56 protein-coding genes and 4 pseudogenes (2 of these 60 only partly in view) are annotated in these 56,254 nt (G+C 61.2%); 26 read left to right on the top strand and 34 right to left on the bottom strand.

Going from position 1 to position 56,254, the window contains the following annotated elements; genetic code table 11:
* On the top strand, positions 1-1,532 hold the end of the coding sequence (locus BB934_RS43420; protein WP_418294849.1) for a response regulator. It extends 1,870 nt beyond the left edge of the window; 1,532 of the gene's 3,402 nt are visible here — the last part of the coding sequence; its start codon lies beyond the left edge, outside the window; it ends in the stop codon at positions 1,530-1,532.
* Positions 1,533-1,655: 123 nt separating this feature from the next.
* On the opposite strand, the gene BB934_RS43415 is transcribed toward BB934_RS43420, so the two are convergent.
* Entirely contained in the window at positions 1,656-3,788 is a 2,133-nt protein-coding gene (locus BB934_RS43415) for a hybrid sensor histidine kinase/response regulator (RefSeq protein ID WP_237050883.1), read from the bottom strand.
* A 277-nt stretch (positions 3,789-4,065) separates the two neighbouring features.
* Here BB934_RS43415 and BB934_RS48150 point away from each other — a divergent pair, with 277 nt between their 5' ends.
* Complete coding sequence (locus tag BB934_RS48150; RefSeq protein WP_157934689.1) at positions 4,066-4,221, top strand: response regulator; 156 nt, start codon at positions 4,066-4,068, stop codon at positions 4,219-4,221.
* A 112-nt stretch (positions 4,222-4,333) separates the two neighbouring features.
* Positions 4,334-5,053: pseudogene (locus BB934_RS43410) on the top strand (helix-turn-helix domain-containing protein); the annotation flags it as partial.
* Positions 5,054-5,112: 59 nt separating this feature from the next.
* Here BB934_RS43410 and BB934_RS43405 read toward each other — a convergent pair.
* The 3 genes from BB934_RS43405 to BB934_RS43395 all read right to left on the bottom strand — a co-directional run bounded on the left by BB934_RS43405 (position 5,113) and on the right by BB934_RS43395 (position 7,484).
* Positions 5,113-5,811 carry an IS6 family transposase gene (locus tag BB934_RS43405; RefSeq protein ID WP_099515774.1) on the bottom strand — a complete coding sequence of 233 codons (699 nt, stop codon included), beginning with the start codon at positions 5,809-5,811 and terminating at the stop codon, positions 5,113-5,115.
* 80 nt (positions 5,812-5,891) lie between these two features.
* A complete protein-coding gene (locus tag BB934_RS43400; protein WP_099515773.1) occupies positions 5,892-6,668 on the bottom strand; it encodes an SDR family oxidoreductase in 777 nt (258 codons plus the stop codon).
* Between the two features lie 90 nt (positions 6,669-6,758).
* Positions 6,759-7,484, bottom strand: a complete 726-nt coding sequence (locus tag BB934_RS43395) for a GntR family transcriptional regulator (protein ID WP_099515772.1) — start codon at positions 7,482-7,484, stop codon at positions 6,759-6,761.
* Positions 7,485-7,558: 74 nt separating this feature from the next.
* Between BB934_RS43395 and BB934_RS43390 the strand changes: the two genes are divergently transcribed.
* The 5 genes from BB934_RS43390 to kce all read left to right on the top strand — a co-directional run bounded on the left by BB934_RS43390 (position 7,559) and on the right by kce (position 14,235).
* Positions 7,559-8,809, top strand: a complete 1,251-nt coding sequence (locus BB934_RS43390; protein ID WP_099515771.1) for an ABC transporter substrate-binding protein — start codon at positions 7,559-7,561, stop codon at positions 8,807-8,809.
* Between the two features lie 126 nt (positions 8,810-8,935).
* Positions 8,936-9,811 (top strand): branched-chain amino acid ABC transporter permease, encoded by an 876-nt coding sequence (locus BB934_RS43385; RefSeq protein ID WP_099515770.1) that lies wholly within the window; start codon positions 8,936-8,938, stop codon positions 9,809-9,811.
* A gap of 5 nt (positions 9,812-9,816) precedes the next feature.
* Positions 9,817-12,333, top strand: a complete 2,517-nt coding sequence (locus BB934_RS43380) for a branched-chain amino acid ABC transporter ATP-binding protein/permease (protein WP_099515769.1) — start codon at positions 9,817-9,819, stop codon at positions 12,331-12,333.
* A 20-nt stretch (positions 12,334-12,353) separates the two neighbouring features.
* The gene (locus BB934_RS43375) at positions 12,354-13,286 is read left to right on the top strand and encodes a 3-hydroxyacyl-CoA dehydrogenase (protein WP_099515768.1); all 933 of its coding nucleotides are present in this window, start codon (positions 12,354-12,356) and stop codon (positions 13,284-13,286) included.
* Between the two features lie 22 nt (positions 13,287-13,308).
* Positions 13,309-14,235, top strand: coding sequence for a 3,5-dioxohexanoate:acetyl-CoA acetone transferase (kce, locus tag BB934_RS43370; protein WP_099516124.1), 927 nt, complete (start codon positions 13,309-13,311; stop codon positions 14,233-14,235).
* Positions 14,236-15,141: 906 nt separating this feature from the next.
* Here kce and BB934_RS43365 read toward each other — a convergent pair.
* The gene (locus BB934_RS43365; protein WP_099515767.1) at positions 15,142-15,777 is read right to left on the bottom strand and encodes a PRC-barrel domain-containing protein; all 636 of its coding nucleotides are present in this window, start codon (positions 15,775-15,777) and stop codon (positions 15,142-15,144) included.
* 592 nt (positions 15,778-16,369) lie between these two features.
* Here BB934_RS43365 and BB934_RS43360 point away from each other — a divergent pair.
* Positions 16,370-18,100 carry an ABC transporter ATP-binding protein/permease gene (locus BB934_RS43360; protein WP_162299285.1) on the top strand — a complete coding sequence of 577 codons (1,731 nt, stop codon included), beginning with the start codon at positions 16,370-16,372 and terminating at the stop codon, positions 18,098-18,100.
* 118 nt (positions 18,101-18,218) lie between these two features.
* Here BB934_RS43360 and BB934_RS43355 read toward each other — a convergent pair whose 3' ends face one another.
* Positions 18,219-18,917, bottom strand: a complete 699-nt coding sequence (locus BB934_RS43355) for an IS6 family transposase (protein WP_099515765.1) — start codon at positions 18,915-18,917, stop codon at positions 18,219-18,221.
* Positions 18,918-19,109: 192 nt separating this feature from the next.
* Here BB934_RS43355 and BB934_RS43350 point away from each other — a divergent pair, with 192 nt between their 5' ends.
* The gene (locus tag BB934_RS43350; RefSeq protein ID WP_099515764.1) at positions 19,110-19,412 is read left to right on the top strand and encodes a hypothetical protein; all 303 of its coding nucleotides are present in this window, start codon (positions 19,110-19,112) and stop codon (positions 19,410-19,412) included.
* A 210-nt stretch (positions 19,413-19,622) separates the two neighbouring features.
* Here BB934_RS43350 and BB934_RS43345 read toward each other — a convergent pair whose 3' ends face one another.
* From BB934_RS43345 to BB934_RS43335, 3 genes are all read right to left on the bottom strand, one after another.
* Positions 19,623-19,982, bottom strand: coding sequence for a transposase (locus BB934_RS43345; RefSeq protein ID WP_237050928.1), 360 nt, complete (start codon positions 19,980-19,982; stop codon positions 19,623-19,625).
* A 67-nt stretch (positions 19,983-20,049) separates the two neighbouring features.
* The gene (locus BB934_RS43340) at positions 20,050-20,940 is read right to left on the bottom strand and encodes a LysR family transcriptional regulator (protein ID WP_099515763.1); all 891 of its coding nucleotides are present in this window, start codon (positions 20,938-20,940) and stop codon (positions 20,050-20,052) included.
* A gap of 60 nt (positions 20,941-21,000) precedes the next feature.
* Entirely contained in the window at positions 21,001-21,255 is a 255-nt protein-coding gene (locus tag BB934_RS43335) for a hypothetical protein (RefSeq protein WP_099515762.1), read from the bottom strand.
* Positions 21,256-21,562: 307 nt separating this feature from the next.
* On the opposite strand from BB934_RS43335, the gene BB934_RS43330 reads away from it, so the two are divergent.
* Positions 21,563-22,657: an IS1595 family transposase gene (locus tag BB934_RS43330; protein ID WP_099515761.1), complete on the top strand. Its 1,095-nt coding sequence runs from the start codon at positions 21,563-21,565 to the stop codon at positions 22,655-22,657.
* A gap of 550 nt (positions 22,658-23,207) precedes the next feature.
* Here BB934_RS43330 and BB934_RS43325 read toward each other — a convergent pair.
* The 4 genes and pseudogenes from BB934_RS43325 to BB934_RS50000 all read right to left on the bottom strand — a co-directional run.
* Positions 23,208-24,284: a tartrate dehydrogenase gene (locus BB934_RS43325; RefSeq protein WP_099515760.1), complete on the bottom strand. Its 1,077-nt coding sequence runs from the start codon at positions 24,282-24,284 to the stop codon at positions 23,208-23,210.
* A gap of 69 nt (positions 24,285-24,353) precedes the next feature.
* Entirely contained in the window at positions 24,354-25,436 is a 1,083-nt protein-coding gene (locus tag BB934_RS43320; protein ID WP_099515759.1) for a tartrate dehydrogenase, read from the bottom strand.
* Positions 25,437-25,538: 102 nt separating this feature from the next.
* Positions 25,539-26,519 carry a tripartite tricarboxylate transporter substrate-binding protein gene (locus BB934_RS43315; RefSeq protein ID WP_237050882.1) on the bottom strand — a complete coding sequence of 327 codons (981 nt, stop codon included), beginning with the start codon at positions 26,517-26,519 and terminating at the stop codon, positions 25,539-25,541.
* Between the two features lie 63 nt (positions 26,520-26,582).
* A pseudogene (locus tag BB934_RS50000) lies at positions 26,583-26,791 on the bottom strand (tripartite tricarboxylate transporter permease); the annotation flags it as partial.
* Positions 26,792-27,045: 254 nt separating this feature from the next.
* Between BB934_RS50000 and BB934_RS43305 the strand changes: the two are divergent.
* Positions 27,046-27,750 (top strand): GntR family transcriptional regulator, encoded by a 705-nt coding sequence (locus tag BB934_RS43305; protein ID WP_173909578.1) that lies wholly within the window; start codon positions 27,046-27,048, stop codon positions 27,748-27,750.
* A 28-nt stretch (positions 27,751-27,778) separates the two neighbouring features.
* On the top strand, positions 27,779-28,186 hold the full coding sequence (locus BB934_RS43300) for a (R)-mandelonitrile lyase (RefSeq protein ID WP_099515757.1): 408 nt from the start codon (positions 27,779-27,781) through the stop codon (positions 28,184-28,186).
* A gap of 380 nt (positions 28,187-28,566) precedes the next feature.
* Here the strand turns inward: BB934_RS43300 and BB934_RS43295 are convergent, their stop codons facing one another.
* The gene (locus tag BB934_RS43295; protein ID WP_099515756.1) at positions 28,567-29,277 is read right to left on the bottom strand and encodes an IS6 family transposase; all 711 of its coding nucleotides are present in this window, start codon (positions 29,275-29,277) and stop codon (positions 28,567-28,569) included.
* Between the two features lie 1,041 nt (positions 29,278-30,318).
* Here BB934_RS43295 and BB934_RS48145 point away from each other — a divergent pair.
* Together BB934_RS48145 and BB934_RS43290 are read left to right on the top strand one after the other, a co-directional pair.
* Positions 30,319-30,600 carry a hypothetical protein gene (locus BB934_RS48145; RefSeq protein WP_157934688.1) on the top strand — a complete coding sequence of 94 codons (282 nt, stop codon included), beginning with the start codon at positions 30,319-30,321 and terminating at the stop codon, positions 30,598-30,600.
* 113 nt (positions 30,601-30,713) lie between these two features.
* Entirely contained in the window at positions 30,714-30,998 is a 285-nt protein-coding gene (locus tag BB934_RS43290; RefSeq protein WP_099515755.1) for an HU family DNA-binding protein, read from the top strand.
* Here BB934_RS43290 and BB934_RS43285 read toward each other — a convergent pair.
* Positions 30,963-31,190: pseudogene (locus BB934_RS43285) on the bottom strand (DDE-type integrase/transposase/recombinase); the annotation flags it as partial. The gene BB934_RS43290 and the pseudogene BB934_RS43285 overlap by 36 nt on opposite strands.
* A gap of 6 nt (positions 31,191-31,196) precedes the next feature.
* On the opposite strand from BB934_RS43285, the gene BB934_RS43280 reads away from it, so the two are divergent.
* From BB934_RS43280 to BB934_RS43270, 3 genes are all read left to right on the top strand, one after another.
* A complete protein-coding gene (locus BB934_RS43280) occupies positions 31,197-31,673 on the top strand; it encodes an MgtC/SapB family protein (RefSeq protein WP_099515754.1) in 477 nt (158 codons plus the stop codon).
* A 197-nt stretch (positions 31,674-31,870) separates the two neighbouring features.
* Entirely contained in the window at positions 31,871-32,176 is a 306-nt protein-coding gene (locus BB934_RS43275) for a TFIIB-type zinc ribbon-containing protein (RefSeq protein WP_099515753.1), read from the top strand.
* Between the two features lie 80 nt (positions 32,177-32,256).
* A complete protein-coding gene (locus tag BB934_RS43270; RefSeq protein ID WP_099516122.1) occupies positions 32,257-33,417 on the top strand; it encodes a sensor histidine kinase in 1,161 nt (386 codons plus the stop codon).
* A 93-nt stretch (positions 33,418-33,510) separates the two neighbouring features.
* Here the strand turns inward: BB934_RS43270 and BB934_RS43265 are convergent, their stop codons facing one another.
* Positions 33,511-34,032, bottom strand: a complete 522-nt coding sequence (locus tag BB934_RS43265; RefSeq protein ID WP_099515752.1) for a hypothetical protein — start codon at positions 34,030-34,032, stop codon at positions 33,511-33,513.
* 78 nt (positions 34,033-34,110) lie between these two features.
* Positions 34,111-34,368 (bottom strand): hypothetical protein, encoded by a 258-nt coding sequence (locus BB934_RS43260; RefSeq protein ID WP_157934687.1) that lies wholly within the window; start codon positions 34,366-34,368, stop codon positions 34,111-34,113.
* A gap of 49 nt (positions 34,369-34,417) precedes the next feature.
* Between BB934_RS43260 and BB934_RS43255 the strand changes: the two genes are divergently transcribed.
* On the top strand, positions 34,418-34,768 hold the full coding sequence (locus tag BB934_RS43255; protein WP_157934686.1) for a hypothetical protein: 351 nt from the start codon (positions 34,418-34,420) through the stop codon (positions 34,766-34,768).
* A gap of 384 nt (positions 34,769-35,152) precedes the next feature.
* Here the strand turns inward: BB934_RS43255 and BB934_RS43250 are convergent, their stop codons facing one another.
* The 4 genes from BB934_RS43250 to BB934_RS43235 form a co-directional block, all read right to left on the bottom strand.
* Positions 35,153-35,752 (bottom strand): HD domain-containing protein, encoded by a 600-nt coding sequence (locus BB934_RS43250; protein ID WP_099515749.1) that lies wholly within the window; start codon positions 35,750-35,752, stop codon positions 35,153-35,155.
* Between the two features lie 107 nt (positions 35,753-35,859).
* Positions 35,860-36,378, bottom strand: coding sequence for an SRPBCC family protein (locus tag BB934_RS43245; protein WP_099515748.1), 519 nt, complete (start codon positions 36,376-36,378; stop codon positions 35,860-35,862).
* Complete coding sequence (locus BB934_RS43240; RefSeq protein ID WP_099515747.1) at positions 36,375-36,713, bottom strand: ArsR/SmtB family transcription factor; 339 nt, start codon at positions 36,711-36,713, stop codon at positions 36,375-36,377. Before BB934_RS43240 ends, BB934_RS43245 begins: the two co-directional genes overlap by 4 nt.
* Before the next feature lie 406 nt (positions 36,714-37,119).
* Entirely contained in the window at positions 37,120-37,563 is a 444-nt protein-coding gene (locus tag BB934_RS43235) for an SRPBCC family protein (RefSeq protein ID WP_099515746.1), read from the bottom strand.
* A 166-nt stretch (positions 37,564-37,729) separates the two neighbouring features.
* On the opposite strand from BB934_RS43235, the gene BB934_RS43230 reads away from it, so the two are divergent.
* The 5 genes from BB934_RS43230 to BB934_RS43210 all read left to right on the top strand — a co-directional run bounded on the left by BB934_RS43230 (position 37,730) and on the right by BB934_RS43210 (position 42,739).
* Entirely contained in the window at positions 37,730-38,884 is a 1,155-nt protein-coding gene (locus BB934_RS43230; protein WP_099516121.1) for an adenylate/guanylate cyclase domain-containing protein, read from the top strand.
* Between the two features lie 92 nt (positions 38,885-38,976).
* Positions 38,977-39,687 (top strand): IS6 family transposase, encoded by a 711-nt coding sequence (locus BB934_RS43225; protein WP_099515745.1) that lies wholly within the window; start codon positions 38,977-38,979, stop codon positions 39,685-39,687.
* Positions 39,688-40,028: 341 nt separating this feature from the next.
* Positions 40,029-41,483 (top strand): IS4 family transposase, encoded by a 1,455-nt coding sequence (locus BB934_RS43220; protein WP_099508970.1) that lies wholly within the window; start codon positions 40,029-40,031, stop codon positions 41,481-41,483.
* A 567-nt stretch (positions 41,484-42,050) separates the two neighbouring features.
* Complete coding sequence (locus BB934_RS43215) at positions 42,051-42,371, top strand: hypothetical protein (protein WP_099515744.1); 321 nt, start codon at positions 42,051-42,053, stop codon at positions 42,369-42,371.
* 119 nt (positions 42,372-42,490) lie between these two features.
* The gene (locus tag BB934_RS43210; protein ID WP_099515743.1) at positions 42,491-42,739 is read left to right on the top strand and encodes a hypothetical protein; all 249 of its coding nucleotides are present in this window, start codon (positions 42,491-42,493) and stop codon (positions 42,737-42,739) included.
* Positions 42,740-42,960: 221 nt separating this feature from the next.
* On the opposite strand, the gene BB934_RS48140 is transcribed toward BB934_RS43210, so the two are convergent.
* From BB934_RS48140 to BB934_RS43185, 6 genes and pseudogenes are all read right to left on the bottom strand, one after another.
* Positions 42,961-43,128 carry a hypothetical protein gene (locus tag BB934_RS48140; RefSeq protein WP_157934534.1) on the bottom strand — a complete coding sequence of 56 codons (168 nt, stop codon included), beginning with the start codon at positions 43,126-43,128 and terminating at the stop codon, positions 42,961-42,963.
* A gap of 33 nt (positions 43,129-43,161) precedes the next feature.
* Positions 43,162-43,368, bottom strand: a complete 207-nt coding sequence (locus tag BB934_RS43205) for a DUF6894 family protein (RefSeq protein WP_099514582.1) — start codon at positions 43,366-43,368, stop codon at positions 43,162-43,164.
* A gap of 206 nt (positions 43,369-43,574) precedes the next feature.
* On the bottom strand, positions 43,575-44,357 hold the full coding sequence (locus BB934_RS43200) for a maleate cis-trans isomerase family protein (protein WP_099515742.1): 783 nt from the start codon (positions 44,355-44,357) through the stop codon (positions 43,575-43,577).
* Positions 44,358-44,494: 137 nt separating this feature from the next.
* Positions 44,495-45,786 (bottom strand): annotated as a pseudogene (locus BB934_RS43195) (ISNCY family transposase).
* 107 nt (positions 45,787-45,893) lie between these two features.
* A complete protein-coding gene (locus tag BB934_RS43190) occupies positions 45,894-46,292 on the bottom strand; it encodes a hypothetical protein (protein WP_099515741.1) in 399 nt (132 codons plus the stop codon).
* Positions 46,293-46,359: 67 nt separating this feature from the next.
* Positions 46,360-46,857: a helix-turn-helix domain-containing protein gene (locus tag BB934_RS43185; RefSeq protein WP_099516120.1), complete on the bottom strand. Its 498-nt coding sequence runs from the start codon at positions 46,855-46,857 to the stop codon at positions 46,360-46,362.
* Positions 46,858-47,075: 218 nt separating this feature from the next.
* On the opposite strand from BB934_RS43185, the gene BB934_RS48135 reads away from it, so the two are divergent.
* The gene (locus BB934_RS48135) at positions 47,076-47,297 is read left to right on the top strand and encodes a hypothetical protein (RefSeq protein ID WP_157934685.1); all 222 of its coding nucleotides are present in this window, start codon (positions 47,076-47,078) and stop codon (positions 47,295-47,297) included.
* A 574-nt stretch (positions 47,298-47,871) separates the two neighbouring features.
* On the opposite strand, the gene BB934_RS43175 is transcribed toward BB934_RS48135, so the two are convergent.
* The gene (locus tag BB934_RS43175) at positions 47,872-48,243 is read right to left on the bottom strand and encodes a response regulator (RefSeq protein WP_099516119.1); all 372 of its coding nucleotides are present in this window, start codon (positions 48,241-48,243) and stop codon (positions 47,872-47,874) included.
* A 100-nt stretch (positions 48,244-48,343) separates the two neighbouring features.
* Positions 48,344-50,299, bottom strand: a complete 1,956-nt coding sequence (locus BB934_RS43170) for a hybrid sensor histidine kinase/response regulator (RefSeq protein WP_099515739.1) — start codon at positions 50,297-50,299, stop codon at positions 48,344-48,346.
* A gap of 270 nt (positions 50,300-50,569) precedes the next feature.
* On the opposite strand from BB934_RS43170, the gene BB934_RS43165 reads away from it, so the two are divergent.
* Positions 50,570-51,268, top strand: a complete 699-nt coding sequence (locus BB934_RS43165) for an IS6 family transposase (protein WP_099516118.1) — start codon at positions 50,570-50,572, stop codon at positions 51,266-51,268.
* Positions 51,269-51,371: 103 nt separating this feature from the next.
* On the opposite strand, the gene BB934_RS43160 is transcribed toward BB934_RS43165, so the two are convergent.
* The 5 genes from BB934_RS43160 to BB934_RS43140 all read right to left on the bottom strand — a co-directional run.
* Positions 51,372-52,445 carry a PIN domain-containing protein gene (locus BB934_RS43160; RefSeq protein ID WP_157934684.1) on the bottom strand — a complete coding sequence of 358 codons (1,074 nt, stop codon included), beginning with the start codon at positions 52,443-52,445 and terminating at the stop codon, positions 51,372-51,374.
* Between the two features lie 257 nt (positions 52,446-52,702).
* The gene (locus tag BB934_RS43155) at positions 52,703-53,317 is read right to left on the bottom strand and encodes a hypothetical protein (RefSeq protein WP_099515737.1); all 615 of its coding nucleotides are present in this window, start codon (positions 53,315-53,317) and stop codon (positions 52,703-52,705) included.
* Positions 53,314-54,129: an inositol monophosphatase family protein gene (locus BB934_RS43150; RefSeq protein ID WP_099515736.1), complete on the bottom strand. Its 816-nt coding sequence runs from the start codon at positions 54,127-54,129 to the stop codon at positions 53,314-53,316. The genes BB934_RS43155 and BB934_RS43150 overlap by 4 nt, the downstream gene beginning before the upstream one ends.
* A gap of 38 nt (positions 54,130-54,167) precedes the next feature.
* The gene (locus BB934_RS43145; RefSeq protein WP_099515735.1) at positions 54,168-55,526 is read right to left on the bottom strand and encodes a metallophosphoesterase family protein; all 1,359 of its coding nucleotides are present in this window, start codon (positions 55,524-55,526) and stop codon (positions 54,168-54,170) included.
* A 389-nt stretch (positions 55,527-55,915) separates the two neighbouring features.
* Positions 55,916-56,254 carry the 3' portion of a hypothetical protein gene (locus tag BB934_RS43140; RefSeq protein ID WP_099515734.1) on the bottom strand. It continues 54 nt past the right edge of the window, so 339 of the gene's 393 nt are visible here — the last part of the coding sequence; its start codon lies beyond the right edge, outside the window — the gene reads right to left on this strand; it ends in the stop codon at positions 55,916-55,918.

Genomic DNA, 56,254 nt, shown 5'->3' with positions numbered 1-56,254 from the left:
ACGACTTCAACAACCTGCTTCAGGTGATCAGCGGCAACCTTCAGCTTCTTTCCAAGGATGTCGCCGGCAACGAGCGGGCCGAGACGCGGGTGCAGAATGCGCTTGCCGGCGTCTCGCGCGGCTCTAAGCTGGCCTCCCAGCTCCTGGCCTTTGGCCGGCGCCAGCCGCTGGAGCCAAAGGTCGTGAATGTCGGCCGCTTCATCAAGGGCATGGACGACATGTTGCGCCGGGCCCTCGGCGAGGAGATCGAGGTCGAGACCGTGGTCTCTGGTGGTCTCTGGAACGTCCAGGTCGATCCGGGGCAGATCGAGAATGCCATTCTGAACCTGGCGATCAACGCCCGCGACGCCATGAACGGCCAAGGACGCCTGACGATTGAGGCAGGCAACGCCCTGCTGGATGACCGCTATGCCCTCCAGAACGATGCGCCGGCAGGCCAATATGTCATGCTCGCGGTCACCGACACCGGCAGCGGCATTCCGCCCGAGATCCTGGAGCGCGTGTTCGAGCCCTTCTTCAGCACCAAGCCGGAGGGCAAAGGGACCGGCCTCGGCCTGTCGATGGTGTACGGCCTCGTCAAGCAGTCCGGTGGCCACATCAAGATCTACAGCGAGGTTGGCCAGGGCACGACGGTGAAGATCTATCTTCCCCGCGTGCACGAGCAGGAGGACATGCTGACCGATCTTCGCACCGCACCAGTCCGAGGCGGGAGCGAGACGATCTTGGTGGTGGAGGATGACGACGACGTGCGCGAGACTGCGGTCGCGCTCCTGTCGGACCTTGGCTATCGCGTGCTCAAGGCCCGTGACGCGGCGAGCGCCCTGACCGTCATTGAGAGCGGGATCGAGATCGACCTCCTGTTCACCGATGTGGTCATGCCCGGTCCCCTGCGCAGTCCCGAGCTGGCACGTAAGGCAAAGGCCCGCCTGCCGAACATCGCGGTGCTGTTCACCTCCGGCTACACGGAGAACGCGATTGTGCATGGCGGGCGCCTCGACCCGGGCGTGGAACTCCTACCAAAGCCGTATACGCGTGAGGACCTGGCGCGGAAGATCCGACATGTGCTCGCGAACCAGCAGCAGCGCAACCAGGCCGCCAGCCGACCCTCCCAGCCCTCAGTGCCTGCCGAGGCGCCAGTCCCGACGCCGGAGACGGCTGTGACTTGGACTGTCCTGCTGGTTGAGGATGACGATCTGATCCGGAGCAGCACAGCCGAGATGCTGGCAGATCTCGGCCACACGGTCATTCAGGCTGCCGACGCGGCAGCAGCTCTGCGCGCGTTAGAAGCCAATTCCATTGATATCCTGGTTACTGATGTCGGACTTCCTGACCTGTCCGGGGCAGAACTGGCTCGGCGCGTCCTCCAGACCCGGCCTGATCTGAGCGTGGTCTTTGCAACCGGCGATGAGGCCATGTCCGCCGGGCATGAGCTTGAGACCGCAGTTCTGTTGATCAAACCCTACAGCGAGCCCGACCTGGCACAGGCTTTGGCTGCAGCGGTCTCTAAACTGCGCTTGGAGGCAGCGCAGTGAGTAGCCCCTGGCGACGGCACCGATGATCGAGAGCGCGGGGGCGGCTTGGCGCGGACTGAACGGACCGCGCTCTCAAAGATGTCCGGGTAAAGCGACCATCGTGCTCTGCCAGTGAACGACCACTTACGATCTGCGGAATGGCACCACGTTGACAGGCTCACAAGCCGGCGTGACGAGCGCCGCAATCGCACTCTCCAGTTCGTTCTGCCGGAACGGCTTGGTCAGCCGCGGAACGGCAAGCCCGCTCCGCTCCGGCAGCTCGGCATGACCGCTGGCCAGTAGGATCGGCATATCAGGCCACTCCGCCCGGATTTGCTCCGCCAACTCCAACCCGGTTATCCCCGGCATGGCATGGTCGGTCACCACCAGGTCAATCGAGGCATTCTCCCGCAGGAGCCGGAGAGCCTCTTTGCCTGAGGAGGCTTCTACCACCCTGTGGTCGAGGTCCTCCAGCATGGCGGCGGTGCCAGTCATCACGAGGGGATCATCCTCGACCAGCAGCACCGTGCAGGTGCGATGCTCTGGGCGGGTTTTCTCGTCGCTGGCCGTTGCTGCTGCAATCGCCGCGCTCCGGGGCAGCCAGATCTCGGCGGTCGTGCCCTTCCCTACCTCGCTTTTCAGCTTCAAGGTGCCGCCTGACTGGACTGCCAGGCCATGGATCATCGACAGGCCCAAGCCGGTGCCCTTCCCGACGCCCTTGGTTGTGAAGAACGGCTCAATGGCACGCGCCAATGTGGCGGCATCCATGCCCATGCCGGTATCGCTCACCGACACGCAGACGTAAGAGCCGGGGCTCACACTGTGCTCGTTCCCGACCGTCACCTCTTCTGTATGCGCCGAGATGGTGATCGTGCCACTGGTCGGCATGGCGTCACGGGCATTCACCGCCAGGTTCAGCAGGGCCATCTCAAGCTGGTTCGGATCGACCTTGACCGGCGGCAGGCCCGTAGGAAACCGGGTCACGATCTGGACGCTCGGCCCCAGCGAGCGGATCAGCAGGTCCGTCATGCTGGACACGAGCTGCGGCACGTCGACGGCTCGTGGGGTAAGATCCTGACGGCGGGAGAAGGCCAGCAGCCGCTGGGTCAGGGCAGCCCCGCGCTGGGCTCCCTGGAACGCTCCCTCCAGCAGCCGCTTGGCGCGGTCATCATCCCCGATGCGCTTGCGCAGCAGTTCAAGGTTGCCGAGGATCACCGCCAGCAGGTTGTTGAAGTCATGCGCAATGCCGCCGGTGAGCTGACCGATGCTCTCCATCTTCTGCGCCTGCAGCAGGCGCTGCTCGGCCGCCAGGCGCTGCTCACTTTCGTGCCGCAACCGGACTAGAGCCTCCTGCTCCGCCTTAGCCCGCTGCAGCGCCAGCCACGAGACAAGCAGAAGCGTCAGGGCTGACAGGAGCGCTACGGCTCCATAAAGCTGGAGGTTGCGGTACCAGCGCCCAAGGACAACATCCGCGTCGATGCCAAAGGCAACATAAATTGGGTAGGCTCCCACGCGCCGATAGGCATAATGCCGCTCGCGCTGGTCCGTGGAGGATACCCCGAACACGACGCCTCCATCGGGTTGGGTTGCGATGCTGCGCATGAGGATGTTGTCCGGTCCCAACCGGGTATAGGTCACCTGGGCGGGCGAACGGGCAAGGATGGCGCCATCCTCGCGGATCAGAGCGGCGGCACTTGGCCCTGGCGGCACTGCCTCCTGGAAGAAGCGGCTGAAGTACTCGGGGCTGAGCGCTACATGGATGATCCCGTCGAAGTGCCGGTCCGGGCTTGAGCGGCGACGGCTGACCGCGAAGGAGGCTGCACGGGTGGCCCTGCCCTGGAACTGAGCGCTGATGTAGGTGCCGACATCCCGCTCGCGCTGCGCCTGGAACCACTCGCGCTCATCGATGGTGACGGCAGGATTCCAAGGCTGGCTGCCGGCCCGCACATGCCCGGTCGCATCCGTGATCCAGATCGAGACGACCTGCTCCAGTGGAGCCTTGATCCTCTGGAGAAAGGCGCTGGTCTCAGGGGCTGCGATCTCGTCCCAGGACAGTCCATGGGTGCGGTCCTCGACCCGCCCGATCACCAGATCGACCGTATCGAACACCTTATGAGCGTGCTCATGCAGGATCGCCGCCGTGCGGGAGATCGTCTCGTCGTTCTCGCGCAGGACCTCAAAGCGGTTCCAGGCTGCCGCGGCAACGAAGACGATAGCTGGGACGAGCAGCGAAGCCACCAGCAGCAGGCGGTGCAGACGGACAGAGGAGATCGACACCAGGGGTTCCGGAAAGGTTTTGCGGTGGAGAAGTCAGGGGGCAGGCTCTGGCACAACAGCGAAAGCCCTTCATTCGACTACATGAGCACCCGACAGCCGCATAGCAAGCTCTTGTTGCCGCCCGTGTTTGCCGGCACCTCACCCAGAAGGTTAGCGGTCGCACTTGCACAGGCTTTACATCAAAGCATCCCCTTAGGTTCGAACTCGGTAGTAACTTGGATCCGAACGTTCGCTCGTTCCGGCGATGCGGAAGAATGGCTAAGGTCGGCGCCATCGGTTGCCAGAGATCGATGGCTGGGTAGTGGTGAAGGCCTACCGCGAGCGCTTCCCTGATCTGCCCGTCCTGTATGTGACAGGCTATGTGGAGCAAATGCGGCCTGTGCCTGGAGGCACTATCATCCCGAAGCCCTATAGGATTGCTCAGGTGAAGTAGTTTGGACTTAATCTGACAGACGGTGTCGTTAAGCTGAGGCATGAGCCGAGGCCGGGCGCGGAGTGGTCGGGGTGCGTAGCGCCCGGCCTCGGCGTTCACAAGGAGCACCGTCATGACCAACGAGCAGAAGATCATCCGCGCCAAGGTCGGCCTGCTGGAGCTGGCCAAGCAACTCGGCAACGTCAGCCAGGCCTGCAAGATGATGGGCTACTCCCGCGATAGCTTCTACCGCTTCAAGGAGCTCTATGAGACCGGCGGCGAACTGGCCCTGCAGGAGCTGACGCGCCGTAAGCCGCTGCTGGCCAACCGCACCCCGCCGGAAGTCGAGGCGGTGATTGTCGATCTCTCGCTGGAGCAGCCGGCCTTCGGTCAGATCCGCCTCGCCAACGAGATGCGCAAGCACGGCCATTCGATCTCGCCGGCTGGCGTGCGTGGGGTGTGGCAGCGGCACGATCTCGAGACGATGAAGAAACGCCTGAAGGCGCTCGAGGCGAAGGTGGCGCAGGAGGGCCTGATCCTCACCGAGAGCCAGCTGGCGGCCTTGGAGAAGGCCAAGGCCGAGAAGGATGCGCATGGTGAGTTCGAGAGCGAGTGCCCCGGCTACTGCGGAGCCCAAGACACCTTCTACGTCGGCACCATGAAAGGGGTTGGGCGCATCTACCAGCAGACCTTCATCGACACCTACACCAAGGTGGCGTTCGCCAAATTGTACGACCGCAAGACGCCGATTACCGCGGCCGATCTGCTCAACGATCGTGTCCTGCCCTTCTTCGATGCCCACGAGGTGAAGTTGTGTCGGGTGCTCACCGACCGCGGCACCGAGTACTGCGGCAATCCGGCTTTGTTGCATTAACTTGAGAAGGGTAAATTGAATCCAGTCGCATGGGTCACTCAGGCCGCGAGACCGAAGAGCTGGTTGACGAGACGGATTTCGCCTGTCACGCCACGCTGTGCCAGGCCGCAATGGCCGCGGCGGATCATCCGCATCACCTCGAAGCCCTTCAGGGTCGCAGCGGCGGTTCTCATCCTCTGGAAGTCGCGGGTCGGCCGGATCACACGCTTGAGCGCACCATGATCCGCTTCGATGATATTATTGAGATACTTCGAGGTGCGATGCTCGACATGTTTCGACAGCAGCCCTTCGCTTTGTAAGCGTCGGATGGCCTTGGGATACGACGCCAGTTTGTCAGTCGTGATCGAGGATGGTGGATAGTCGCTCACCGTCCTCAAGGCTTTGCGCAGGAAGCGATAAGCCGCTCCGGTATCGCGCCGTTCGGACAGCATGAAGTCGATCAACTGCCCATGCTTGTCGACCGCACGAAACAGATACTTCCATTTACCGCCGACCCGCACATAGGTCTCATCGACGCGCCAAGATCCAGACCGATGTCCCCGGTAGCGGCGAACCCGTTTCTCAAGCTCCGGTGCATACCTCTGGACCCATCGGAAAATCGTGGATGGATCGACCGCGACGCCGCGCTCGGACATCATCTCGGCGAGGTCGCGATAGCTGATCCCGTATTTGCAGTACCAGCGCACGCATAGAAGGATGATCTCAACCGGAAAGCGGCGGCGCTTGAACAGGGACAACAGGACGACTCCTCACATAGCCGCCCTATCTATAGCGCCAAGGTTAATGCAACGATGCCTTCTCAGCAACGTGACAAACCCTAAGAGAGCATCTGAAGATCTGCATCGACGGCAATCGCCTGACCGGAGATGGTTCGACCACGAGGTGAGCACAGGAAGACGATCTGGTCGGCAAGTTGCTGGGCCGTCACGTATTCCTTCAGCGATGCATTCGCGAGCGCCGCTTGCTCCATTTCCCCAAAGGAAACGCCTTGCAGCTGCGCCTTGGCTTCCAGCACGCGGCGTTGCCGATCACCTGCCACGATTCCAGGCAGGATCGCGTTCACCCGAATACCGTCCTGTCCGAGTTCGCGGGAGAGAGATTTCGTAAAGCCGATCACCGCCCACTTGGCCGCCGCATAGGGGGAGCGCAGCGGAAAGCCGAACCGTCCCGCGGCGGACGAAACGTTGATAATTGATGCATTCTGGCTCTTTCTTAAGTGAGGAACCGCCAAGCGAGTGCAGTTGAACTGCCCGGTGATGCATACGTCCAGGCAGCGATCCCATTCCTCGGGACTGATCTCCTCCACCCGCCCGGTCGGTCCCGCGATGCCGGCGTTGTTGACGAGAACGTCGAGCCCGCCCAGGGTCCCCAGAGCATCCTCGAAGACCCGGGTCATACCAGCCCGGTCGGCCACGTCCCCATAGGACGTCGTCAGCTTGGGATCGGATGAGGGAATGGCCTTGAGGGCGTCGCGGTCCACGTCACAGGCATGCACCCGCGCACCTTCGCGGATAAAGGTGCGAGCAATCTCAAGCCCGATGCCAGCCGCACCGGCCGTTACCAAAACACGCAGCCCGGCAATGTCGAGATCCATTGTAATCGTCTCCGTCGTTATGACACTCTATTGAAGCCGGAAGACTTGGCGGCCGATGGCGTGAGATAGCATTCCGGAGTCTGGCATTGGCTAATCCATCAGTCGCCCAGTGCTCTCGATGAAGCTGGCGGCTCCCTCGATATCGTCCGCCAGCGCCTTGCGCGCGGTCGCCCCGTGCCTGGCCTCCACGGCCGCCACGAGGCGTCGATGCTGCTCCGCCGCGCCGCCTGTACGAAGTCGGTCCGGTGAGATTTTGAGGTCGAAATTGAGCACCGGCCCGATTTTCAGCCATAGACCCTCGATTATGCCAACCAGAGTAGGCAGACCTGTGGCCCTGTAGACGGCGAAGTGGAATTCCTTGTTGGCCCGGACAGCTTGGTCGGCCTGCGGGTCCGGGCTGCGAGCCTGGTCCAGAAAGGCCTGTTCGAAACGCCGCATGGCGAAGATGTCAGCGTCCGAACGGTTGCGCGCTGCCTCCTCAGCGGCAAAGCCCTCGATGGCCAGCCTGACGGCCGTTAGTTCGCGAAAGCGCACGCGGCTCATCAAGGGCACGCGGACCGCGCGATTGGGCAATACCTCAAGGGACCGGTCCGACACCAGACGGGCGACCGCTTCACGCACCGGCATGATCGATACGCCGAGCGTTTCCGCGACGCTGCGAAGAGACATCTTTTGCCCGGGAGCGAGTTCGCCGCTCATCAGGAGCTCACGCAATTCGGCGTGAACGCGCTCACCTAGAGTGACCCGTTCAAGTCGGCCGATCTGCATGATCGCTGTTGGCGTCTTGGTAATTCGGGGGCTCGACAAGTTGCTCATCTTAAGACAATCTAACTGTGATCACAGATCGCGGCAAGTAACTGCGACAGCTTAATCTGGAGAAGGAAACGCCAATGGTACAATCTTTCGATTTGACCCGCCGTAGGCTCCTCAAGGGAGCTGCCAGCGCCACTGCGCTCGTAGGCATCGGAATGCCCGCAATCGTCAGGGCGCAGGCTGATGTTATCCGGATTGGCCATCTAACGCCGGTCACCGGGTTCCTGGGTCCGCTCGGAGAATTCGCCCAGATGGGCGTGAGGCTCGCGGCCGAGGAGATCAACGCAGCTGGCGGCGTCCTCGGCCGTCCGGTCGAGCTCGTGATTGAGGATTCAGTCAATCCGCAAACCGCCTCGGCCAAGGCCGAACGCCTGATCGAGCGCGACAAGGTCGCGATGATCATCGGCGAAATTTCGTCCGCCTCGGCGCTTGCTATCGGTCAGGTCGCCAACCGAACCAAGACTGTGTTCATCAACACGGGCGCTAACTCGGACGCGTTGCGCGGCGCGAGCTGCAACCCGTTCATGTTCCACATTGAGGCCGCGAACTCGATGATGGTGCTCGCGGTAGGCAACTACCTGAAAAGCGAGAACATGATCAAAGGCAAGAAGTGGTATTCCCTGACGGCCGACTATGCCTTTGGTCACGATCTCTTCCGCGTGGCCAAGAAGTTCGTGACGGAGAACGGCGGCGAGTTCGTTGGCGAGGAGCTTATCCCTACCGACGCCACCGACTTCAGCCCCTATCTCCTGAAGATCAGGCAGGCGAGGCCGGATGTGGTCGCGTCGAACCTGGCCGGCAACCAGATCACCAACTTCATCAAGCAATATGCAGAGTACGGCCTGCAGTTCCCGATCACCGGCTTTGGCTTCGACACGGCGGTCGCCTGGGGCGCGGGCAAGGGCAATTTCTCCGGCATCTGGCCGCTGGTCTGGCATCATCTGGTTGACTCGCCCTCCTCCAAGAAATACGTCGAGGCCTTTACCAAGAAGTACGGCAAGCCGCCCGAGAACCAATCTTGGGGCGATTACAACTCGCTCAAGATCGTCGCTCAATCTTTCTCCGAGCTGAAATCCACCGACCCGCAGAAGCTCGCGGAGCATTTGCGCAAGGGCGCGAAGTTCGACATCCTGAAGAGCCGCGAAGGCTACTTCCGCGCATACGACAACCAGATGGTTCAGGAGATGTACGCGGTCCGGGCGAAGGATGCCGACAAAATGAAGGACCAGTGGGACATTTATGATCCGCTCGGCTCGGTTCCCGGTCCCGGCGAAGACTTGGAGGCCCTTGCTCCGCCGAAGGACGGCGCATGCAAAATGCCGGCCTGAACGGTCGATCACGATGAAGCCGGGCGGCCAAGTGCCGCTCCGGCCTTCCGGAGGCACGACATTCCGTTTTCCTCTCGTGCCGGCTCCTCGTTGCAGGATGCCATATAGTCGGAAAAGGAGTCTCGCTTGGCGGTTATCTTTCTCCTGGAGCAGGTCCTGAACGGCCTTCTGGTCGGCGCATACTACCTGCTGATTGCACTTGGTCTTTCACTTATCTTTTCGCTTGGCGGAATCGTGAATCTCGCCCACGGGGCGTTCTACGCAATCGGGGCCTATCTGGCCGTGTCGCTGGCGCCCTGGATCGGATTCGGCGGGGCTTTCCTTGTATCCCCCGCGCTTGTCGCTCTGCTGGGCGTCATCATTGAGCGCGTCTTTTTCCGAAAGTTCTATAGGGCGGACCCGATCCTGAGCCTGCTTCTAACCTTCGGTCTTGCGATGATCATCGAGCAGAGCCTGCGGATGATCTTTGGGGCCGCTCCCCTGCCGTTCTCGATCCCACCCGTTCTCCGGGGGCAGGTCTTCGTCGGCGATTTCATCTATCCGCGCTATCGCTTGATCATCTTCGGCGTGGCGCTTGCGGCGGTCACCGCCACCTGGTTCCTAGTCTACCGCACTGCGTTCGGCCGCGTCGTGCGGGCAGGCGTGCAGAATCCCGATATGGTGGGGGCACTCGGCATCTCCCTCCAGCCCTATATGACAGTCGTGGTGGCACTCGGACTTGGCCTTGCGGGTCTCGCAGGCGTCCTGCTTGCGCCGATCTCGGGCGTGCATCCTGCCATGGGAGCCGAGATCCTCACCGCAGCGTTCGTGGTGGTTGTAATCGGCGGTCTGGGATCCTTCTGGGGCGTGATCGCGGCGGCCGCCCTCGTGGGCGTGGTCCGCGGCCTCACCATTTATTTCTTTCCGCCCGCCGGCGAGGCGTCCATGTACCTGCTGATGGCGCTCGTGCTGCTTCTGCGCCCGCGCGGGCTGCTCGGCGAACGCATCCAGAAATTCGAGTAGGCTCCATGCGCAAGGATTACTGGCCTCTCCTCATCGCGGCACTAGCACTTGCCGCGCTGCCCTTTATCCTCGATCCGCTAGGCCTGCCTCTCCGCTCGTCCATCGACGTGGTGCTGTTTGCCATCGCATGCCTGGGCCTCAATGTTCTGGTCGGCTATACCGGACTCGTCTCCTTCGGCCATGGCGCATGGTTCGGGCTCGGAGCTTACGCGGCGGCGTTGAGCCAACTCAACTGGTTCCCCGGGGGCGTCATTCTGCCGACGCTTTTCGCGATCGTGTTCATCGCCGCCGCTTCGTTCCTCCTGGGCGCCCTCATCCTGCGCCGGCGCGGCGTCTACTTCTCCCTGCTGACGCTTGCCTTGACGGCCATGCTCTTCGCCGTCGCGTATCGCTGGACGTCTCTCACAGGAGGCGAAAGCGGCCTTGGCGGCGTGGTGCGCGCCAACATGCTTGGCCTCGACCTGAACTCGGACTGGACATACTACTGGGTCGTCGCCGGCGTCGGGCTGCTAATCTGCTTCATGCTGGTGCGCTTTCACAGCTCGCCCATCGGCACGGTCCTCGTGGCGATCCGCGAAAACGAGCAACGCGCACGGTTTCTGGGTTACCCGACCAATCGCTATAAGCTCGTTGGGTTCGTGGTCTCGGCAACCGTGGTCGGACTTGCGGGCGTCCTGTCCGTCTTCAACCACCGTTTCGCCTCGGCCGAGCCTTTGTCGGTCGCCTTCTCGGGCGAATTGATCGCCATGGTGGTGATCGGCGGGATGCGCAGCTTTCTCGGGCCGGCGCTTGGCGCGCTCTTCTACATCCTGTTTCGCGAGTTCTTGTCCATCTGGACTCCGCATTGGCTGTTCTATTTCGGCATCCTCTTTGTGGGCTTCATCATGCTCTCGCCCACCGGCCTGGTCGGCGTGGCGCAGCGCGTCATCGCGCCGTTCCGCCGGAAGGTGACCGAAGAGGCCGCCATGGCCGGGCGCACGCTGACGGATGAGCCCCTGCCGTCGTTCCTGAGACCACGGGATCACATGGACGGCGTCATCCTCGAGGCGCGCGGCATCGCGAAAAGTTTTGGTGCGCTCAAGGCGGTGCAAGGTGTCAACATCGCCGTGCGCGACCGCTCACTTCATGCCCTGATCGGTCCCAACGGCGCGGGAAAAACCACGGCCTTCAATCTGATTTCGGGGTTCTACACGCCGGACGAAGGCGGCGTTTTTCTCAAGGGCAAGTCGATTGCCGGTCTTTCTCCGGAAGCAATCACCCATGCGGGCATCGGGCGCTCCTTCCAGATTACGAACCTCTTTCCGGCCCTGAGCGTGGAAGAAAATCTTCGGCTTGCCATCCAGGCCCGTCACGCGCGGCGCTTCGATCCTTGGACGAATGCCCGATCAATCGACGAGATCGAAGCGGAAACCTCGGCGGTGGTCCGGTATCTGGGTGTGGCCGGCATCGAGCGGGCCGAGGCCGGCGCGCTCTCATATGGCGGACAGCGCCTCCTCGACATGGGCCTCGCGCTTGCGACGAAGCCGAGGGTTCTGCTGCTGGACGAGCCTCTCGCGGGGCTCGCGGCGGCCGAGCGCCAACGCATCGGCGACATCATCAAGCGCATCTCTTCGGACGTGCCGATGCTGCTTGTGGAGCACGATATCGACCGCGTGTTCCAGATCGCGGACGCGGTCACGGTGATGAACGAGGGACAGGTTCTCGTGGACGGCACCGTCGAGGATGCGCGCTTGAGCCCGAAGGTCCAGGAGATCTATATCGGCTCGGGAGCCGCGACGGTCGCCGCCAAGCCCAGGGAAAGCGCGGTCGAGCCCGCGATGCTTTTAACCGCCGACCACATCAACACCTTGTACGGCAAAAGCCACGTGCTGGTCGACGTCTCGTTCGACGTTCACAAGCACGAGATCGTGGCGCTGCTGGGCCGCATCGGGGCCGGGAAGTCAACGCTCCTCAAGACCTTGACCGGCATCGCAAAACCCGCGTCCGGGTCGATCGCACTCGACGGCCAGGAGATTGCCGGTCGGCCGTCCCACGAGATCGCCCGGCTCGGCATTGGCTACGTGCCGCAGGGACGCGGGCTCTTCGCAGGGATGACGGTGGGCCAGAACCTCGAACTCGGCAGGCTCAAGCGGGAGACGGGCCACGGCATACGGTGGGACCTGGACAGGATCTTCGAGTACTTCCCCCGCATCCGCGAGAGGATCGATACGCCGGCGGACTTCCTGTCCGGAGGCGAGCAGCAGATGGTGGCGGTCGCCCGCGCGCTCTCAGGCGATGTGAAGGTGCTCCTCCTCGACGAGCCGTTCGAAGGTCTTGCGCCGACCATTGTCGAGCAGCTCTTCGAGAGCTTCGACAAGCTTCGGCACGAGGTCTCGATCATCATCGTGGACCACCACCTCGATCTTGCGCTCGCTCTGTCCGATCGGACGGTGGCTCTGGAACGAGGACGGGTCATTCATGAGGGCCCGTCGAAGGATCTGCGCGACGATCTCGCGCTGCGCCGCAAGGTGTTGTGGCTGTAGGCCAAGAAGGGGAGGCTTGAATGGCAAGTGTTGCGATCATTGGCGCTGGGCTGATTGGCCGATCCTGGGCGATCGTGTTCGCTCGGGCTGGCTGGCAGGTGCGCGTCACGGATCCGGAATCTCGGACGCTTGAGAATGCGTCGCGGCTCATCCGCGAAGGGCTCGAGGAACTGGCCGTCCACGGCCTCGTGACGGATCCGGCGCTCGCGGCAGAGCGCGTCGCAATCGTGCAGTCGCTTGCGGATGCGGTCAGCGGCGTGGACGTGGTTCAGGAGAACGGTCCCGAGCTCGTCGACACGAAGCGGGCAATCTTCGCCGAGCTCGACCGGCTATGCCCCGAGCATGCCATCCTGGCCTCGTCGACCTCCGCGATTGTCGCGTCGCGCTTCACGGAAGAGCTGCCGGGACGCGCTCGCTGCCTGGTCGCGCATCCGGTAAACCCTCCCCATTTGGTGCCGCTCGTCGAGCTCTGCGCCGCCCCCTGGACGGCGCCGCAGACCATCGAGCGGGCACGCCGGATCTACGAGAGCATCGAGCAGGTTCCGATCACGGTAAAGCGAGAGGTCGAGGGCTTCGTCCTCAATCGCCTTCAGGGGGCGCTTCTGGCCGAGGCTTTCCGGCTGGTCGGGGAAGGCGTGGTCAGTCCTCAGGATCTCGACAAGACCTTGAAGGACGGCCTTGGCCTGCGCTGGTCATTTATTGGCCCGTTCGAGACCATCGAACTCAACGCGCCCGGCGGCATCGCCGATTACTGCAAACGCTATACCGGATTCTACCGCAGTCTCAGCGCGGACCCGGCAAAGCCCGATGTCTGGGATGAGGAGAACGTGAGCCGCATCCTGCACGCCTGGGGCGCAATGCCCAGCGCCGATACACTCGCGCACCGCTCCGCCTGGCGAGACAGGCGCCTGGCTGCCCTGAAGGCGCACAAGCAATCCCAACCCGAAGCCTGATTTGACGAAAGAGAACGATTCCATGGCCCGCAAAGTCATTATCACCTGCGCCGTCACAGGGGCGATCCATACGCCGTCCATGTCCCCTCACCTGCCGATCACGCCTGAGGAAATTGCAGAGGCAGCCATCGGCGCGGCTGAAGCCGGCGCCGCGATTGTGCATCTGCATGCGCGGGACCCACAGAACGGCAAGCCCGATCAATCACCGGAAGCGTTCGCGCCTTTTCTGCAGGTCATCAAGCAGCGTTCGAACTGCGTCATCAACATCACGACCGGCGGCGCACCCACCATGCTGGTCGAGGAGCGGGTACGGCCCGCAGCCCATTACAAGCCGGAGGTCGCGTCGCTCAACATGGGATCGATGAATTTCGGTCTCTACCCGATGCTGAACCGATTCAAGGAGTTCAAGTACGACTGGGAACTCCCCTACCTCGAAGGTTCTCGTGACCGCATTTTTCGCAATACCTTCACGGATATCGAGTACATCCTGACCACCTGCTCGGAGAACGGCACCCGGTTCGAGATCGAATGCTACGATATCGGGCATCTTTATACGCTGGCCCATTTCGTCGAGCGCGGCCTTATCAAGCCGCCTCTCTTCGTCCAGAGCGTTTTCGGCCTGCTCGGCGGCATCGGACCGCATCCGGAGGATGTGGCGCACATGAAGCGCACGGCCGACCGGCTGTTCGGAAGCGATTATCAATGGTCGGTGCTCGGCGCAGGCAAAAACCAGCTCACTATCGCAGCTCAAGCGGCGGCCCTGGGAGGCAATGTCCGGGTCGGACTGGAGGACTCCCTCTGGATCGGGCCCGGCAAGCTAGCGGAATCCAATACTCAGCAGGTGAGACTGGCGCGTCAGATTCTCGAGGGGCTTGGACTCGAGATTGCCACTCCTGACGATGCGCGCAGCATGCTGGCGCTCAAAGGAGGTGACCGCGTCAACTTCTAGCGATCGGCCTTGATCGGCTTTCGGCACCCATCGTCAGCCTTTCGGGCAAAATGCTTCCCTTCGGACGCCTTGTTACGCACGCACGAAGACAGCGGGAGGCTCCGCCCGGATCACAGAGCTGCTGGCCAAGAAGCCGGCGCGGGTGGTCTCGGTGGCGTTGGCCAACAAAACGGCTACGATTGCTTGGGCTCTCCTGTCCAGAGGAGAAGTCTACCAATCTCCCGCACCGGCTGCCGTTTGGGCGGCGTCACGGGTTGAGCCTGCGTTGAAGAGCTGATCTTGACCTTGGTTTAGAGAGGCGAGCGCATATGTCTCAAGCCACGAGAGCTTCTACTGACCAGTGTCGCGGCAGCTGGCCTGTTAGCCGGTACGCGGCAGTCGGTGCAGGTCCAAGAACAGTCGCAGACTGGAGAGCATGAGGAAGAACGGGTAACGGCGTGAGCCGGTCTCGCGGTCAGGTGTTTCAACAAACAGGAAATGCTGACTCCACGCATCGATGCTGATGAAGGACGATCCTCGCACAGGAAGCACCCATCAAACCGTCATGCACATGCACCCGAGATGGCAAATGACCCGAGAGAGGCAAATTCACCATGCCAGAGACGCCGAGCCCTGCCGGCATTGTGATGGTGACCTGTCTTACCACGTTGAAGTCGGCCGGCCCCGATGGGAACCTGTGCTCTTGGTTGATCCATACGGGACCGAGCCGCTCCTCCTCGCCTTACGGCCAGACAGTGAGACGAGCCCCGGACGATCGCATCCACATGTAATCTGGGGCACGGGCGAGGCTCTGTGCATCCCATCCGATGACGGAAGGGAACCCTGTCGCCAGTGCGCCTGCTTCAATTTTCCGGCAGCTGAATTGGCCTCTATGCCCCCGGATCGGCGATGTGATGAGACCCTCTTTCAGGGCCTTTGAGTGGCCGTTGGCGCAGTCGGAGCTGGATTTTCGGAGCTCAGGGTCCTGTCACTCACGTTGTCCTGGAAGGCAGGGGCATTCTGGAGTTGCTCTTTGGTCATCTTCAGAATGAGACGGTCTGGAATTCCGTTATCATGTCGTGCAGCTGCACTGGTTCCCGAAGGAAGAGCGGCGGCCGGTGCTCCAGGTTCAACGTCAGCAGCGGGTGGAGATGGATTTGGCGACCCTTCGGCCAGTGGCGCTACCTCTGAGTTCGCTGCAACTGCTCCAGGTTGGAACAGTAGCATGGACATCGGAACAGCGACGTCCTTTTCCCCAATTCCCAAGAAGCCTCCCACGCCGATGATAACCGCCGCCACCTGCCCACTCTGACTGATCAGAACATCATTGATCGCGCCGATGTTCTCGTTGTTAGCTCCGTAGATGCGCGTACCACGCAGGTTGGTTGAGCGAAACTGATCCGGCTGGCGATGCTCTAGGAAGAGCTGACCTTTGGTTCCTGAACCTATCACAGAAGCGCCCACGCCTGCAGGGGGCTGTTGTGACAAGGGCGTCTGCGCGCCCGCATGTCCAGCCATTATCAGAACGGCCACAAGGCATGTCCCAAGATAAGGTTTGAACATGTGTCCTCCTTAACGCGACTTGGATTGATTTTGCACTGAACCGGTCGTGGGTACAACGTGCTAAGGTATCGTTTCGCTGGGAAGACGAGCGCTCACCAGATGTTCACACCGATATGAGGTCTGAACCCTGAGTGAGGGATATCTCCCCAACGAAGTTCCCACGAGGCATCGATTTCGATCGTTGTTCCGTTATCGTTATACTATCCATATCGAGAATGCCAACTCCAAAGAGGGGCTCGGCGTCTCAAAAAAGCTCATGTGGGCAGTAAGGTTCTGTCGTGCGTGGCCACAGACGAACTAAGTGCATTCGTCCGCGCCCGCAGGGCCCAGCCTGCCCCAGCAGGTTTTGGATAGAGGAGCGGGCAACAATCCGTGCCACGACAGATGCATGCATGAATCAAAGGGCCTGTCGGGCCGCCATAGCCCTCTTCCCGCCGCCGCTACCGGCGTTGAGCAAGAGGCCAATCTCAGTCCGCCGATTGAGACGGTCGAAGCTGTCGAGCAGGCGACCCAGCACGTCCTGAACGCGGAGGCTGACGGACCTCCACGCGGAGAAGGCGTTGCCGAGGATCTCTACCATATCTTCCGTGACATGTTGCAAGGTCGGACAGGCTGGCCGGTCGTCCGACTCGTCCTTGCCATTGTCGTGGTGCTCATCGGCAATATGTTCGGGCAGGTTCGGCTGAACGAGTGGAACGGCGCATTCTTCGACGCTGTTGAGAAGCGGAACTCTGTGGCGTTCCTCAACCAGCTCCTTGTCTTTCTCATCATCATCGCCGCCTTGCTGGCACTGGTTGTGGCCCAGACTTGGCTTCAGCAACGGCTCAAAATACGCCTAAGGGAGCGACTGACCCACACCCTCTTCGATAGCTGGCTCCAGCCAGCCCGAGCCTACCAGCTGGGCCACGTTGGTCCTTCCGGCTCCCAAGCCGATCAACGTCTACAGGAAGACTGCCGGCTGTTCTCGGAATTTACCACCGAGCTTGGCGTGGGTATGCTCCAGGCGCTTCTTCTGCTTGTCAGCTTTCTCGGCGTCTTGTGGACACTCTCCTCCTACGCCAGTTTTGAGTTTGAAGGGCGTGAGATCGTGATCCCGGGCTACATGGTGTGGGTCGCTGTCGCTTATGCCGGTATCGGGTCAGGGTTGACGTGGCTCGTGGGCCGGCCTCTCATCCGCCTGAACACCGAGCGCTATGCGCGAGAAGCGGATCTGCGCTTTGCTATCGTTCGAGTGAGTGAGAGTGCCGAGAGTATCTCCCTCTATTCCGGGGAACCGGACGAACGTCGCAATCTCAATAGTTTCCTTGACGCTGTCCTCCTGTCGACCCGCCGACTGTCTGGCGCTCTGGCCCGATTGACCTGGATCACGTCGGGTTACGGTTGGCTCGCCATCGTTGTACCGATCCTTGCTGCCGCCCCAGGCTACTTCAGCGGGCGGCTATCTTTCGGCGAGATGATGATGGTCGTCGGAGCCTTCAACCAAGTTCAGGCCGCCTTGCGATACTTTGTCGATAACTACCCCAAAATCGCAGACTGGCGATCGGCCGTGTTGCGACTGGCAGGATTTCGACAGGCTGCGCTTGATCTCGATCGTATCGCGATGGGCACTCGACGCATCGAGATTTGCAATCATCCCGACGGGTGGCTCAGCTTCGAACACCTTTCCATTGCACTGAATGATGGTAGCATCCTCATCGAGGAAGCGACGGCCGAGGTCCGTACCGGCGAGCGCGTTCTGATCATCGGAGTCTCTGGATCGGGCAAGAGCACGCTGTTTCGCGCGATCGCCGGGCTTTGGCCCTGGGGATCTGGCATTATCCGTACACCTTCTGGCAGTGACATGATGTTTCTGCCGCAACGGCCCTATCTGCCGCTTGGCAGTCTCCGCTCGGCGATATGCTATCCCGCAGGCCCTGATGCGTTCGACGATGCAACAGTCAAGGCGGCGCTGCACCGGGTCGGCTTGCATGAATTTGCTGGGCTGCTCGATCGCGCCGAGCGCTGGGACAGATCGCTTTCGCTTGGCCAACAGCAGCGTGTCGCCTTCGCGCGCGTCCTTCTCCACAAGCCGCAATGGATCTTCATGGATGAGGCCACATCGGCTCTTGACGACGATAATCAAGCCTCAATGCTGGCCATATTTGCGCAAGAGCTCGCGCGTGCATCGGTACTGTCCATCGGCCATAGGCCCGGCTTGGATCAGTTCCATACCCGCACACTGCATATCCGCAAGACCGATGAAGGCGCCATTCTCCTGGCGCTCCCGGTTCCTGCGAGAAGCCGATCTTGGCTTCGCTGGTACCGTCGGAACCATGCAAAATAAGTTGGCACTCCCTGTATGCGCATTGATTGAGCAGTACATTGCAACTGCGCGGGCTATGACGAAGGGCACCGTTGCAGTAACTTGAAAACGGCATAACGGACCCAGTTTAACGGGCCACTCAGGCAGCAAGACCGAAGAGCTGATTGACAAGACGGATTTCGCCTGTGGCTCGACGCTCCCGCCCGATGCAATGGCCGCGGCGGATCATGCGCATGATTTCAAAACCCTTCAGCGTTGCGGCGGCGGTTTTCATGCTCTGGAAGCCGCGCGTCGGACGGATCACCCGCTTAAGCGCGCCATGATCCGCTTCAAGGATGTTATTCAGATATTTCGAGGTGCGGTGTACCACATCTTTCGGCAGAAGCCCTTCGTTCTGCAAACGCCGAATCGCCTTCGGATATGAGGCCAATTTGTCGGTCGTGATGGACGAAGGAGGATAGTCGCTCACCGCCCGCAGGGCTTTGCGCAGGAAGCGATAAGCCGCTCCGGTATCACGCCGGCCGGACAGCATGGAGGCAATCAACCGACCGTGCTTGTCGACCGCGCGAAACAAGTACTTCCAGCGCCCTCCAACCCGCACATAGGTCTCGTCCACACGCCATGATCCGGAACGGGAACCCTGATACCGGCGAACCCGCTTCTCGATCTCGGGCGCATAGCGTTGTACCCAGCGGAAGATGGTGCTTGGTTCAACCTCGACACCGCGCTCGGACATCATTTCAGCCAGATCGCGATAGCTGATCCCGTACTTGCAGTACCAGCGCACGCACAGCAGGATGATCTCAACCGGGAGGCGACGGCGCTTGAACAGTGACACGGGGGCGGATCCTTGATGAACCGCTCCTCGCTATACGGCCGAGGTTAATGCAACGGTGCCGTGCTGATGGCCCATTGAGCTTACTATTCGGAAACGCCCATGCCCCATTCCATACTCGCTTGGCCGGGGCGGCACGCCCGTCATCCTTTGGATTGAGGATGAGGAGGTGTCACGGCGATATTGAGATTTGTGATGGCAACAACCGAGAGGAAACTGATGGCCGCGACACCTGTGACCTTCATCGATGTTTACCGCATTCACGCGCAGGACGCTCGTGAGCTTGCTGACATGAAGCTGAGGCTCATTGGGATAAAGCTGTACATCCATGAAGCTGCCCCCTTGATACGGTGGTCCATAGCCGACCTTGCGGAGACCATCACCAAGCAACCTCTGATCAGAACTCAAAACTACATCGTCGCTATTCATGGTCATGAGATGAGTCGCGAGGTGGCAAAGTTCGCACAGAGCGAGGACGGGGATCCAGGTGACCAGTGACGTGGCGAGGATTCGGGACCTGTCGGGGGCTTCGTTGCACGAATCGGATTGTGCACGCGTTGAACGCGGCCCGTAGGCCGAATTCAGGCGATGCGGACGCACTTCGGGCGTCCAAGCTCAAGCATCCGGTTCAAGGCATGAACGGCGATGGCGACCTCGGCCATACGGCGTTGATCCGTCCGCGAACGCAAAGCGTCTCCGATCACTCGTTTAAGCCGGCTGATGGATGCCTCCACCAGGGCTCGTCGAGTGTACCGGGACCGCTTCTGCCAGCCCATGCGTCCATGCTCGGCAATGCTTTGGAGATGGCCGGTCGCGCTGGGTCGGAGCGCTCTCTGCCATGCCACTCGGCACCGCCGTTGATCGTGGCAGGACGATCACGTCAGCATCAGGGTGGCGCTCGGCGACGGTAGCGTAGACCCCCTCCTGATCGTAGGCTTCATCACCGGTGAAGGAGGCGAGTGGATCAGTGACCTGGTCGAGCAACGCCTCGACCTGCGAGCCATCGTCGACATCATGGGGCGTCAGCTCTGAGGCGAGAATCTGCCCAGTGCTTGCATCGACCCCGATGTGCAGTTTGCGCCAGGATCGGCGTCTGCCGCGTTGCCTGAGATCGGCCCCGTGTTCAGGCCGAGCTTTAATAGGCCCAGCGCTGCGCCTTCGTGACGAGGAAGTCGCGAAACACCTGAACCCGCGCGACCGAGCGCATTTCTTCCGGATACACCAGGTAGCTGTCGAGCGCTGGCATGTCGACCTCCTCTAGAACCCGTCGCACCTTCGGGTTGTCGCCCATGGCATAATCCGGCGCCATGCCGATCCCGGCGCCCGACTCGATCGCATGTCGGAGAGCCAGGCTGTCATTGACCACAAACCGACTCGCGCGTGGCGACTTGGGGTCTCGCCCGAGGGTTGGCAGGCGGTGCAGGTCGAGGATGAAGGCAGGCTGGTGGCCGCCCAGGCAAACAATGCGGTGCTGGTCGAGATCCTCCAGGCACTTGGGCTCGCCGAAGTGATCGAGATACGCGTGCGCGGCATAGGCATGGTAGTGGATGGTGAACAGGCGCCGCTGGATCAAATCCGGCTGTACCGGACGCCGGAGCCGGATCGCAAGATCGGCCTCGCGCATGGCAAGGTCGAGATCGTCGTTGGTCAGGATCAGCTGCACGTTGACCTCCGGGTAGAGGTCGAGGAATTCCGCGATGCGGTTGGTGAGCCAGATGCCACCAATCCCGACGGTTGCCGTGACCTTGAGATCGCCGACGGGCCGTTCACTGGTTTCGGCGAACCGCTGTCGCGTCACCTCCACGGACCGGCGCATGTCGAGCGCTGCCCGGAACAGCGCATCACCATGCTCGGTCAGGATGAGACCACGGGCGTGACGATGGAAGAGCGGAACGTTCAGATCCCGCTCCAGGGCACTGATGCTGCGGCTGAGAGAGGACTGGTTCAGGTCGAGCTTTTCACCAGCCCGGGTAAAGCTCCCGGCTTCCGCCACCTCATAGAAGAGTTTGATCTTGTCCCAATCCAAGGCAGTCCCTCGCGATGACAGCGGAATACGGGGACGGGAGACGTGGCGTCCCCGTTGACGTCAGCCTGTGAGACGTTGGGCGTTCGCCTGCACGTGCCGGCGGTATCCCCGCACGACATCATGGGCCGACCCACCGGTGGCCAGCGTCGTCGCGGCCTCGCCCAGCGCAAAGACCTTCTCGGACACCATCCGCTCGGCCTCCACCATGGCGGCCGGTCCGCCGAGGGTCAGACGGGCCAGCCTGATCCCGATGATGGTTTGGCTTTCCAGTGCCAACAGTGCCATGTCCGCAGCAAGGTTTAGAAGAAGGATCATCGGACACCTGCTTGACAAAAGGGGCCGCTCCGAAGAGCGGCCAAGTTCAGGGAGGAAACGCCCCGAAGGGCTGCAACAGCAAAGACGCATGATGCTGCAATGCACAATATATGTTGCAATGCACAATAGACAAGGTCAGCATTGCCGCAGGGCGTGGTGTCCTGAACTCCACCAGTAGAAGGGGTCAGCGCAAGATCTGTGCCCAATGATACGCCGGCATTATCAACCAAAGACAGCTTTTCCTTTGCAGCTAAGCTTTTGCGTGCGTTTCTGAACCCCAGACTGATGATCGGATCAGGAGGTCGCAATGGATCTGTCTGTGCGCGAGGTACTGGCGAGGATCACCACAGTGCCGGACATGGTTAGAGCCTTCCAGGATGAGGATCATTGTCGGCACTTGCTCGAGGCCTTGGTCTGGCCGTCCGGACGAATTTGCCCAGCGTGCGGCTATCGCCGCTCTATTGCCCTAACCGGCCGGGAGAAAGGGAGGCGAGCACGCCCAGGACTCTACCAATGCTCGAGCGGCACCTGCCGGTTTCAGTTCACAGTCACCACCCGCACGCCGCTGCATGCGACGAAGCTGCCCCTACGGACCTGGCTATCGGGCCTCTGGCTGATGCTGCAGTCGGACAAGGGCATCTCGTCAATCCGTCTGGCGGAGGCGCTCGGCGTCAGTCAGCCGACGGCTTGGCGCATGGGGCATGCCCTGCGCCTGATGGTTGGGCGCGAGCAGGCGCTCGATGGCGAGGTTGAGATCGACAGCGTGTATCTGGGTGGCAAGCCGCGGCGGGAGATGAACTATTCTCCACCCGGGCGTGGACGCAAAGGCCAGCCGAAAACCTTGAAAACACCGGCGCTTGTGGCCGTGCAGCGGCCTCCGGATGTGAGCGTCGGTTCGCCGTCCGGTGAGGTTCGGGCAGCCGTGATTGAGGACCTGTCGGAGTCCGAGGCTGACCGGGTTCTCACGGATGCCGTTGATCCCGCGGCACATCTGATGAGCGATGAATGGAAGACATTTGTGTCCTTGGGGAGCGCCTTTGCGTCCCATGACACCGTCCATCATGAGGCTCGCGAGTATGCCCGCGGGCCGGTGCACATCAACTCAGCCGAGGGCTTCAACGATCGGATCCGCCGCACGGTCTCAGGCGTGTTTCACCACATCAGTCCGCATCACGCGGATCTGTACTTCAACGAGATCGGTTTCCGCTGGTCGCAGCGGGTGGTCACGGGCCAGGCGCCGCGACGAACGCGCAAGGGACGGTCGGTGACCAAGACCTTGTGGGCGCGAATACCGCCTGCTCTGCAGCTCCCAGCGGTGTTTCGCTTCGCTATCGGACGGGAGATGCGGCGGACGAAAGCCGGTGGGATCGACCTCGTCTCGAAAGTAGCTGTCTTTGGTTGATAATGCCGGCGTATCATTGGGCACAGATCTTGCGCTGACCCCTAATTCCTCGCTTTCGAAGCCTATCCCATCAAATGCTGCCAGGTTGCGCTGGGCGTTCCGCATCTGGCGAGACAGGTTCCGCGCCGCGGCCGGGTTCAGCTTCCTTAGGTAGGCGGTCTCTCGAATTAGATAGGCCCGGGCGTTCTCTGACAGCCCGACGCGCATCAAGCCGCCTTGCCATTGGCAATGGTCTCGATCTCGTTAAGGACGTCTTCCATATCGTGAGACTGGCCGCTGGCGATCTGCTGGCACCGTCAACTTACCTTAGTAAAGACCGCTTACCGCGGTTCTCAGCTATTCCGCGATGGGTCTAAGCAATTGAAAATGCGCGGCTCGCTCCGGACCTAAACACCGCCAAGAGCAAGTAAAAGCGTTAAGTTGACGGTGCCCCCTGCGGCGGCTCCGGCAGGTTCGGAGGCACACATTGAGCCGGGTCAGCCGCCGCGATGGAAGCGTCGAACAGCGATTGCAGGATTGCACGCGGCTGGAGCATCGGCGTCGCCTGTTCTTATGCGTTATCGCCTTGGATGGCCGCGATGACAGCATCCGTGACCTGACGGGTCGTGGCCTGGCCGCCGAGGTCCGGCGTGTGCAGCGACGGATCGGCCGTGACCCGTTCGATCGCCCGCATCAGGCGCTCGGCCGCAGGCTGCTCACCCAGATGTTCCAGCATCATGGTTGCCGTCCAGAACGTGCCGACGGGGTTGGCGATGCCCTTGCCGGTGATGTCGAAAGCCGAACCATGGATGGGCTCGAACATCGACGGGAACTTGCGCTCCGGATTGATGTTCGCCGTCGGCGCGATGCCGAGCGAACCCGCAAGAGCCGCAGCCAGATCGGACAGGATATCGGCATGCAGGTTGGTGGCCACGATCGTGTCGAGGGTCTGCGGCTTCAGGGTCATGCGCATCGTCATGGCATCGACCAGCATCTTGTCCCAGGTCACATCGGGATAGTCCTGCGCCACCTCGGCCGCGATCTCGTCCCACATGACCATACCGTGCCGCTGGGCATTTGACTTGGTCACGACGGTCAGCAGCTTACGCGGACGGGAGCGTGCGATCTCGAACGCAAACCGCATGATGCGGGTGACGCCGGCGCGGGTGAAGATCGAGACCTCCGTCGCCACTTCCTCGGGCAGGCCCCGGTGGGAGCGCCCGCCCTGCCCGGCATATTCACCTTCGGAGTTCTCGCGGACGATCACCCAGTCGAGATCCTTCGCCTCCACATTGCGCAGAGGACCCTGAATACCAGGCAGAATGCGGGTCGGGCGCACATTGGCGTATTGATCGAAGGGCTGGCAGATGGCGAGGCGCAGCCCCCAAAGCGTGATGTGGTCTGGCACGTCGGGCGCGCCGACAGCGCCGAAATAGATGGCATCGAACTTCTTCAGGGTCTCGCGACCATCCTCCGGCATCATGATGCCGTGTTTCTTGTAGTAGTCGGACCCCCAGTCAAAGCTCTCGAAGTTGAGGTTGAAGCCCCCGTCGCGGTCCGCGAGCGCCTGAAGAACCTCGACCCCGGCGGCAATGACTTCCTTGCCGATGCCATCACCAGGGACGGCTGCGATCCTGTAGCTATTCATCGTTGTATCCTTCTAGCTGCGGCCGCTGACATGCGGCGGCCAAGAGTTGACGTCGTTCTTGTGCTTGGTTCACCCGATCGCCTCGGCCACGGCCTTGCCCGCGGTCTCGGTTCCGGCATTGCCGCCGAGGTCGCGCGTGCGCAGGGTTCGCTCGCTGAGCACGTCCTCGATCGCCTGGACGATCGCCGCGGCCGCTTCGCCCTCGCCCAGGTGCTCCAGCATCATGGCGCCCGCCCAGATCTGGCCAATCGGGTTTGCGATCCCCTGCCCTGCAATGTCCGGAGCCGATCCATGCACCGGCTCGAAAAGCGACGGGAAATCACTGTTGGGATTGATGTTGCCCGAAGGCGCAATGCCGATCGTGCCCGTGCAGGCGGGACCGAGATCGGAGAGAATGTCGCCGAAGAGGTTCGAGGCCACGACCACATCGAACCAATCTGGATGGAGCACGAAGTGGGCGGTGAGGATGTCGATGTGGTACTTGTCCCACTTCACATCCGGGTAGCTCTTAGCCATCTCCTCCACGCGCTCGTCCCAATAGGGCATCGTGATCGAGATGCCGTTCGACTTCGTAGCCGAGGTCAGATGCTTCTTGGGCCGCCTCTGCGCGAGGTCGAAGGCGAATTGCAGCACGCGGTCAACGCCGATGCGCGTCATCACAGTTTCCTGGATGACCACCTCACGTTCCGTGCCAGGGAACATCTTGCCGCCGATAGAGGAATACTCACCTTCCGTGTTCTCGCGCACGACCCAGAAGTCGATGTCGCCGGGTTTGCGGTTGGCGAGCGGTGTCGGCACGCCGGGCATCAGGCGCACCGGACGCAAATTGATGTACTGGTCGAACTCGCGCCGGAACTGGAGCAGCGAGCCCCAGAGGGAGACGTGATCCGGGATCTTATCCGGCCAGCCCACCGCGCCGAAGAAGATGGCGTCGTGAGAGCTGACCTGCTCCTTCCAGTCCTCCGGCAGCATGCGGCCGTGCTTGGCATAGTAGTCGTAGGACGAGAAGTCGAAGTGGTCGAGTTGCAGGTCGAAGCCGAACTTCTTGGCAGCGGCCTCGAGGACACGTACGCCTTCGGGCGTCGTTTCCTTGCCGATGCCATCGCCGGCAATGACAGCCAGCCGATAGCGCTTTTTTTGATCCGGTGACATGTGAGGTCCTGTCCGTCAGTAAAAGTGTGCCCGAAAGGTCGATATGGGATTGCGCGGCCGCGACCTGATAAGGGCCTCCGACCACGCGGTTGTCAGCCACTGCTACTGCTGCCCCGTCACGCCTGCGCCCTTGATGATCGGGACCCATTTGTCGATTTCAGAGCTGACGAGTTGGGCGAGAGCCTCGGGGGTCTGGCCTGCCTCGTCCGGGAGCTCGGCACCGAGGTCGAGAAGGCGCTTGCGCGTGGTCTCATCCTTCAGGGCGGCCTTGGCCGCGGCATTCAGCTTCGTGACAATGTCCTTGGGCGTGCCCTTGGGTGCGAAGAGCGCGTTCCAGCCCGTCGCCTGGAATTGGGGCAGCCCCTGCTCGGCCGATGTTGGGACGTCCGGGACAACCGGAAGGCGGTTCTGGACTGCGACGACCAGTCCGTTGGCCTGCTTTCCCTGGACAGTCGGCACGATGGCAACCGTCTGGTCACAGACATAATCGACTTGGCCGCCAAGCAGTGCGTTCAGGGCCGGACCCGAGCCGCGGAACGGCACGTGCTGCGGCTTCACGCCCAGAAGGGATTCCATGAACAGGCACGTCAGGTGCGAGGTCGAGCCTACTCCACCCGAGCCGTAGTTCATCTTGGGAGCGTTAGCCTTCAGATAGGCGATGAATTCCTTGAAGTCCTTGACCGGCAAGTCCTTCTTCGCGACCACGAGCATCGGCGTCGACGCCGAGTTCATGATTGGCTCGAAATCGGTGCGTGGGTCATAGGCCAGCTTCGGATAAAGGCCGACGCTCGCCGCTTGCGTTCCCAGGTTGCCCATCAGGATCGTGTAGCCATCAGGCTCGGCCTTGGCGACCCGGGTGACGCCGACGGTACCACCGGCACCAGTGACGTTCTCGACCACGAGTTGCTGACCAAGGGTGCGGCCCATGTGATCGGCCATGAAGCGGGCAACCACATCGGTCGTCCCGCCGGCGGTGAACGGAACCACCAGCGTGATGGGTCGCGTCGGATAGGTTCCCTGTGCCTGTGCAGCGGTCGCAACGAAGCCGAGAGCCGCGGCGAGAGTGAAGACAGCTCGTTTCATGTGCATTTCCTTCCCTGGTTGATTGGCGTTGTCGGATTATCGGCGCCGCACACGCGCCACTCACTACACAACAAAGACCTCGTCCCGTCCCTTCCGGATCGTCGGAAGGAGTGCGAGAGCCAGGATGACAAGCGCCACCGCGAGCAGGCAGGCACTGACAGGCAGGCACTGATCGGATGATCGAGGAATGTCATCATGTCGCCGGGCGAGATGAGGAGCGCCCGTCGCAGGTTCTCCTCCATCAGCTTGCTGAGAACGAAGCCGAGCAGCAAGGCTTAAGCTTGAGCGGACTGAGTGACGTCTCTGAAGCCCGACCGCAGGCGTATTAACCTCAGATCCACGCGCGTTCCTCCTGAAAATGCCGCTGCTTCTTGTGAGCACCTGGTTGGCTGTGAGTAGAACTCTCAGCTTCCATGGAAGTTGGCATACATTGAGAAATGCCAGGAGAAGCCCGTTCTGTCAATCATCCATTCATACTTGCATGGAAGATCCTACATAGGGCAGTGTGAAGCAGGAGGGCACGCTGGTGGATAAGCTGCACGTGCGGGCGACGCGGGAGCCGGAAAAGAAACCGTCGCTGGTCGAGGACGCCTACAAGGCGCTCAAGGACGCGATCCGCAACAATGTCTTTCCGCCCGGCTACCAAGGCTCGGAGCAGGAGATTGCCTTGCGGCTCGGCATGAGCCGTACGCCGGTTCATGAAGCCATTATCCGGCTTCAAGAGGATGGCTTGGTCCGTGTGCTCTCCAAGCGAGGCGTCACGGTTTGCCCGCTCGCCCCGGAAGACATCCGCGAAATCTACGAGGTGATCATTGCAATCGAGGCCATGGCGGCCGAGCTGCTTGCCGCCTTGCCTGACGACGAGCGGCACCTCGTTGCCGACGAACTCGAGGAAGCGACCTCAGACATGGAACAGGCTCTTCGGGACAATGACCTCCTCGCGTGGGCTGCCGCGGATGACCTGTTCCACCGGACCTTGGTGGAGCGCTGTCGCAACAGCCGGATCCGCAGGATCGCCCAGACGGTGACCGACCAAGCCCACCGGGCGCGGATGCTCACGCTCAAGCTTCGATCCAAGCCTACCGGTTCGATCGCCGCCCACAGAGACATCATCGCTGCGATCTGGAAGGGGAAAGCCGCCGAGGCCCACCAACATGCCCGCCAACATCGCATCGGCGCCCGCGATGAACTCGTTCCACTGATCGTGAGCGTCGGCATCAAGCATCTGTGACGCATCCGCTCGAAAGGAAGACGGCTCCATGGATATCCATATTGCAGGGACGTTCCCGACGAAGCACGCTTCGGCCGATGCATTCACGGGAACCGTTTGGCATGACCCCATCATCGATGCCCCGCTGCCCGCCCGAATTCGGGCAAACCGTGTCACGTTTGAGCCCGGTGCCCGAACGGCATGGCACACCCACCCACTTGGACAGACCCTTCACGTGATCCTGGGCGTTGGGCGCGTGCAAACCTGGGGCGGGCCGGTCAGGGAGATCAGGGCTGGCGACACGGTGTGGATCCCGCCGGGCGAGAAGCACTGGCACGGGGCAGCACCCCGAACCGGCATGGTCCACATTGCCATGCAGGAGGCCCTGGATGGCTCCCATGTCACTTGGCTGGAGCACGTCACCGAAGAGCAGTACGACCTGCAATCTGATGCCTGAGTTGCCTAGGTTGGCAAGGAATGCAGTGAAGATCAAAACCTGTCACTAAGCATCGACCATACCGTCTTCTGGCCGTTGCAGTGAGTTGCTAAGGTCAGCCTCAACTGTGGTCTGACGTTGACGACCAAGGTCGCCTTCGGGTCAACTCGCGAATTCTGCTGCCCGCCAGGAACGTCCGGTGTTCCCTTCCAGAGCCGCCATTCGGTTTACCTCCGAGAAGCGCCATTGGGAGACCTTCCAGGCTTGCACTCTCCTTCAGGCTGAGCTCCAAGTTTAGCGAGGCAATTTCCGATAAGGCCCTATATTGGACTAGGTTAGGGCCAAGCTCGACACCGTCAATTTAATGAGCTGAAGGCCAAGCGCCACCCTGGGTCGCCAGATCAGAAGCTCATGGCAACGCCTGTCACTTCGGCCCAAGCAGTAAAGGCCTGGGAGCGGGCTTCGCGATGTTCAGCGGCGTTGCTGTTGGCGGAACTGCGGAAGAGGTTTGCCACCTGATCGTGGGCTGAAAGGAAGCGTTGCGCGTGCCCGGCTGATTTGAAGCGCTTCATGATCCGCTCGCGTCGTCGCGTCGGCTGATGACTGTTTTCCGCGCGATTGTTTAAGCCCTTGTGCTGCCGATGCTCCACACCGGGCATGACAGTTCGCTTTGCGGCGGCGTAGCTAGCGAGCTTGTCCGTGATCATCACTCGAGGAGCTCTGCCCTGCTTCTTGAGCAGCTTGCGCAGCAGGCGCTTGGCGGCCTTCGCGTTGCGGCGGCTCTGAACCAGGATATCGAGCACGATCCCGTGCTGGTCGACAGCACGCCATAGCCAATGCTTCCGACCGGCGATGCTGATCGCGACCTCATCGAGATGCCACTTGTCCCCGGGTGCCGGAAGACGGCGGCGGATCTTATTGGCAAAGTCTTGCCCGAACTTCAGCGCCCACTGCCGGACCGTCTCATGACTGACCAGGATCCCTCGGGCCGCCAGCATCTCCTCGACCATCCGTAGACTGAGCGGAAATCGGAAGTACAACCAGACGGCATGGCTGAGCACTTCAGCCGGAAAGCGATGACGGGCATAGCGGGGATGACGGGTCTTCTTCATCCCTCACATATATCTCATCCGGGTCACCCCGTGGTTAAACTGACGGTGCCCTACAACGTACGGCGTGCGTTGCCTCCGTTCATTATTCACAAACCCGTAGGTTATGCCGGGCAGGTTTGCCGCCACCCGTTGTCGAAGCTTATTAAGATCCATCCGATATTTATCAAACATTGATGCCGTCCTTGGTGGGCTGGGCGATCAACGGTTTGGTGCGAGCAGATCTGATAAATATCGGATGATCGACAAATGCTCCTCAGCGCACCGTTGCTCCCAGATCGACTGCCACCGCTGCGCAAGACGTTATGCCCGTCGTATTGCCCGTGATTTCCGAGGCCCAGACACTGGTCAGGTCCATGCAATCGCGTTTGCAGCCGGGATCGCCGACCTCGATGAGTTTAGGCAATGGCGGATCAGTGCCTGGAATATCCTTACCTATAGACGGCAAGTCTGCCGCTGGTGGCAAAGCGTGTCGCTGCGGCTCTGGTTTTGCCAAGGGACCGTTCGCGGAGTGGTAGCCCTTGGGTCGATCACAAAGACCGAATTTGAGACTGCCTTCGGGTCACGTTGGCACTATACCCTGCGCCGAATCGATCCGGAGGCCCTGTTCGACGAACTATACGCAGTCGTTCGGCCCGGTAGCATCATGCAAGACGACGCCGATCATGCTCGCTATCAGCCTCGCCAGATGACGGTACGTCCACGCCGCACCCGCACGGGCCAAAAGCGATCAGCACCTACCAGACACCCAGATCCAATCGATGAGCCTATGCCAATTCTCATAGGTTAATTTCATAGGCACGGAGAATACATTTCAGGTGGAAATGATCCCTTGTCGTAAGGACAATTGCGAAAGCATGCGCCGCGCGTGACTGCACTATCGAGTGAGATAAATTCAAATGGAAGTGCTCAGTGACTTCATGGGCATTGAGCCACTCCACTTGAGGTCTTGGCAGCAGTGGGTTTACCTTAAATAGGAACTCAGTCTGGAAATCCCTGCCTTTAGCCCTCATATGGGTCGGTTTACCACCGAAAGGACATCCTTTGTTCGAGAAGAAAGACAGCTATACCCCTACGGAAGCGAAGCGGGCCTACGATCACCTGGACCGGTTTGTTGCCGAGAAGACCATGAGCCCACGACAGGCAGGTGCTCATCGCAGGCACATCGCTAACCACACTCGGGTCGCGTTGAAGTCTTCCTATACTGCGCGAGCCGCACAACGTGCGAAGACCGAGATCGTGAAGCTGACGGAAGCTGGGACAATCACCATAAAGTCAGCAGCGGCATATCGGGCGCATATTACCAAGCGTACCCAAGCAGCTTGATCTCCATGCAGCAGGGCGGTCTCACAACCGCCCTTACCCCCATCTCTTGACGGCTTCCAGCCCCTCTGGCAACTTTGCAAAAGTTAGCATCAGATCAACGGCTTACACCAGATATGATCAAATCCGAACTGGTTCAGAAGCTCGCTGAGCAAAACCCGCACTTCTACCAGCGTGACATCGAGAAGGTTGTAAATGCGATCCTCGACACCATCGGTGATGCTCTTGCACAGGGTGGTCGGGTCGAGCTTCGTGGCTTCGGCACATTTGCGGTCAAAAAGCGCGGTGCTCACACTGGGCGCAATCCGGTTCTGTCGCGAAATTTCGATTCGGGACAGAAAGAGGGCTATTCCACCCGCAAGGCGCTACGCAGCCAGGATGTTGAACTGCTCGGCCAGTGAAGGCTGCGGATTGCGAGCATACTTCGCCTGCTGTTTGCGCATCATGTGAACCATCTCGATCCCACCCAAGACGGCGCGAGCACTCTCCAATGCCTTGAAGCCGAGCATTGGCCGAACCCGACGTTTCACGGCACGATGATCCTGCTCGATCCGGTTGTTCAGATAGCGGCTTTGGCGGATCCGGATCGGTTTTAGCTCATGGAACAGATTGAGCACATGTTAGAGTCGCTTCGAGTCTTGCCTCACGTGGCCGCCTTGGCCTTTGCCTATGTGCTGGCCTTGCCTATCGGATGGGATCGCGAGCGAAACGAACGCAGTGCCGGATTGCGTACCTTCCCGCTCGTGGCTGTTGCAAGTTGCGGGTTCGTTCAGGCGACAGAAGGCATTACCGGGAACTCGCTGGAGGCGCAGGCGCGGATCATCGAAGGCCTGATTACCGGCATCGGCTTCATTGGCGGCGGCGCCATCATCAAGCAATCCGGCGCCGTGCAGGGAACTGCCACAGCGGCAGGCCTGTGGGCAACGGGGGCGGTCGGAGCTGCGGTTGGCCTTGGCAGCTACGATGTCGCCATCGTGGTCACCCTGTTCACGATCTTCACCTTCCGCGTCCTGTCCCCAGTGAAACAGCAGAAGACGCCCGACGACGATCTTGGCTCGCCGTCGGGCTCCTCATGAAGTGGGCCCGGGGTGCGGTCAGGCTTGAAGGCCACTCTCCACGCACCCATGTGTTCTTTGCGGGCCGGGCCCCTCTGACAACCACGGTCGTGTGGCTGTGATGTCGGACCGCAGCAAGAATGCCTGGTGCTCATCAGTGTAAGACTGATTGGTGGTCTGGGCTCGTGATCCGATTGCCAGCCTGAGGAGGTCCGCCTATGACCAGCGCCGCCGGTATGCCATGTCCTGTCTGCCAGGTTTCCCTCGTGATGAGTGAGCGACAGGGCGTCGAGATCGACTATTGTCCCCAATGTCGTGGTGTTTGGCTCGACCGCGGGGAACTCGACAAGATCCTCGAGCGGAGCGCCCAGGATGCGCCTTCTGCTCCAACGCAGCAGCCTTCGTTTTCAAAGCCGCAGTATGATCAGGGTCACGATCGGGACTACGCCCAGCCCTATGGGCATGGCCATCAGTACGGACACTCCAAGAGGAAAAAGTCCTTTCTTCAGGAGTTATTCGACTGAGCCTCTCGAAAGGCTGAATGGAAAAGGCCCCCGAAACGGGGCCTTTTATTCGTCCACAGTCGCATCGGATCGGATTGCCCATGAACGAGTTTCACGAGAACAAGGCGGACACCCCTGAGCGAACTGTCGCCGAACGGCACATCGAAGCCGTGCGGCAGCAGGGTGGCCTGTTCGTCGAGGCTGTCCGGCGGACCCGCATGCCGATGCTCGTGACCGATACCACCTTGCTCGGCAACCCCATCGTCTTTGCCAACCAGGCGTTCGTCGACCTGTCCGGCTACACCATGGACGAGTTGCTTGGTCAGGACCCGCACTTCATGAACGGCGGGGGCACCGACCCGGAGGCCATCCGGCGCTATCAGGCTGCAATCACACAAGGGCGGGACGAAACCCTGGAGATCCTTCAGTACCGGAAGGACAGCAGCCCGTTTCGGGCGATGCTGTTCGCCAGCCCGGTGGATGACGGCCAGGGCACCGTCACCAATCATTTCCTCTCCTACCTCGACATCACCCGCCGCTACGACGCGGCGGAGGAAAACCTTCGGGCCCTCGCTTCAGAATTGGAGGTCCGGGTCGCAGCTAGAACCGGGGAGCTGAAAGCCGCCAACACGAGGTTGTCGGCGCTAGTCACTGAGAGGGAGATGCTGCTGGTGGAAGTCAACCACCGGGCCAAGAACAGCCTGGCCATCGCGGCTTCCCTCCTCGGCATCCAGGGGCGGCGGCAGCCTGACCCGGCCGTCAGGGCCCTCTTCGAGGAGGCCCAGGATCGTCTCAACGCCATGGCGCGGGTGCACGACCTTCTCAGTAGGTCGGAAAGGGCTCAGCACATCGATGTGTCCATGTACGTGGCCGATCTGTGCGGCGCCTTGAGACCCCTCACTGGGGACGATGACCGTGTGAGCCTGAAGGAGGACATCGACCAAGGCATCCTGGTGGACGCCGATACGGCGGTCCCGCTCGGCATCGTGCTGACCGAACTCATCACCAATGCCGTGAAGTACGCCTTTCCGACATCAAGGTCGGGAACGATCCACGTTCGGGCGCGCCGCAGTCAACCAGGGTGGGTTGAACTGACGGTCCGGGATGATGGGATCGGGATGTCCAGCCTGCGGGAAGGATCGCTCGGCTACGGCCTGGTCCGGTCGCTTGTTCAACAGGTCGGCGGCGAGATCGACATACGGAACGATGCCGGACTGGTAGTGACGATCTCATTCCCTGAGGCGGCGCAACAGATCGCTTAATTCCGAGAAGTCGCTTTGTGGAGCCAGATAGGATTTCAATTCGGTGCGTTCGGAAGATGATTCCCCAGGTGCCCACTCTGCTCCTGTGAACATCTAGTCTACCTCCACTCTGAAGGGAGCCGCGGCCAGCCGGCGACAACATGAAGTTACTTTCACGGGAATCCACCGTCCGGCATTTGGGAATGCAGTGGCAATGGCATTACGCCCTCCCTTCAGGCATAGGCTCCAACCGCGGGATGGCCGGTAGAGGCTGAAGGTCATGGGTGTGCTCGACAGGCTGATGTGGAGCATCCCGATGGGTGAGGCGCCGATCCGGAAGAAGCCGACGAACTCGCTCGTGCTGAGAAGCCCTTTCTGCAGTTTCTGCGAGAATGTTGCGCCATCAGGGAGCGCATTGGTGAGGGTCAGGGTCGAGGTGTCGAAGTCGAAGGTCTGCCAGGACATAGCAAACGGCTCGGCCGGATCGGCCTCTTGGATCCTCCCCTCGGCGTTGGATGTGACATGCGAGAGCGTGGCGCAATGAAGTCGCGCGGCTTCAGCAGGGTCGCCGAACAGCGCTGCGCCGGCGGTCAGGACGGCCGCGAGATGCGCCGAAGTCACCTTGGCGATCCTCATCGGAGGCTTACCGAGAACCGTGCGATGCACTCAAACCAACAATAACGCTCGCATGGCCGGAAACCACGCCAAGGCAGATCACAAATGGGGGAAGATCGCTTGACCGATGCCTCGACGACGCAACCGCATAACGGGAGCATCCTGCGGGATCATGGCGGCAGCACGCTTGGGCATGGCCGCCCTGGCGGATGGCGACGGCCTGTCGGCGGCCGAGGATCCGGCGGACATGATCCAGGGTGCCCCAAACGCTGGCGCGACGATTTCAATGCCCGGCCAGCGACAGGCATCGACGTCAAAATGGGAGCCGATCATTTTCTGCTTCAGATCGGGATCCACTCCGCTATCGTTGGTGCGAAGGCCAATGCTGAGCGAGCGGAGGAATTTGATGCGAGTGCCGGCAATCCTGCTGATGGGCATTGTCCTGTCAGCCTGCGTTTCGTCAAGCGGTTCGCCATCCCAGCCCGTTCCGCCAGCCAATCTCGGATCGACACAGGCAGCACCTCCCGTGCCCCCGGCCGCCATCCCGGTGGCCCTTCCGCCAGGATACACCCGGCACATCACCTACAGCGATGGCAGGTTCACTCTGCCGGACGGCTCAACGGTGTCGGCCGATCCCAATGGCGGGTTCACGATCTCCACCGGGGCCTATATTCCACCCGATGGAGCAGGCGGAATCATTCTCCCGAACGGGGCGCGCTGCATTTCGGACAATGCGCGGGGCTACTTCTGCCCCTGAGGCCTCCCTCCTCGGTCGGTTGTTTCCGTCAAGCCGGCTGTTCGACCGACAGCCCGCCACCTGCATGTCCGCTGAATTGTCATCCGCCGCCTCGAGCGTTCGTCAAATGCGTCGAGCTCGAATCCAGCAGAAGCAGAACAATGGACAACTGCCTCGCTAGAGTTCGCTCTGGGATTCCATGCCCAGCATCTACCGCCTCCGGAAAGTCTTGTCTCCCAGTCTTGAGCGGACGTTCAAGCTCATTCTCGGGCGTGCCATTTGGAGACCTTCCGTGCGTGGAGGCTGTTGCGTGCTATATCCGTCAATAGCTTGCGGCACGAATTCGGGTAAGGTCGCTTTTGGGACGAGTTGCAAAGCGCGGTCTCAATAACTCTCAACTTATCGCTACGCCTTTGCACGCTTGCCGAAATGCTGCCGAACCAAGGTCGACGCTACTTGCCACAAAAGGGCCGAGCCTCCCTCAATCGCTGGGCCGTAACGTTCCATGACCTGTTGCTCGGAGACGCCGTTCTCCGTCCATGTGCCCCCGTGGGTTAGGGTATTAAGAAGCAGCGGCTGTAGGCGATCCAGGGCCTTGGCAAAGCGCGCATTTGGCGTCTCGCCAGCTTCGAATTCGAGCCACAGCGAGAGAAATTCCTGGCCTTGCTCGGGCGGAAGCAGTCCAAAGATCCGCTCGGCTGCTGCACGTTCCTCTTGTGCCAACACGGCTTTGTCCCTGCCTGTGGCGTGGATCGGTGTGTCTCCGGCATCAATCTCAACAATGTCATGCAAGAGCAGTAGCTTGGCAACGTACAGGGCATCCACGTCCTTGGCATGTTCCGATAGAACCAAGGCAAACATTGCAAGATGCCACGAATGCTCGGCTGAATTCTCCCGGCGGGTGTGATTGATCAGTGGTGACTGCCGCATAACCGACTTCAGCCGATCAAGTTCAGATAGGAAGGCAAGCTGCCTTCGAATGGTTTCTACTGCATCGGTCGTCACAAGAGGCACCTTACTCGTACGAAAGGGCAGTTAAGAGACCCTGAGGCAGTTGGCATACGGGTTCCGAACGAGTACCAGGCTGCCTCAAGGTTCGTCGTGAAAAGTGCTCAGCCCTCTTTCCTCTGTTCGTTAAGGGTCAGAAGAAGTTCATCCAGACGTTCCAGGGTTGAGGTCAGACCCTCCTTCATTCCCATATCAATGACCTTCTGAAGGTCATTGGGTGACTTGTAGGTAACGATCGTCTGTACCAGGGTGCGCCCGGGAGCATCCGTGAACGTGACATCCCAGTTCGATCTCGGCAGCTCGGCACTCAGGGAACCGGATTCGTCACTGAAACCATCAAGAGCCGTGTAATGATTGATCGGGCTGATGGTCTGATAATCCATGCGGCCCCAGTACTCCTGCCCATCAGGATCGACCATGGCATAGTGCCAATGCCCACCTTCTCTGAAATCCATGGTCTTGGTTTTCGTCGTGAGCGGTTTGGGTGCGAACCATTGGTCGAGCAACTCGCTTTTCGTATGGCAATCCCAGACCAGTTTTCGTTTGGCAGCGAACTCTCGCCTGATCGTCATGGTGTTGTTTTCTTTGTCGACAAGGAAGTCAAACTGCAGGTCAGCTTTCATTGTTTTTCTCCGCTCAGCCCTGATAACAGGTTGTCGAGGTTGTGATATCGGCTTTCCCAAAGTGCACGTTGTTCACCAAACCACCGTTCGGCAGCAGCCAGCTTCCTAGGCTTTAGTGTGCACGTGCGGACACGGCCGATTTTCTTGGAGCCAACCAGACCCGATGCTTCGAGCACTGCGATATGTTTCACGAATGACGGCAAAGCCATATCGAATGGCTCGGCCAGCTCACTCACTGTCGCCGGTCCTTGACCGAGCCGCTGAATGACGGCCCTGCGGGTTGGATCGGCGAGCGCGTGAAAGACGGAGTCCAGTGCGGACTGATTGTTTCCCATATGGCTAACTATATTGAGTCTCTATAGTTAGGTCAATGGCTAAGTGTTTCTGCCTCGGAGCTGCTGCGGGCGGACATCCGGCGGGCCTGAGGGGAACCCTACGCCTGGAAAATGGAGCCGGATCCAGGTTGGTGGTCTTTGCTACTGAATGCCGTAGAGAACCGCGGCGGGTACAAACCATGCTGCCTCGACACATCTAGAGCCAGCTCTGGGTCAAAGTGTAACGTAGAGTGGACCGAATGAGGGACCACTTCGCGGGCGACTCCAGAACTTGAGACAAAGGCAGCCCTGAGCGAGAAGGAGACCATCACAGGGTCAGAAACTCAGATGTCAATCATCTCTCTGGCAACCCGTCCTTGCCCGCAAACACCACGTGCGAAGCTGTGCGCTCGTTGCAATGCAGTCATCACGATTTACGCGGCGTGTCGGGTCCCGGGTCGCCACCGGCGGCGGCGACGGCGAGCCTTCCAAGATAATGGGTCCAGCCCTGCTCGTGGCTGGCGCAGGCCTCCGCGTCGGGCAGACCGCTATGGGTCATGCGCAACAGCGTCCCGCCGACTTGGTCGATCAGATCGATCTCGATCAGGCTCGATCCCGGTGGCGTCTTGTCGCGCCCCTCCCAGCCAAAGCTGTAGGCGAGGCGGTGGATTGGGATGACCTCAGTGAACTGTCCGCGGGCGATGTCTGTGCCGCTGACGTTGACGAGATAGAGGCCGCCGGGATGCGGCTCCACGGTCGCCTCCGTGCCGATCCAGCGCAAGATCTTTTCCGGATCGATCAGGAAGGCGAAGACGGTCGCGGGCGGTGCCGCGATCTGGATCTCACGCCGGACCACCAGCGGCTCAGTCATCGGAGACGTCCTTCGGCAAATGCCAAGCGATATTCACGTCGGCCGAGTGTTTGAGACCGGCGTGGCGTCCTCTATTCCTAGTGCAATTCACCTCTCGCGCAAGAAATCTACGTCTTGTAACAATACGACGATGACAGGCGCCGGCCGCAAGTCCATGATCTCCTGCATGCGACTGCCCTCTGCCCTCGCCTGGCTGGTCGATGCGGCTAGCACCGTGGCCGGCGCCGACACCTTCCTGGCGACCCTCGGCGAGCAGTTAATCACCGAGGGATTGCCGCTCGCCGGCGGTGCGCTGACGCTGGCGGCTCCGCATCCGATCATCGCCCGCCGCACCTGGTTGTGGCGGGCGGAAACGGGAGCGGTGATCGAGGCCATCGGCTTCGGGTCTCTTGGCCCCGCCGGGCCTGAGCAGGGAAATGTCGGCCGCGACTGGCTCGTCGGCCTTGGCACTGGAATGGTGGTCGAGGGTGTCGCCGGCTCGGAACCGGATGGTCCGACGTCGGGCAGCCCAGGCTCGAACAGCCCGGTGTTGGGCTGGGCTCTCTTACGGCCACTCACCGCGGCCGAAGCTGGGCTGCTGCATCAGGCGGCGCGTTTCGCTGCGCCGCCGCTCGCCGTCCTTGCCACGCGGTCGACCCTCGCGGCGCTGCTCGAGGCCTATCTCGGCCGACGCAGTGCGGCGCAGGTGCTGGCCGGGCAATTGCGGCGCGGGAGTGGCGAGACCATCCGCGCGGTCCTGCTCTACGGCGATCTACGCGGCTTTACCGCGCTGTCGGAGGCGTTGCCTGCGGAGGCGGTGGTCGCCGCGCTCGACGCTTGGTTCGACCGCATCGCCGGCGCCGTTCACGCCTTCGGCGGCGAAGTGTTGAAATTCACAGGCGACGGCATATTGGCGATCTTTCCGATCGGCCAACGGATCCCATCGGAGGCCTGCGACGCCGCGCTGCGCTCCGTCAGTGCCGCCCAGGCGGGCATGGCCCACCTCAACCAGGCACGCCGCCGCGAAGGCCGGCCGCCACTCCCCTTCGGCATGGCCCTGCATCTTGGCGAAATGATGTGGGGCAATATCGGCACCGCCAGTCGACTGGACTTCACCGCGATCGGCCCTGCCGTCAACCTCGTCTGCCGACTCGAAGGGCTGTGCAGGCCCCTCGGTCGCAGCGTGCTGATCTCGGGCGCGGTCGCGGCGGAAATGACGACGGCGTTGATGCCTTTGGGCGAGCACGTATTGCGCGGTATCGCTACGCCCTGCGCGGTCTTCACTCTGCCGGACGAAGGAGACGCCCCGGTCGGCCTTCAGACAACGTCACCTGGTGCCTGACTGCTGTAAGCCGAAGAGGCTACGTCATCCATCAGGACGGTGGAGGTACTGTCAAGTTGGCTTAGGTCGGCGCCTGTGGCAGGGTCGCGGGTATGAGCACCACGTCCAACCCCTACCGCGGCTTCCGCTTTCCGGCTGAGATCATCCATCAGGCCGTTTGGTTATATCACTGCTTCAGCCTGAGCTTGCGTGAAGTTGAGCTGATCTTGGCCGCTCGGGGTATAGAGGTCAGCTATGAGACGATCCGCGAGTGGAGCCTGCGCTTCGGACGCACCTACGCCAAGACCCTGAAGCGGAGGCGGCAGCAGCCCGGGGACAAATGGTTTCTCGATGAGGTGTTCGTGCGCATCCGGGGCAAACTGCATTATCTCTGGCGAGCCATTGATCAGCATGGCAACGTGCTCGATGTGCTGATCCAGAGCCGCCGCAACACGAAGGCGGCGAAGCGCTTCTTTCGCAAGCTGCTGAAGGGTTTGTGCTACGCGCCCAGGGTGATCGTGACCGATAAACTCGGATCCTATGGTGCCGCCAAACGTGAAATCCTGCCGGGCGTGGAACATCGGCAGAGCCGGTATCTCAACAACCGCTGTGAGGTCTCGCACCAACCCACCCGACGGCGAGAACGCCACATGCGGCGGTTCAAGTCAGCCCGGCAGGCCCAGCAATTTCTCGCCACTCATTCTCCGATCCACAATCACTTCCAACTCCGCCGTCATCGCCTGTCTGCCAATGAGTACCGGACTGTACGTGATCACGCCTTCGCCACTTGGCGCGATGCGACCGGTGCTGCCTTGGTTGGCTGATTTGGACTGACATGGAGGCTTCCCTGTGGCAGCTTGGTCTCCCAGACATCAAGTTGACAGTACCGCTGGGACAAGGATCCATTTGAGCAGATGAGCCATAGATGTTCCTTTTCGCGTGAGGTCTCGGCCCACTTTCAATTACCCACATTTCTGACTTAGCAGCAGTGCTTGCCTGACCAGCACCAAGCGTGATTCCTTGGTGAGCATCTCCTCATCTGTGAGAGGTGTCCCATGGACAGGGCTCTGTCTCGGCTTTCCCGTGATCTCGCTGATCTCTGCGCGCCGGGCATACGCCGGACGGCCTCCTATTCGCTCCCACGAGGCGGCGCGGGAGCTGGGCCATGACAAAGACGTCTCTTCCGACGCATCCTCTGGGAGAGGCAGCCAATGTTATTTCCTGGGTCGATCAGGAACTCGCTGGGTGCCGCTTTCGGGACAATCGTCTCGGCCAGCGCCTGCGCAAGCTCCTGACCCACATGGCCGGTGCCATTGGCGGCAGCCTTCCGCTGGCCTGCCAGGATTGGGCTAACACCAAAGCGGCCTACCGCTTCCTGTCCAATCCCAAAGTTTCCGACCATGAGATCCTTCAGGGCCATTTCCAAGCCACCCGAACCCGCTTTGCCGCCTTCGGTGGCCCTATCTTGGTCATTCAGGACACAACCGAACTGTCCTACGAAAGAGCACAGCCTGAACGGATTGGTGCGACCCGCCGGGTCAACAGCGGCCGGGACAAGGAAGGTCGCTCCAGGATGCACACGGTCTGCGGGCTGCTCATGCACTCTTGCCTGGCTGTGACCGCGGATGGGCTGCCGCTGGGGCTTTCGGCGATCAAGTTTTGGACGAGGCCTCAGTTCAAGGGCGCCCGGACGCTCAAACGCAAGATCAACCCGACCCGGGTGCCCATCGATCAGAAGGAGAGTATCCGCTGGCTGGAGTGCATGAGGCAGTCCGTGGCGCTGTTCGGTGCTCCTGAGCGCTGCATCCATATCGGCGACCGGGAGAACGACATCGACGAGTTCTTCTGCACGGCTCAGGCTCTGAGCACGCACTTCCTGGTCCGAACCTGCGTGGATCGGTTGGCGGGCGATGGCCAGCACACCATCGCGGACGAGATGGCAGAGGTGAAGGTCAAAGGACGGCATCAGGTCGAAGTTCGCAGCCCGAAAGGCGATGTGAGCCTTGCCACCGTAGAGCTCAAATACCGCCGGATCCACATCCTGCCTCCGATCGGCAAGCAGAAGCGCTATCCAGCCCTGAGCCTGACGGTGATCCACGCACAGGAGCGTCATCCACCCAAAGACCGGGCGCGGATCGACTGGAAGCTGATCACGGATCTGCCGGTACGATCCCGCGCGGACGCGATCCAGATGCTCGACTGGTACGCCATGCGCTGGAAGGTCGAGCTGTTCCACAAGATCCTCAAGTCCGGGTGCCGAGCGGAGGAGACCAAGCTGAGAACGGCCGAGCGCCTGGTGAACCTGCTCAGCATCTACTGCATCCTGAGCTGGCGGATCTTCTGGATGACGATGCTCAATCGTGTTGTTCCGGACGTGCCGCCGCGGCTGGCCTTGACGGACTTGGAAATGGACCTGCTCGACGAGCTGGTGCGAGACAAGGGCCAGGTGCTGCTGCGGAGCAAGACGCTCGCCTACTATTTAACTAAGATCGCCCGCATGGGCGGCTACCTTGCCCGTGGCCATGATCCTCCGCCAGGAAACACCGTCATGTGGAGAGGACTATCCCGCCTGATGGATATCGAACTCGGCGCTAGGATTGGGGCGCAAATCTATGGGTAATTGAAAGCTCGGCCCAGCGGTGACGTATCTTGAACGACGTCGTAGACGGTGACTGTGATCTGCTTCATATCGACGGCGGTTCGTCTGTGCGCGCGTGAGGGCGCGATTTCGCAGAACTCCCTGTATGGAATTGGAGGCAAAGAAACACCCCAGTCGCGATCTGGGGCGTTTGAGTTGCTAGATAGGATGGTTTGAAACTAACTTTTCTCCGGCTCGAAAACTGTGAGCCAGCTCACACAGGCGCTTTATCCGCGAAAATCCTTGAGCACTGCGCGTCAGGTCATCGGGCGCCCTTGCCCGAGGCTGAACCGTATTGCGCTGCATCTTTACGCACACACGAGGGGTGACGCCCCCTTCTGGGGAATAGGCCTCCTCGCGTGGCAAGGCTCATGGACTGCGCGACAGCGGTCGCCTTCTCATGCGCGGCTCCGCAAAAATAAGCATTTCGCCTGTGTGATCCAGTTCACAGTCCCAGTCTGCAAAGTAGTTCAAAGTCCAATCATCGCCAACCGAGAAACGCATCTCAGGCGGTATGAAGCGCAACACTTACTTGCAGAGGATTATCTCATGGACATCAACGTCAATGCCAGCCCGATCACTCAAGTCGCTACCACGACTGCTGTTGGTGGACCCGGCATCTTCGGTGATGGTGGTGATGCCACCGCGGTGACGAGCCAGCACGCCGACAGCTCGAACATCCAGCTGGGCGACAACCACTTCCCGTGGGGTGGTGGTTATGACTACGGTCCTGACCTTAACGTCAATGCCAGCCCGATCACGCAGGTGGCCGACACCACGGCGGTCGGCGGTCTCGGCCTCTTCGGCGATGGCGGTGACGCCCTCGCGTTCACGAGCCAGGACGCCGACATGTTTAACGTCCAGGGCTAACCATTACCTCTTGGAGCGCCATCGGCTGCGAGCCTTTGGCGCTCCGTTTCTGCTTGCGTCGCTTTCCCGCCTTCCTGATCTCTCGGGAGACTGGCGCGCCCATCAACCGGGAGCGTCCGATGCCTCGTTTCTACGACACCTGCGCAGGGCCCATCAGCGGTCTCTATCTGCCTCCCGTCGCCTGGGACGTGCTTCAGCGGGAGAAGATCCAGACCCTTGAGCAGCTCGTGGATATTGCTGACCGGCTCGAGCAGGTCGAGGGGATCGAACCCAGGATGGCGGAAGTGATCCGGGAGGCCCTCGCCCGTGTCGCACCACCTAAAGAGCAGATAGTAGGTGAGATGCTGCAGGCAACATGGTGCGCGTAATTCGCATAACGCGCAGTATGAAACCGCGCTGAAGCCGCTACGGAAAGTTTATCTTGGCGGTTTCATAATGCGTGTACCGGGCGCGTTGCGTATCATCCCGACCTCGCTCCATTGCCTCCAAAGCGGGAAAGACGCCCTGGCTGAGGGTCCAAGACGCCCCTGGCTGCGCGTTTCATTCTCGGCGGCAAATTTCCGATGAGCCGATTTCTGCGAACAGATTGTCATTCCTGACGCCAGTAGCGAGCCTTTATGGGCTTGACCGCCGGTGTTGAAGGGCGGGCCAAGAGCTGTCTGGACGTATGGTCCTCCCGCGTCTTGAGGATGGCCATGGCCCGCGCCACCGTGTCCTCGACCCGGCGTGAAAACCCGAACATCGGAAACCTCACCATCGCGGCTCTCCTCATCCAGAGGGGGAAAGACAATCATCGAGAGGTGACGAACAGCACCTTGCCGATCTCGTCGGTGATCACGAAACTCCGGCTTACCCGGCCTTGCCGGTCGAACACCTCGGACCAGACGGCCAGGGTCAGTTCTCGATCCTCGAGGCTCAAGAGGCTCGGCAATTCCTGTCCGGCCGCATCCCAGATCAGCCGGTCGTCAATAAGGGTATGGAAGAAGTAGCGCGGCAAGATGCGACCCCGTTCCTGTCTGGATCAATCACTGGACGCTTGCGGCGCCTCGCCATCAACTAGCTTAAGTTTTGACTGGTGGACGTCATTTCCATAGTCTCAATTTAACTCGACCAGAGCGTCGTGCTTGATCGCTTGGGTCAATCATTTGACCATTTTGGACAGCCCGCGCCATTTCGCATAACCCCCAGTATGGAATGCGGATCTCATGGGTTCGCGGTCGCAAAGATCCTACCGTAACCAGTAATCTCTCGGGGGTCGGCGCCGGCGGCCCTCAGGGCTGCCCAAAAGAGCACTTGGTTTGCCGTCAGCACGGGGCGCCGCAGGTCCGCTTCGAGGGCTGAGATCACGCCGACTGCTCTGAAACCGTTCCCTCCGATGACGAGGGCCTCGGCGCGGGCTGGCATGTGAGACACCGCCCAGGCGTGGAGCTGCTCCGGGGTAATCGCTCTTTGGTTACTCGGCAGGTCGCATGGCGCGGCATACACGACTTCGAGCCCAGCCGCCTCATAGTAGCGCCTTCCAAGCTCATTCAGCTCGTCATCGAACCAGGGAGGATCAATCAGGGCAATCCGCTGACAGCCAAGCACCTGCAGGGCGCTCAGAGCTGCGGCGCAGGTCGCGACAACCGGGATGCCCCGGGATCGCTGCTCAAGCCGGGCAGTCATCGCCCTTTCGGCCTCAGGGCCGATCACGTAAGCCGAACTCGTGAAGCCGAACGCAATCGCGTTGATTGGAGCTGCCGCGAGAAGCTCTGCAGCGTTATCGACATGGGGCGGGTCTGCGAAGGCGCGGACCGGGGCCAGCGGGATCGTCGGATCCATCTCGCCCCCCGCAGCCATTGCGCCAAAGGGAACTCGGGCGGCATGGATCCCGACGGTGGGAGGAGCCATCGCGTTCATCTCGGATTCGGGATTCACGTCGGCATGTGGGGTCAGCACCCCAATTCGCACCCGCGCATCCCACCCGTCCGGCTGCCACCTCACCATTGAGGCCTCCTGACTGCTCGAACGCCCCCATCCTTGATTTATACCATGGCTGAAGTGCTGCGTTGTCAGAACTCATTAGACAAGTCTCTGATTGTCCTCCTTAGAGATGTCACCTCCGGGGAGTGACTGCTGAGAGCTCAACCCACCTTGAACAGGCTCTTGCCTTGGCCGCGCCGCCGCGGGGCGCTGTTGCTCCGGCTCATGTCGAGCTCCTTCTGCCGCTCGGCGATATAGGCCAGAACCGGGCCCAGCCGCTTGTTCTCGACGACCGCCGCCTGATCCACCTGCTGACGGCGGTCAAAGGGCCTGTAGGGCAGCTCCAGGCCCTTGTGCTTGATGGCAAAGCGCCCATCCGGATAGTCATAGACGGTCACCCGCTGGCGGGCGAGGGACAGCGTGATCGCGTTCGGCTCGAGAATGAACAGCACCTGGTCGTACTGCAGGGTCAGATTGCGCGAGACCGTCCGCTCCTCGCGCCAGGCGAACACGTCATCCAGCTCATCGTCCTCGCTGAGCGGGCGATGCAGGTCCTTGTCGCTGTAGGGCGCCTTGGCAAAGCGGCGGTTGAAGTCCGCCATGAATGCCGGCAGGAAGGCATTGCCCGCCTCAAGGGTCGAGATCCCAGCCAGTCGCATCTCCTTGACCAGGCGGTCCTGCAAGGTGCCGTTGGCGCGCTCGACGCGGCCTTTGGCTTGGGGCGAGTTGGCGCAGATGATGTCGATGTTGAGCTGATGCAGCGCCCGAACTGGGTCATGCCGTCACCGCCCACCGCTCCTTTGCCGTTGACGCGGAAGACGGCATGCTTGTCGGAGTAGAACGCCACCGGCTTGCCGTAGGCCTCCAGGTACTCCCGGGTCGATCGGAAATAATCAAAGGTCGACTCGGTCTCGACGAACTTCAGGTGCATCAGCCGGCTGGTGGCATCGTCAATGTAGACCAGAAGCGTGCAGGGTGGGCCGCGATCCTCGAACCAGGAGTGCTCGGAGCCGTCGATCTGGACGAGTTCGCCGACGCAGTCGCGCCGATAGCGCGGCTGGTGCACCCCTTTGAGCTTCTGCCGGCGCTCCTGCCAGAGACCCGCCGCGATCATCCAGCGCCGGATCGTCTCGACACCCAGATCGATGCCGTGCCGCTCGGCGAGCTTCTCGCAGGCGAGCGTCGGGCCGAAATCGGCATAGTTGGCTGTGATCAGCGCCAGCACCTCGGTCCGCAGCGCCGCCGGGTAGGAGCGGTTGCTGGGCTTGCCGCGCCGGCGCGACACCAAGGCCGTGGGACCACCGGTCTGATAGGCCTTGAGTAATCGGAACACTTGGCGCCGTGTGATCCGCAGCAGTTGGGCAGCTTCGCGCACCGTAATTCGCTCCGCCACGACGTCCCGCAGAATGTGAACCCGATCGATCTCCGGCCGGCTCATCCCGATCACCGTCATCAGACCCAATCTCCCCAGCACCATCACCCAGGGAGAGTGACATTTGTAACGGGGAGAGGAGTGACCTTTCTAACGGGGTTCTACACGCGTAATGCCGATAAGGCGCATTAGGGAACAGGCTGGATGCGGCGTTCACGAAGGGCGAACGCTGGTTCAAAAATCGCTGTCGCGTTTGGCGGTAGGATGGCACAGCGGGTTGCATAGCCCAGCCTGTAGCCATTCCCATCTTGGATACGCCCGCACCAATGCCCCCCAGCTGTTTCACCCGTGTCACCGAGCAGCGCTCGATACTGGATAGTAAAGTCTGGCACAACGATCCACTCGCCATCGACGAACATTTGCACCCCGGTCGCTGTCATCCGGTAAAGAGCCGGTCGACAATCCTTCTCATTGCAACAACTGCCCCCCAACCTGTCCCTCAAATGCGAGTAGATGTCATGGGCTTCGGTGGGTGGCTCGAAACTGAGCAGGGCGATCGCTGTAAAGAGCTCAAGCTTGAGAGACATAGGCCGCTCTCCCGCATGATGGGCAGGCGGCGCTCGTCAGAGCGTCGGGAACGCTACTGCGGTCATTTTACTCCCGAATAAGGGTCCTGTCGCGCCCGCACCTAAAGCCGCGCGCAATTTCGCATAAGCCACAGTATGGAATGGTCGATCGCCTCGACGAAGCCAGCTTCAAGCTCGGCGACGCCGTGACCGTCCTTTGCGCGCGATGACTGCTGCGCCAGACCGACGGTGGCTGACCCGCCCAGCGCCGGAAGGCGCGGGTGAAGGCGCTGATCTCGGAGTAGTTCAGGATCTCGGCAATCTGGCTGAGCGTCAGGTCCGTCTCGGCGAGCAGCGTGCAGGCAATCTCGCAGCGGACCTCGTTGGCCACCTGCCGAAACGTGCGGCCTTCAGCTTTCAGGTACCGGTATAGGGTCCGGCGGGACACCGCGTAGAGGCTGGCGACCATGTCAGACGTACAGGTATTCCGGATGAGCTTGACCCGAAGCGAGCGCTGCACCTCCTCGGTGAGCGGTCGTCGGCCATGAGGCGATTGGGACAGGTCTGCCTTGCGGGGGGACGGCATTTCCATCGCATCAGTCTAACGCAGCCGGAGGGCCGTGCTTGTTCGCTTGTGACAGTCTTATGGCAGTTTGGGACACCGCGGCTCACCCCGCGCGAAAACTCGCAGCCCAATTTCGCAGAACACCCAGTATGGAATGCTCAACTTTGACAGGGCAGAGGCTGTTGCCGTTCCGGCATCGTGCCCCATAAAAGGCTCCGCTTTATAGGGGTGCCTCAATCATGAAAACCGCAGCCGAATACAGAAAACACGCTGAAGAATGCCGAGTGCTCGCCAAGCAGGTGCCCGAGGGCGAGCATCGCGATCAGCTTCTGGAGATGGCAAGAACCTGGGACAACCTGGCCGCGGATCGGGAAACGTTGGTCCGGAACCACCCCGAACTCGATACCGCGAAAAACCTGATCAGGGCTCAAGCACATCGAAGTAGCAGATTGAGCGAGTGAATTTCGCCTAAGTGTCAGTATGGAATGAGCTAGCACCGCCCCTGACCGGCCTACAGACGAACGATTTGGTAGCCCAAGAGGACAAGTAATGTGAGTGCCAAGACTGTAAGCCAGATCAACCCAAGGCGGGTGGTCTTCGCATGCTGCGTTAGCCGGGCCTCAATGCTCTCCAGCTTTTGCAGCTTCTCACGCACTTCACGGTAGTCGGTCATTTTGCCCCGTGTAATCGTTTACACGAGACTTGTCCTTGCAGCGTTGCAATGGCACTTTTTCGCAAAAGCCAGTGCAGAAATCTGCCCGCCTAATTCGCAGAACTCCCTTTATAAGCCGGATAAAGGTGCGTTCGAGCAATCAGGGCAGATCCGCGTCCTTGCGGGCGTAGGCAATCGCCATGGCTCGCCCGATCGCGCTGTCCCCCTCCGGCGCTCACCACTATCCGCCTGACCGGCTTGTCGCCGTCCTTGTAGCTCGTCTCGCTTGGTCGGACTGGTTCATCTCGGTGCTCCGGCTTGGGTGAACCCGCCCACCACAGAATGTGCGGGAAGTTCCACCCCACTGGAGAAACCAGGGGCTTTCAGGGCGTCGAGACGAGGGCGGCTGTGATTGCGTGGCCCAGAGCCTCTTGGTTGAACGGCTTTTGCAGGGTCGGCAGATCCGCATAAGCCTCCTTAAGCCCGTCGCTGCCGTAGCCCGTGGCGAAGATGAATGGAACGCCCTTATCCCGGAGCATGTCCGCCACTGGATAGGTCAGTGCGCTACCCAAGTTGAGGTCCAGAATCGCCAAGTCGAAGACTGCGCTCCGGCTCAGGGCAAGTGCCTCCTCGAGGCGCGTGGCGACCGCTGCCAGATCATGGCCGAGGTCCTCGAGCATATCCTCGACCAGCATCGCAATCATGGCCTCGTCCTCGACGAGGAGAATACGGCGGCCGGTAGTATGTGGAGGCATCGTCATCCGCTTTGCTTGGGCCTTGCACGCTGTGCCACTTCAAGGCTGCTGCGTGCTCCAGCCTTACGCGGTCGGGTTTGCGGCCAGTTGAGCAACTTCCTTAATGCGATCCCGTGCGGAGAGCCCGGAGCCTCTCGTCCAGTTCCGTCCAGCGGTATGGCTTGCTGATGAAGGAAATCTCCTTCAGCTCAGGATGATCCAGTGCAGACATTGGATAGCCCGAGGCCAGCAGCAGCTTCATGGCCGGCCGCATGCGGCGAGCCTCCTGAGCCAGTTCAACTCCGTTCATGCCACCAGGCATAACAACGTCGGAGAACAGCACATCAATCTGCTCCTCCTGCTTGAGCACATCGAGGGCCGCACGAGCGTTCGAGGCTGAGAGCACATCATATCCGAGGCTCTCGAAGATCTGGATGGCCATGTCCAGAACGTCCGGCTCGTCCTCGACAATCAGATCGGTGCCGAGACTCTGCCGGGGCGGCTGTGCCGCTTCACCTTCGCCTTCATCGTCATCCTCACCTTCACCTCCGGAAATGGCGGGGATGAAGAGCTGGACACGCGTGCCTTTGCCGATCTCGGTATCCAACTCAACCTGTCCACCGGACTGGGTCACGAACCCGTAAACCTGGCTCAGCCCGAGCCCTGTTCCCTTGCCGACTTCCTTCGTGGTGAAGAAGGGCTCGAACACCCGCGCCTGCACATCCTCGGGAATACCCGGCCCGTGGTCGCCCACCGTGAGGGCAACATAGCTGCCGGGCTGAAGACTCAACAGGTTGGCACGCTCCTGATCGAGCGTCACATTGCGCGATGAAATCATGATCTTTCCGCCCTCCGGCATGGCGTCACGAGCGTTGACAACAAGGTTCAGCAGGGCAGCTTCGAACTGTGGGACGTCCACCTCAATGGATCGGACGCTCGAAGCCAGCGTGATGTCGACAGTGATCAGCTCCCCACAAGCCCGGCGCAGCACGGCCTCGAATCCTTTGATCACGGCATTTGGGTTCGCCGTCTCCGGCTTCAGGGGCTGGCGGCGGGCAAAGGCCAGAAGCTGGCGGTTGAGGCTCTGGCCCCGTTCGGCGGCGCGATGCATGCCCTCGACGATCTTGGTGTCCTTGGGATCCTGAATACGGCGCGAGAGCAGATCGAGGCCGTTCACGATCACGGTGAGTAGGTTGTTGAAGTCGTGTGCAATCCCGCCCGTGAGCTGCCCGATGGCCTCCATCTTCTGCGCCTGGAACAAAGCCGCACGGGCCTGCTCCAGGGCGATCTGGGCTTCTCGGCGCTCTGTCAGATCACGGGTGATCTTGGCGTAGCCCAGCAGGGTTCCATCGGGAGCAAAGATCGGATCGATGACCACGCCAGCCCAGAACCGGGTGCCATCCTTGCGGACGCGCCACGCCTCTTTCTCAAAGCGTCCTTCCCGGGCAGCCGTTGCAAGCGACACTGCCGGGAGCCCCGCTTCCTGATCCTCTGGGGTATAGAAGCGCGAGAAGTGTTGGCCGACGATCTCGTCCTCGCTGTAGCCTTTGATGCGCTGAGCTCCCGTGTTCCAGTTCGTGATGCAGCCGTCCGGGTCAAGCATATAGATGGCGTAATCGGTCACGCCCTGCACCAGCATGCGGAACCGCTCCTCGCTGCGCCGCAGGCTACCCTGAGCGAGCTTGCGCTCGGTCATGTCGCGGGTGATTTTGGCATACCCGATGAGTGTCCCGGTTGAGGCGTCGCGGATTGGATCGATAACCACGTGAGCCCAGAAGCGGGTGCCGTCCTTGCGGACGCGCCAGCCCTCATGTTCGAACCGCCCTTCCTGATCGGCCGTTCGTAGGGCCCTGCGCGGCAGGTCAACCGCGCGGTCTTCCTCGGTATAGAAGCGCGAGAAGTGTTGGCCGATGATCTCGTGGGGCAGATAGCCTTTGAAGCGCTGTGCCCCGGGGTTCCAGCTTGCCACATTGCCCTTCGGGTCAAGCATGTAGATGGCGTAGTCGGTGACGGCCTCCACCAGAAGCCGAAAGCGGTCTTCCTCGCGTTGTCCGCTGTGTTGTTCTTCTAACCCCATGCGCCTGACCTTGAGCAATCCACAAACGATGGGGCGTATCTAGGCAAAAGGATCAGCAACTCAAGCTTGGCTATTCGCGGTGCTCAACATCGATCGTTCTTATGCCTCGGAATGTAGGGGCCAGGTCGAGGACAGGTGGGCATAACTGTGTAGTCATCGCTTACAGGCCGAGCGGCAAAGTCTCGCTTGGGCCAACCCTACGGATCTGTCGCAACAATTTGTTTCAGAGTTTCAGCTATTGAGACCTCAGTCACAATATTGGAGGACGCGGTGTTCAAGGGCCGGCATTTTGATCGATCCGTGATCCTGCTCTGCGTCCGGTGGTATTTGGCTTACAATCTGAGCCTGCGGAACCTGGAAGAGATGATGGCCGAGCGGGGCATCTCCGTCGATCATGCGACCGTCCACAGGTGGGTTATTCGCTACTCGCCCGAACTGCTCAAGCGCTTCAACCTTCGCAAACGAAGCGTCAGCCGGAAATGGCACGTGGATGAAACTTACATCAAGGTGCGCGGGCGTTGGACGTATCTCTACCGGGCCATCGACAGTAATGGCGACACGGTCGAGTTCTGGTTCAGCGAGCGGGGTAACCTTACTGCGGCCAAACGGTTCCTGCGCAAGGCGCTCAAGCGCCACGGCCGGCCCGAGAGGATCGTCATCGATGGCAGCCAGACCAATCGGGAAGCCATCCTGGCGTGTGATGCTGAGAGCCGTCTGCAGGATCGTTCAAGACGCGGGCTCAAGCCGATCAGCATCCGGCAGAGTCAATACCTTAATAACCGGATTGAGCAGGATCACCGCGCCGTCAAACGCCGCGTGCGTCCAATGCTCGGCTTCAAGTCCGTTGCCAGCGCCCGCGTGATCTTACGTGGCATCGAGTTGATCCATATGATGCGCAAACAGCAGGCGAAATATGCCTGCAATCAGCAGCTGTCGCTAGCCGAGCAATTCGAGCGGCTCGCTGCATGAGCGCGTAACGAAGACCTGCCATTCTCTCGTCCCTACTCCGGATTTGCGACGGAACCCATGATTGAGCTGGTCGAATAGAATGTCCCTGCTTGCCGGGTATCACCTACTCGTCGTCGTCCCATCTGGGGTCGATGTTGCCGAAGTCGATTGACACACGGGGCGGCGTTATCTCGATCTCGTGGACGTCCGGCTCGTGATCGAACTGACGACCAATCCAAATGACCAGTGAGATCTTGATGGTTTCATCGCGGTCCACGGTGTTGGAGCCCATGCTGACGTAGTCGCGGTCGACACTGTCACGGACCGAAAATTCAAAGGTTCCGGAGAAGTTCACGATCGCCCGTACCATCATCGAGAAGAGAATACCCTCCTCGTCCGCGTTTAAGACTTTCACCTCGCTGTCTTCGTCGATCTCCCACCACTGCAGCGCGCATTCGAGGGTCTCGAGGTCATACTCCATCGCCGACCAAGCCTGGATGTCTGGATCGAAGGTCTCTAGGAACGCCTCAAGCGCGGTCTCAACGGCGGAATGGAAATTTGGCGCCTCGCTGTTCCGCAGGAGGCCAACTGCGCGCTCCGCAACGAAACGGCTTTCGCTATTAAAGTAATCAAGAGCGGTCGCGAGGTCGTTCACGCAGATCAAGTGATCGGACGTGTCCGCAAATGACTTCCAGTCTCCATCGCGGCTCACTAGCAGCATGATCGTGTTGTTATGCGCCGCCCATGCCTCTAGCGACAGAAGCGCCAAGGCATCAGGGAACTCGTTCTTTTTCGCTTCGCTCCTCGAGAACGGGGCGATTGCATCGAAATATCTCCTGAGCACTTCGGCGTGGGTGACGAGCCCGTCGGCACAAATGAGTTCGTACGCTACGTTAATGGAGAACTCCGAAACGGCTTGGTCCGCAAGTGCCTGTGGTGTTCGTCCTGTCCCGAGCAGGTGGGCGACGGCAGCACTGTCAATATCGTTCCGCCACGCCTTCCTTATCCCTTTCAAAGCAGTATCAAGCTTGAGCTTAGCCCCCGCGGCGCGATCTGCTATGTGGGACTTCACCTCGCCGAGCACTACCTCGGAAAGCACGAATTGAGTGGCGGTGCCACGGAATTGGCGAAGGCCGAGCAGCGCCGGGGACGCGAGGTTGTTCTGGTATTGATCGAAGATGGACGTGTCGAGAGACACGGCTCCAATTCGCCCCATAGCGATGTGGGCTTGTAACTGGCTTTTGTCGAATGCAGGCATAATCAATGTGCTACATCAACAGATCACCGAATGCCAGTTAGAGAGCAGATGGATCAACATGATCCTAGCTGCCGTTTAACTACCCTAACTGGCCCTTCCCCATGTCAAAGACGCTCTCGTTGAACATTCTCGCGCAAACGACTCACGTGGCCTCGCGCTCGGGTCGGTTAGCCATCTGACTGGAGACTGGTGATGAGTTACCCAGCAGATGACGAGACGTTCAAGCCCGAGACTGCCCCGTCGCGTGCCACGAGGGCGATCTGGATGCCGGCCTGTCTGACGAGAGGGCGGCTCCGCCAGGTCTCCGCAAGCTTGCGGAACACCGGCGATTCCGGCACCACGGCGACCACGATGTCGTCGGCGGAGACGTCGAACAAAAGCGCCTGGCCCAGTGCCGTCGTGAGCAGCGAATGCTCTGCTCGTCCGGGCTTGTGGACCAGCGGGCCCTTCGTGCATTCCGCGACAATGCGGCGGCCGTTGACTTGGGTGACCACGTCGCCCTCGCCCGGCCGTGAGTGCACGCGGATGGTCTTGTCGCCGCGCCGGTATGCGCCGGTCCAAGCGTTCCGGCCGACCTGCGGCTCCTTGATTGGCTCCCATCCGGTGCCGGCCATGAAGCGGCCGATGTCGAAGTCGACGGCGTCGCCGACCTTGATGCTCGCCACGTCGATTCCGACGCTGGCCATCGCTCCGGAGCCGGGCAGCGATAGGATGAACGCGGCTAACCGCAAGGCCACTTCTGCCTCAGGCATGCGGTAGGCTTCGAGCCCAAGCTCTGGCAGGCTCCTCGTCGGATGCAAGGACCCGCTCATTCGGCTCGCCCTTTCAGGAGGGTGCTCCTGACGGTATCCCATACCTCGCGGCTCTGGCCGATGAGCAGGCCGGGCCGCTGGTCCGACGGCCGGTACTCCGATCCATCGAGGCGGGCGACATGCCCTCCAGCCTCGGTAACAAGGAGCGCGCCAGGGGCATGGTCCCAGGGCAGGAGACGCCAGAACATCAGGAAGTTCTGAGTGCCCTGGATGATCGAGGGATAGTCGACGCCGGCGCATTTGGCTCCCGGCAGCACTTCCGAGAGACGGGCCGCTCCCGCCTGGAATTGCTCCTTGAGCTCCTCCGGCAGGAACCGTGTGAGCACGGAGCCGCGGCATTCAGAGGCGGATAGGGAGACCGTCGAAGCACGAACGCGGACGCCGTCGATGAAGGCTCCCTCACCGCGGGAAGCGACCGACAGTTGGCCGCTGACCGGGTCCAGGAGCCACGAGGCCATCGTCCGGCCGTCCTGCAGGAACGCGACCATGACGGAGAAGGCGGACGAGCCGGCCACGAAGTTGGCGGTCCCGTCGAGTGGATCGACTAGCCAGACGCGGCCTTCGTCGAGCCCGTCCATCAGCGACGGATTCGTGGCCACGGCTTCCTCTCCGACGACACGTGAGCCGGCGAGGAGCGCCGCCAACCTGGGGCTGATGATCTGCTCGGCCTCCCGGTCTGCGACCGTTACCACCTCGCCAGGTGTCTTCTCCTCGACGTCGCCTGCCAGCAGCTTCCGGTAGCGCGGCAGGATGGCCTCGGCGGCGGCCTGGCGCATGATCGTCGCCACCTCGTCCATCACGTTTGAGCGCATCAAGCTCCCCTCCTTAGTACCGCCGTCCTGGCGAACCTCTAGCCGATGGCAACCTTAACCGTCAGGTCCGGTCCCGCGAAGGGCCGGTCCCCGCCGCCATGCTGCCCATGTCCGACGCTCCACCGGTCGGGCCAATGCAGCGTCTCCAGCCCCGTCGCGGACGCGGCCGCAAACGAGGTCCACCGTCCCTCGCCCCAAGGCTGATGAAGCACGCCGCCCGGCCCCATGTCGGAGTTGATGGCGAGATGAACGTCGAAGTCTTGGCCAGCCGGAAGGTCGGGGCCGATCCAGTAATGCGGGCTGCGACCTGGTTCGCGTCCCATGACCAGGGTCAGGGTTTGCCGCGGTCCCTGCAAACCAATCCATACCGGAGCGATGCTTCCAGGCGAGAAGGCGGATAGCAGCGTCTGCGCCGAGCTGACGGCGTCGGCCGCCATGCGGCCCCGGAAGCGGAACTCGACCCTGCTGCCCGATTGCAGTCGTCCAGTGACAGACGCGAGACCCTCGCCCCTGGCAAGGTCCCGCCACCGTTCGGTGGAGAACGGTGCCATCGGCCATTCCAGGCGCTCGCGCGCGACTCCGTCCGTGTCGAGGACTTGATAGCGCAGCCCATGATCGTCGAGCGCTGCTTGGACGCAGTGGAGATACTCGATCCCCTCCGGCATCCGGTGGGCCGTCCCCGCCCCTGCCGTGCAGATCTGGAGCACGCCCCGGTGCACCTGCACGTCGAAGGCGAGGATATGACTGCACAGGTAGGCGAGCACGTCCGCCTCCACCAAGATGTCCCAGAAGCGGCCCGCGTGCTCGGGGCCGATCTCGTGCTGGTACGGTCCGGAGAAGCCATTGACGGGGTAGATGGGATGGTGGCCCAGAACGAGCTTGTGCCGGGCATCGGCATGCTGGTGCAGCACGCTCTCGAGCCACTCGGTCTCGACGTGCCCCTCCCCGCCCAGTCCGGTCCAGAGGGTGTGGACGACGACCAGCAGGAGGTCGCCGCGCCTGACCCAGTACGACAGCCCCTCCTGCCCGGGTGGCCCGTTCCTGGGCAGGTCGAGCACCTCCCGGAACACGTCCTCGCTCACGGTGTCGTAGGTCGTGTGGTTCCCGGTGGTGTGCCAGAGCGGGATCGTCTGGCGGTCGAGCCAGCCCATCTCGTGGTCGAGCCAATGCCGCCACTGCGCCCGCAGCGCGTCGGCGTCGGCCGTGAGGCCGATGATCTCATCGCCTGGGAAGAGGATGAACTCAGGCTGAGGCCACAGCCGGCGGATCACCGCGTTGACTGAGGCGAACGTCGCCTCATGCGGGGCACCGGGCACGCCGGAGCAGGCGTCGCCATAGAGGACGAACTGGTGGCCGGGGATACGGGGAAGGAGAGCCGGGATTTCGTCTTGGAGCATTTCGGCTAAGGTCCGGAGAGCAGAAGCCAAGACATGCCTCACGCTTCACGATTTGAGAACCGCCGCTATCGAATAAGGTGCCGTGCCCGGTCGGAGTAGCCACGAGCCTGACCGAGGCGATCGCTCTGTGCCTGGGCCTCGCCAAGGCGGAGGCGATCGAATTCTCGAGGGGACCAACTGCATTCAGCGCCGCGCGATTCCCCATTAGGGAGGGCGAGGCCCAGGTTGCCGGAACCGGATACCGTGAACGCTTAAGCCGTCATCTCCCGGATCACCCACACGATCTCGGACATGCGATATGCCTTTGGGCACAAGCCGCGCGTCGGGCGCTTCTCCTCTGGCCCCACAGTCTCTGGATTGACGAGCCGTCTTAAATCCGCCCCTTTGGATCAGCCCCCGGATCCGCTCAGAGCCGAAACGATGAGGACGAGCGCCACCACCATCAGCATCCAGCCAGGATGGCGGCCGCGCGTCGCCCACAGGTTCGCGACGGCGCCGAACACGTAAAGGCTGCCCACGAACGCACCGAGTGCGAGCTGCGCGTCGCGGCCCAGCCAGATCGCCGCACCAATGAGGGCGAGACCGCCGAGGAACCAGGCGAAGGTGCTCAGATGCAGGAGCGGCGGCACGAGCCGGCGCGTCGAAGGCGCCATCCGAGCGTCGGCGGCGACGAGCTTCCCGATCGGCTTGACCACCCAGCGCTCGATCAAGACGCCATGGACCACCGC

Origin of the sequence: Microvirga ossetica, assembly GCF_002741015.1 — a bacterium.
Lineage (GTDB): Bacteria > Pseudomonadota > Alphaproteobacteria > Rhizobiales > Beijerinckiaceae > Microvirga > Microvirga ossetica.
The sequence above is the reverse complement of the archived record's forward strand: the minus strand, read 5'-3'. Positions and strand labels throughout refer to the sequence as shown.

Bases quoted from the DNA above. Each gene is read 5' to 3' on its own strand.
- BB934_RS43400 (WP_099515773.1), bottom strand. From the start codon at position 6,668: ATGGATCTCGACATTGCCGGGCTGCGTGTTTTGGTAACGGCCGGTGCG.
- BB934_RS43395 (WP_099515772.1), bottom strand. From the start codon at position 7,484: ATGAGCAACTTGTCGAGCCCCCGAATTACCAAGACGCCAACAGCGATC.
- BB934_RS43390 (WP_099515771.1), top strand. From the start codon at position 7,559: ATGGTACAATCTTTCGATTTGACCCGCCGTAGGCTCCTCAAGGGAGCT.
- BB934_RS43380 (WP_099515769.1), top strand. From the start codon at position 9,817: ATGCGCAAGGATTACTGGCCTCTCCTCATCGCGGCACTAGCACTTGCC.
- BB934_RS43375 (WP_099515768.1), top strand. From the start codon at position 12,354: ATGGCAAGTGTTGCGATCATTGGCGCTGGGCTGATTGGCCGATCCTGG.
- kce (WP_099516124.1), top strand. From the start codon at position 13,309: ATGGCCCGCAAAGTCATTATCACCTGCGCCGTCACAGGGGCGATCCAT.
- BB934_RS43365 (WP_099515767.1), bottom strand. From the start codon at position 15,777: ATGTTCAAACCTTATCTTGGGACATGCCTTGTGGCCGTTCTGATAATG.
- BB934_RS43360 (WP_162299285.1), top strand. From the start codon at position 16,370: ATGTTGCAAGGTCGGACAGGCTGGCCGGTCGTCCGACTCGTCCTTGCC.
- BB934_RS43350 (WP_099515764.1), top strand. From the start codon at position 19,110: ATGGCAACAACCGAGAGGAAACTGATGGCCGCGACACCTGTGACCTTC.
- BB934_RS43335 (WP_099515762.1), bottom strand. From the start codon at position 21,255: ATGATCCTTCTTCTAAACCTTGCTGCGGACATGGCACTGTTGGCACTG.
- BB934_RS43330 (WP_099515761.1), top strand. From the start codon at position 21,563: ATGGATCTGTCTGTGCGCGAGGTACTGGCGAGGATCACCACAGTGCCG.
- BB934_RS43325 (WP_099515760.1), bottom strand. From the start codon at position 24,284: ATGAATAGCTACAGGATCGCAGCCGTCCCTGGTGATGGCATCGGCAAG.
- BB934_RS43320 (WP_099515759.1), bottom strand. From the start codon at position 25,436: ATGTCACCGGATCAAAAAAAGCGCTATCGGCTGGCTGTCATTGCCGGC.
- BB934_RS43315 (WP_237050882.1), bottom strand. From the start codon at position 26,519: ATGAAACGAGCTGTCTTCACTCTCGCCGCGGCTCTCGGCTTCGTTGCG.
- BB934_RS43300 (WP_099515757.1), top strand. From the start codon at position 27,779: ATGGATATCCATATTGCAGGGACGTTCCCGACGAAGCACGCTTCGGCC.
- BB934_RS43295 (WP_099515756.1), bottom strand. From the start codon at position 29,277: ATGAAGAAGACCCGTCATCCCCGCTATGCCCGTCATCGCTTTCCGGCT.
- BB934_RS43290 (WP_099515755.1), top strand. From the start codon at position 30,714: ATGATCAAATCCGAACTGGTTCAGAAGCTCGCTGAGCAAAACCCGCAC.
- BB934_RS43280 (WP_099515754.1), top strand. From the start codon at position 31,197: ATGGAACAGATTGAGCACATGTTAGAGTCGCTTCGAGTCTTGCCTCAC.
- BB934_RS43275 (WP_099515753.1), top strand. From the start codon at position 31,871: ATGACCAGCGCCGCCGGTATGCCATGTCCTGTCTGCCAGGTTTCCCTC.
- BB934_RS43270 (WP_099516122.1), top strand. From the start codon at position 32,257: ATGAACGAGTTTCACGAGAACAAGGCGGACACCCCTGAGCGAACTGTC.
- BB934_RS43265 (WP_099515752.1), bottom strand. From the start codon at position 34,032: ATGAGGATCGCCAAGGTGACTTCGGCGCATCTCGCGGCCGTCCTGACC.
- BB934_RS43255 (WP_157934686.1), top strand. From the start codon at position 34,418: ATGCGAGTGCCGGCAATCCTGCTGATGGGCATTGTCCTGTCAGCCTGC.
- BB934_RS43245 (WP_099515748.1), bottom strand. From the start codon at position 36,378: ATGAAAGCTGACCTGCAGTTTGACTTCCTTGTCGACAAAGAAAACAAC.
- BB934_RS43240 (WP_099515747.1), bottom strand. From the start codon at position 36,713: ATGGGAAACAATCAGTCCGCACTGGACTCCGTCTTTCACGCGCTCGCC.
- BB934_RS43235 (WP_099515746.1), bottom strand. From the start codon at position 37,563: ATGACTGAGCCGCTGGTGGTCCGGCGTGAGATCCAGATCGCGGCACCG.
- BB934_RS43230 (WP_099516121.1), top strand. From the start codon at position 37,730: ATGCGACTGCCCTCTGCCCTCGCCTGGCTGGTCGATGCGGCTAGCACC.
- BB934_RS43225 (WP_099515745.1), top strand. From the start codon at position 38,977: ATGAGCACCACGTCCAACCCCTACCGCGGCTTCCGCTTTCCGGCTGAG.
- BB934_RS43220 (WP_099508970.1), top strand. From the start codon at position 40,029: ATGACAAAGACGTCTCTTCCGACGCATCCTCTGGGAGAGGCAGCCAAT.
- BB934_RS43215 (WP_099515744.1), top strand. From the start codon at position 42,051: ATGGACATCAACGTCAATGCCAGCCCGATCACTCAAGTCGCTACCACG.
- BB934_RS43210 (WP_099515743.1), top strand. From the start codon at position 42,491: ATGCCTCGTTTCTACGACACCTGCGCAGGGCCCATCAGCGGTCTCTAT.
- BB934_RS48140 (WP_157934534.1), bottom strand. From the start codon at position 43,128: ATGGTGAGGTTTCCGATGTTCGGGTTTTCACGCCGGGTCGAGGACACG.
- BB934_RS43200 (WP_099515742.1), bottom strand. From the start codon at position 44,357: ATGGTGAGGTGGCAGCCGGACGGGTGGGATGCGCGGGTGCGAATTGGG.
- BB934_RS43190 (WP_099515741.1), bottom strand. From the start codon at position 46,292: ATGTCTCTCAAGCTTGAGCTCTTTACAGCGATCGCCCTGCTCAGTTTC.
- BB934_RS43185 (WP_099516120.1), bottom strand. From the start codon at position 46,857: ATGCCGTCCCCCCGCAAGGCAGACCTGTCCCAATCGCCTCATGGCCGA.
- BB934_RS48135 (WP_157934685.1), top strand. From the start codon at position 47,076: ATGAAAACCGCAGCCGAATACAGAAAACACGCTGAAGAATGCCGAGTG.
- BB934_RS43175 (WP_099516119.1), bottom strand. From the start codon at position 48,243: ATGCCTCCACATACTACCGGCCGCCGTATTCTCCTCGTCGAGGACGAG.
- BB934_RS43170 (WP_099515739.1), bottom strand. From the start codon at position 50,299: ATGGGGTTAGAAGAACAACACAGCGGACAACGCGAGGAAGACCGCTTT.
- BB934_RS43155 (WP_099515737.1), bottom strand. From the start codon at position 53,317: ATGAGCGGGTCCTTGCATCCGACGAGGAGCCTGCCAGAGCTTGGGCTC.
- BB934_RS43150 (WP_099515736.1), bottom strand. From the start codon at position 54,129: ATGCGCTCAAACGTGATGGACGAGGTGGCGACGATCATGCGCCAGGCC.
- BB934_RS43145 (WP_099515735.1), bottom strand. From the start codon at position 55,526: ATGCTCCAAGACGAAATCCCGGCTCTCCTTCCCCGTATCCCCGGCCAC.